This is a genomic window from Qipengyuania algicida (assembly GCF_009828025.1).
Taxonomy (GTDB): domain Bacteria; phylum Pseudomonadota; class Alphaproteobacteria; order Sphingomonadales; family Sphingomonadaceae; genus Qipengyuania; species Qipengyuania algicida.
Genome location: NZ_WTYA01000003.1, coordinates 230,687 through 287,316, shown reverse-complemented (window position 1 = coordinate 287,316; position 56,630 = coordinate 230,687). Strand labels below are relative to the sequence as shown.

Sequence of the window (56,630 nt, the reverse complement as noted above, 5' to 3'; positions counted from 1 at the left end):
CTGACGCGGTCGGACCTCTCGATTGCCAGCCAGATCGAGGCGGGCGGCGCGACATGGCTCGACCGCCAGCTCGTGTCGCCAGAGCCGCATCCGCTGGCAGGCGGATTCGGCTCGGAGGTTCGCGATGCCATGGCCCGGCGAGCGGCGGTTCTGATCGATGGGGGCCTTGCCAGGCGACAGGGGCAGCGCATCGTCTTTGCGCGAGGGTTGCTCGATACACTGCGTGATCGCGAACTGGCAGAGGCAGGGAACGCTTTGGCCGCTCGCCATGGCGGTATCGTGCAACCGGTCGGTGCCGGCGATCATGTCGCTGGCATTTATCGCAAACGCGTGACGCTCGCGTCGGGCCGTTTCGCCATGATCGACAACGGCGTGGGATTCCAGCTCGTGCCCTGGCGGCAGGACCTCGAGCACCGTCTGGGGCAGGACGTGACAGGCAGGATCAACCAGCGAGGCGGTGTCGACTGGAGTTTTGCCCGCTCGCGCGGCCCGGCCCTTTGACGATACGTCCAATGACCCAGATCTTGACAATCGCGTCACATGATGCATATAGACGCATCAGGAGATGCGGTATGGCCAGTGCAGCATTCGAGCACATCGAAGCCCGGCGTGGACTTCAGACCTTTGCAGGCGATGATGATCGCCGCCGCCTGACGGGCGCAGCGGTCAAGGCTGTGCTTCGACTCGTCGATGCCTGGGACGGCAGCAATGCCGAAGGCGCCGCACTGCTCGGTGTCTCCGAAAGCACCTGGGACCGGATGAAGGCCGGGACATGGGACGGCACGCTCAGCCAGGATCAGTTGACCCGCGCTTCGGCGCTGATCGGCCTGTTCAAGGGGCTGCACCTGCTGTTCGCCGACGATATGGCCGACCGCTGGCCGAAGCTGGCGAACAGGGCGCCGGTGTTCGACCGGCTCTCGCCGGTGCAGGCGATGATCGCCGGCGGCATCCCGCGCATGCTTGAAACCCGGCAATATATCGACGCGCTTCGTGGCGGGCTCTGAGGGGCCGGCCGACCTGCCGTTGACCGACCTTCCGACGATCCGCGAGGCCTTCGAGCGGACCATCAGGCTCGTGCCGAGCGCGCGGCTGCGCGGAGCGGTCATGGAGCCGCTGGCCGACGATGACGCCGACCTTGCCCTCCTGGCCGAGATCGAGGGCGCGACCAGCGGGCGGTTGATCGCCGAGGAACGCGGGCTCGGCGCGTTGACCGCCGATGAGCTCGTTCACGGCGTGCCCCATGCCCGGTTCATCAATGCGAGCTTCGCCTATGCCAAGCCGCGCGAGCCGGGCCGTTTCAATCCCGCCGATCGCGGCGCGTGGTACGCAGCGCTGGCGGCGGAGACCTGCATTGCCGAAGTCGGCCATCACCTGACGAGAGCCCTGGCCGATGCGGGCGATTTCAATGCCGTCGTCGAATATGGCGAGATGATCGCCAGCATGTCGGGAGTGTTCGTCGATCTTCGCGGCCTGCCCGATCATCCCGGCCTCGATCCCGATAGGGTGAAGGGCTATCCGGCGGGCAATGCTCTTGCGGCCCGGGCGCGCGGCGAGGGGCACAACGGGATCATCTATCCCTCGGTCCGCCACGCGGGCGGAACCTGCATTGCCGCCTTGTGGCCCAATGTCGTGCAGTCGGTCGCGCAGGGGGCCATGTACCGCCTGACATGGTCCGGTGAACCGGCGTTCGCTTGCGAAGCGCTCTAGCCGACCGTTTCTTTGCCTGCGCCAGACTGCGATTGGCCCGGCACCGCGCTTGAAATGGCGTTCCCGTTCGGCCTGCTGCCTCCCCGAAAAGGAGACAGCATGTCGGCAACCAGAATATTGTGGGGCCAGATCCTCGCCGTTTTCATCCTGACGCTGGCCGGCATCTGGGCCGCTACGCAATGGACCGCGGCAGCCCTGGGTTTTCAGCCGCAGCTGGGATCCGCCTGGTTTTCGGCGTTCGGGACGCCGGTTTACCCGCCCTATGCGATCTTCTGGTGGTGGTTCAGCTACGAGGCCTATGCTCCGCGCATATTCGAAACCGGCGGCATGATCGCAGCCTCTGGCGGGCTGGCTTCGGTGGTGGTCGCCATCGCCATGTCGGTGTGGCGCGCCCGCGAACTGCGCCACAGCGCGACCTATGGCTCGGCGCGCTGGGCGACGCGCTCCGAGATCGCCGATGCCGGTCTCCTCGATGGCAAGGGCGTGGTGATCGGCCAGTGCGCCAATCTCTACCTGCGTCACGATGGACCCGAACATGTACTGTGCTTCGCGCCGACCCGCAGCGGCAAGGGCGTCGGCCTCGTCGTGCCGACGCTGCTGACCTGGCCGCACTCGGCCGTCGTGCACGACATCAAGGGTGAGAACTGGGATCTGACCGCTGGTTTTCGCGCCAGGTTCAGCCGCGTCCTCCTGTTCGACCCGACCAACGCGGCTTCGGCCGCCTTCAACCCGTTGATGGAAGTGCGGCGCGGCGTCGGCGAAGTGCGCGACGTGCAGAACATCGCCGACGTATTGGTCGATCCGGAAGGCTCGCTCGAGCGGCGCAACCACTGGGAAAAGACCAGTCATGCGCTGCTGGTCGGCGCGATCCTCCATGTCCTCTATGCCGAAGAGGACAAGACGCTGGCGGGTGTCGCGTCCTTCTTGTCCGACCCCAAGAGGTCGATCGAGGCGACCCTGGCCGCGATGATGCAAACGCCGCATCTGGGCGATGAGGGCGTGCATCCGGTCGTGGCGAGCGCCGCGCGCGAACTGCTCAACAAATCGGAGAACGAGCGCTCGGGCGTGCTCTCGACCGCCATGTCGTTCCTGGGCCTCTATCGCGACCCCGTGATCGCCAAAGTCACACGGCAATGCGACTGGCGGATTGCCGATCTTGTGGACCCTGAGCGCCCGGCGACGCTCTACCTCGTCGTTCCGCCCTCCGACATCAGCCGGACCAAGCCGCTCGTTCGCCTGATCCTCAACCAGCTGGGGCGCCGCCTCACAGAAGACCTCGACGAAGGATCGGACCGTCGGCGCCTGCTGCTGATGCTCGACGAATTTCCGGCGCTGGGCCGGCTCGACTTCTTCGAAAGCGCGCTCGCCTTCATGGCGGGCTACGGCATCAAGGCGTTCCTGATCGCGCAGTCGCTCAACCAGATCGAGAAGGCCTATGGCCAGAACAACGCAATCCTCGACAATTGCCATGTCCGGGTCTGCTTCGCGACCAACGACGAGCGCACCGCCAAGCGCATCTCCGAATCCCTCGGCACGGCGACCGAGCTGCGCGCAATGAAGAACTATGCCGGACACCGCCTGTCGCCCTGGCTCGGACACCTGATGGTCTCGCGGACCGAAACCGCCCGGGCGCTGCTCACCCAGGGCGAGATCATGCAGCTGCCCGATACCGACGAGATCGTCATGCTCGCCGGTGCCCATCCGATCCGCGCGAAGAAGGCGCGCTATTATGCCGACCCGCGACTGAAGAAGCGGGTCGAGCGGCCGCCAGTCCCCGAGCTATCGGCCTACAGCACTCGAAGCGAAGACTGGGATGAGGTCATCGCCCGGCCGAACGCGCCGCCGGATCCGGTAGCGGCGCAGGACGAAGAAGAAATGAACGAGGCCGCGGGCGAGGGCGGCATTCGCCGTGAGCCCGATTTGCCGGAACACGAGGATGTGTTGCCGTCCCAGTCGCCGCCACCGAACGAGTTCGATTTTACCGAGCGACGGGATGACGACGCCGCTGTCAGAAACAGGCAGACTGCGGACCGGATGCGCGCCAATGCGCGGCGGGCCGCGCTCGATCCCGGCGATGGGATCGACCTGTGAGCAAGGGTAACCGGATCAAGCACACATTCCGGCTCCCGCCCGATCTGTCTCGGCAGCTGGCCGACTATGCCGGCCGCAAGCGGGTATCGCAGGCATCGGTGGTCGAGGCGGCGATCGCCTCGTTTCTCTCGCCCGACGGGTCCGAGCGGATGGAGGCCGCCTTCAGCCGGCGCCTCGACCGGATCACGCGGCAGTTGCAGAAGCTCGATTATCACGTCGAGGTCGGCAATGAAGCCTTTGCGCTTTATCTTCGGTCATGGCTCGCCGCGACGCCGCCGCCTGCAAGCGAGCCTTCGGCGGCGGCCCGCGCCGCCCTCGAGCAACGGTTCGAGAACTTCGTCGAAGCGCTGGCCCGGCGCATGGAGCGCGAGACGCATCTGGCGGACGATCTGGTGCGGGCGAGTGAGCCTCGTGAGGAACCTAGCTGAAGGCGATCTCCCGCACGGGAAACTGAAAGCGACATCGGCAAATTGCTTTGGGTCTTCAATCCGAAGTTCCCGCTCGTCGGGTTTCGAAGAGCAGAGGGCGCTTGGGTGAAGTCGGTGATTGCACCGTGCGGCAATGTAAGGGTGCAACCATTCCAGCTGCTTGCTAGGGGTAAATCAATGCGCACCGATCTCGATCATCTTCCTCCGAACAAACAGCGCGAGCTGGAACGCGTCGTCGAGATCGTGTTCGACGAGTTCGGCGATGCGCTTGCGCTGGCGAACCATGACTGGAAGAAAAAGGCCCGGATCCTCAAGATCATCCTCTACGGCAGCTATGCGCGGGGAGGATGGGTCGACGAACCCCATACCGCCAAGGGCTACCGGTCGGACTACGACCTCCTCATCATCGTCAACGACAAGCGGATCTCCGATCGCGTCAAGTACTGGCTCAAGCTGGAAGAGCGGCTCGATCGCGAGCTGGCGATCACCGGCGCATTGCGCACGCCGGTCAATTTCATCGTCCACACGTTGCAGGAGGTGAACGACGGACTGGCGCACGGGCGCTATTTCTTCATAGATATCGCGAAGGACGGGATCGCGCTGTACCAGAGCGACGACACCGAGCTGCACCAGCCCAAGCCCAAGACGCCCAAACAGGCGCTGGCGATGGCGCAGGAGTATTTCGATGAGTGGATGCCCGCTGCGTCAGGGATATTAGAAACGGCCCGCTTCAGTATCGAGCAAGGCCGATTGAAGGACGCAGCTTTCTTGATGCATCAAGCGACGGAACGCCTCTATCACTGCGTACTGCTGGTCTGCACCTTCTACACGCCCCACGTGCACAACCTCGGCTTCCTACGGACTCAGGCCGAACGCATTGATCCACGTCTAACCTATATCTGGCCGCGCGACACGCGCCGCGATCGTACGCGCTTCGAGAAGCTCAAGGAAGCCTACGTCAAATCGCGCTATTCAAAGCATTATCGGATCACGACGGAAGAACTCGAATGGCTCGGAGCGCAGGTCGAGGAGCTCGGCCGGGCCGTACACGAAGTGTGCTCCGAGCGGATCGAGGAGCTTCGCTGCGAGGCGCTTTAATCATTGGTTCCCAGAGAGCGCATTTCGCTTTGTGCCCTCACGTTGGTCATTCTGAGGCAACCGTGACCGATCCCGTAAGCTGCCGTTCGTTCGGAGGCACTCAGGTGGCTGGGTTGTTGGACAGTCCGGAACGGCTCCTTTCAGGAGCGCCGATCGGGATAGCGGACACCACGCACCGCGAACCGGCTGGTCGGCCTTCCGTCCTAATGTCGTCCGGCCTGATAACTCTAAGCTGAGCCCGAAAGCCACCGCCTGTTCGCCAATTTTCAAACAACACGTTTAATGGACTTTAGAGTGAGCATTCGAAGCGAGTCGTTTCGTCGGCTCCCCTCGATCCGGCTCGTTCGCTCGCCGCCTGAACTGAGCGAGGCCTAGTAGCCCTTGAGCCATTTGCTAAGTTCGATGGCAGTATTCTTCTTTTCGTCGATCACCATCCAGACTTCTTTCTGATAGTTTTGGAGCTTTCCCCAGACGATACGGTCGTAGAGACCGAGATACTCCCATGATGCCCATGCTTGGTCGTAGCTGGAATCGGATGCTGGAAAGAGTGCAATCTTCGAAGTGCCTTTCACGCCATCCGCGATACCTAGCTCCCACGGAACCCACTTGCTTTCCTTGCTGTTCTTGCTGGCTAGGAGGACGAACCGGCTCGTGTCGCGGATTCTGGTCTTCAAAAGCCCCGCCGTCTTCTCGCTCGTATAGGGAGGCATCTCCGGATCGATCTCGTCGATATAGACCTTCGCACCGTGATTTTCGAGAACGCGGATTGCACCCGCGACCAAATCATCGTCCTTGCTCGAATGGGAGAGGAAGGTGGAACCTTCGAGCGATCTTGAAGTGGCTGCCTTCCTGACCCTCGCCGTTTCGACAGCACCCAATTCGGCTGCGAATCTGCGAAGCTCTTCGCGCGTAATGTATTGCGCCATCTGAGTTCAGGCTCGCTTGTCGATGCGCGTGAGAACCTCGGTGATCAGTTTTACGATCTCCTCGACCGAGATATCAGCTCGTGCGAGCTCCCTCAGTTCATCGTCCGTGGGCCGCATGGCGCTATGCCCCGAGGCATCTACGTCGGAACCGATCAGGCTGTCAGAGATCTGAGCCGCGGCACCGCCGGTTGAACCGATCGGAATGACAAAGCACTCAGCCGCCTTGGCGACTTCGAACTCGTCTAGGACGCCGCCTGCGATCACCGGCGAGCCGGTGGCCGGATCGATCTTAATACCACCTACAAAGATCACCACTCCTGCGACCCTGGCCAGCTCGGCACGCAGGGCCGCCCACTGCGCCCTATCAGGCGCTTCTCCGGGTCTCGGCTGGGGAAAGGGACGGGCGATGAGGCGTCGCTCCAGATCCCAGCCGCCACACGATCGCAGCGCATCGAGGAAGCCAGCGATGGAGGCCGATCCGACGACGAGTCCAGCTCCACTAACGAGGTCGCGACCGCTGTCTCCCACAAGCTGGCCGATGGCCTGCGCGACGTTGTAGACCCTCGCGATCTCGCCACCAGCCTCGGGCGGCCAGCTGCCGCTTACCCACACCCGCCGCGCCGCCACACGCCGTTCGACCTGCCGCAGAAGTTCGGGCACTTCGGCATAGTCGCCGATCTCGACCACGACGAGGCCGTAGCGCTTCAGATCTCGGCTCCAGAGCTTGTGCTGGGTGGTGCGCGCCTCGAACTCGGTGTCCGTCTTGAAGTCCTCCCGCTGCGGTGGACGGACGATGGCGAAGTGTTCCGGCGGTGCCGACGTGAAGCTCTCTCGAATCAGTGAGAGCACGTGCCTGATGTTTGGATCCGTAAAGCTGATGCCGAGGAACAGCATCGACATACTGGAGAGGTGCGCCTGCAGCAGGGGCAGGAAGGCGCCGCGCTTCGATCGGTAAAGCTCATAGTCGTCGGTGGAGATGACAACATCGTCCAGCCGCTCGACCGACCCATGCATCTTGAACAGGCGGGTCGCACCCGGCGTCGCGCGAAGGGCGAGGTCGGCGGTACCGGAGACCGTATCAATCGGCCGATTGATGCCGCCAAACGCGCGCTCGACCAGCTTGTCATAGTTGGTGGTCCAGATGAACTTGACCGGCAGGCGGGCGATGATCTCGAGCGTCGCGGGAACAGGGTGCTCCACCCCGATTTGCTCCTTGATGACGTTCCGGACCTGCGTCGAGGATCCGTTCTCCTGGATACTCCACTGGGCGAGTGCAGCCAGGTCGTGGAGTTCGCCGGGCTTCACCCCGAGTTCCTCGCCAACCTCAGTGAGAAGAGACGCCCATGATGGATAGCCGGCACCCATGGAGACGCCGGCACCGACAAACACGGCGCCGCCTCCGCCGATGAGGGCTTCGGGATAGTCCTTCAGGAACCGCCTCGTCGTCGCCGCCACCACCATGTCACACCTCTCTGACGGTCAGTTGCGGCCGCGGATGGCAATCGCGTCCTCGATCCACTTCTCGATGCCGTTCGAGATCGAGGCGTAGATGTCCTTGCTGTCGCTTCCGGTCGGAGTGATCAACTGGACGACTTCAGACAGCTTTTTGCCAGAGTTGAAGGTGATCGCTTCGAAGGGATTAGCGCCCGCGAGGGACGTCTGACCATTCCGGTCGAGCAGCTTGTTTACCCGGATACCTAGAACGCCCTTCTTATCGTTCCATGCCTTGATGATCTCATGCTGGACCCAAGGGCGGTTTGCGGTTTGGGAGCCGACGAGCACGACGACACAGCTCTTTCCAGACATATTGTCGGCGATCCATTTCTCGATGGAGGCCTTTCCCTTGCGCTTCACTTCCTCCCAGGCGTTGGGAGTGCACAGCGGCTGCCCCTCGAGCGCCCCCATGTTCCTGACCTGCTGCGTCCGCCAGTAATCATTGTTGAAGTGGAAGCTGAAGAAGACACGACGTGCCACACTGTTCTCCGTAATATTGATCGACGATCATTTCTCGTTCTGAAAACCTAGACTGCAAGCGTCAGGGCGCTAAGGCGGCGATTGTGTAGAGACTGAGGTAGCCACCCCGGACAGGTAAAGTATCTGAAATGGCAGGGTTCCCCCGTCGCTCACTTGTTGTTCTCAACGAAAAAGACGCCGGCCTTTTGGTGATCGACAAGACCATCGGGGCGGTACAGACCGCGATGATCGTATTGAGGCACCATGGGGGCGGAAAGCCGATCGAAGACGCTTTCGTGCAGAACCGCCTCGGGATGCACGGAGCGATGTGATCTCGCCCATCCGAACCTTAGCCAACGAAGCCACCACCTGGGCCATAGTTCTAGGCTTGCCTTCACTTCGTCGTGCTGAAGCCCCAGTGGGTCCGGGAAGGTTCGCACGAACCTTTGATCGATTTTCGGGGGATCGGGTATCGCCATCAGTTCGTTGACCATCCAACGCAAGGCGATGTCCGACAGGCGGGACTCGCTCTCAGGATAACTTCCGCCGATGTCCGAGTGGTTGCCTGCGAACCATTCCTGCTTTAGCCACGCGAGATCGCCGCGGTTCTGTTCGCCGGTGTCATTGCTTTGACCCCAGCCCACGCGCGGAAACCGCTTGCGGTTCTCATCGATCGAGAGGGCGTGCCGCGCATAGCCTACGCTGCTGTCGAGGAAGCGGTCGTAGTTCTTCAGGTTCCAGGCCGCAAAGTGCCAGTTGAACCGGCCTCCCTGCGGCGGGTCGGTGATGCACTTGAACTGCTTCTTGATCGCCCACAGGAAGCTGGCGACGAGAAGTCCGGCCGGCACCCATGCAAGGAAAGACCAGGGCGTTTCCCAACCAGCCCAGATCGATGCCATGCCAAGAATGATGCTCATTAAGGAGAGAGCAGCAAGGATGCGTCGAACGATCACGGTGCCGAGCGCAGCCACAGTGTCGAAGACGCCGATGAATGTCGGGGCTACATTCCCCTGCGGCTCTCCCCGCTTCCCAGTGCCCTCACTGTCATGCTTGGCTCGAAACCGCTTTGCCTTCTCCTCGCGCTCGAGTTCGTATTCGGCGCGGTCATGACCAGACCCGTGTTCGTAAACGCTATAAACCGCTTCCTCGGCGATCTTGCGCAGTGCGACCCCGCCAGCAGGGAGGGGACCGCCTCCAACATCCTGACGCGGGATGCCGCAAAGATTCATGACGTTGGCGACGCAGCGCGCGGTGTATGCTCCGCGACTGAAGCCGAAGATAAAGACGCGATCGCCGTCTCGGTAATGCTGCAGGATGGCTTCGTAGCAGTCGACGATGTTTTCGCTAATGCCGGTTCCGAACGCGGAGGCGAGGATGTTGCGAACCCGTCCACCTAGTTCTCCCGACCCCAGGCCGGGGTCGTAATATGCGATCTGCTCCGAGGGGTCGATGCCGGTCTGGGTGCCTGGCCGCATCGCCCGATACATCTTGTAAATGTTGGATAGTCGCTGGTCTGGCATGACGCCACCGTATTGGCCGGTACCGTCCGAGAATATGATGATATTCTTGCCTAGCGGGCGAGCATAATCATCTACAAACTTGTTATCATCTTCACGCTGCACGCATCCCCCCACCTAGATTGCCCGACACAGAACGGAAACACCGGTTCCGTACGGGGAAGCACGCTGCCACAAAACGACGATCTACCCTGAATGAACATAGCAAGAACGAACATTCATTCAAGCGTGCGAGAACGATTTAGACAGTTTTGAACAATCTCGGCGATCTCGAAAGCAGCCGTTCGTTCATGCCGCATCTTGGCCGTTATCCGGCATCGGAGATGTAATCTCCATCTGGGCTACATCGGCTGTCGGCACAGCCTCTGTGCCCATCATCATGTGATAGTGCTGGGTATGGCCGGTCTCCTCGAAAATGCGTCTGAATACCCCAAGATACGCTCCCACTGTAGTGGCATCACTGGAGACATAGAGATCGTCATGGGTGCTGTGCGAGCCGTCGTTCACCCATGAAAAGAGCGAGGCGCAGATCACCTTCTCGCGGCCCTCAAATCTCTCGATGATCTTGTCCTTGTCCATGTTACCAAGGATTTTGAAATAGTTCTCCAAGATGCGGCGCAGCGTGTTCTGGATGGTAAGGTTGGATCGGTTCTCGTTACGCACCTCGGACCAGAGCAGTTCGTAGGATGTCCTGATCGGGTTGTGATCGAAGGATTCCAGTGTCGAGACATCGTCGATCTTCTTCACGATCCAGAACGTCTCGTGCGCGCGAAGTCCCCTTTTCCGGTCGGGGTCGAATGACACCTCCTTGTGGAAATAGATGTTGTGGGTGAACACGAACACCTGCCGGATCAGGCTGTTCTGCGCGTGGCTCAGCTCGAACACACGTTTGATCAGGCTGGAAACGATGAACAGGATATCGCTGTCGAGGCTCGAAACCGGATCGTCGAACACGATGACCCGGTTGCTCGTTATGCCAGACTCAGAAACGCTGCCACGGATGAGGTGGTAGAAATACAGGAAGGTGACGAACGTCCTCTCGCCCTCGCTCAAGCTCCTGACAGCATTGCTCCCATCGAGGCGGACGATCTCATATAGATTGCCCTGATCGCCCGCCGTTGCGAGCTTAAAGCCGCGAAAACCGAATGAGGCGAGCAGCGCATTGATCTCGTTCACGGTCGGCTGAACGCTCGTGATTCCCTTCTCGAGATCGCTTAGCGTCTGCTGCGCCGTGGTGAGGTCGCCCCGCTTTGTCGTCAGGTCTGACTCAATGCCGCTGATCGCGGCATCCACCGCCGTCTTGCTGGTATGGTAGGCATCGAGGACGCCTTTGGCCTCTTCCAGCAGGTACTTCCAGATTTCGGCCGTAAGGTTCGCCCGCTGATTGCCGATATCGTCAACGGCCCCGTTGTGTTCGGCCACGGCCGCGTTCGCCGCCGTGAGGAAATCCCGCACCTCCGCGAACAACTCGGTGTTGTCCTCGAGCGTAACGACGGCGCTCGGCTCCTTCTGCTTCCGCGCAATGTGCTGTCCGTTGAGCGCCAGCCGCGCGGTCACGCGCTCGATCAGTCGGGTCAACTCGTCCGCGTCGATATAGCGAGAACCGGCCTGCGAGATGTCGGCGAGGGACTGAAGATAAGCTGCGCCCGCCGCCTCGTATCCGGCAACGAGACGCCCGATATCCGCGATGTCGCGATCATAGGCTTCATCGAAATAATCGCCGATGCGCTTGGCAAGATCGGCTTCGACATCCTGCTGACAGAACGGGCATTGCGGCGTGCTCTGCGCGAAGTAGCCGATACCCTGCTTCACCCAGTCACTGTTGCCGAGCCGATCGATTAGACCGGCAATATTGACATCGCCTTGACCGACGACCCTTTTTGCGAGGATCGGCAACGCTTCCAGCCGCGTCAGCTCGGCGCTGTCGGGCACCCGGACCGCGCTTTCTCGCGTGAGGCCCTTTTCGAAGATGACAGCCGCACGCTTTTTTAGATCTTCGAGCGGATGAATCGCGGCTTGGTTGGAAGCCCACTCACTGAGGATTTTATCGCAGAAGCTCGCCTTGGAGCCGCGCACGCCTGCGAAGGCGGACTGGAAATCAGCGTCGTGGCGGTTCTTGAGTTTCCAGCATTCGTTCTCGATATTCTCGCGCAGGGCAGCACGCTCACCCAGCTTGCCGGGAGCGTCATCCTTCCCGTTCAACACGATATCGCGTGCGCTGATATCACGCTCGATGTCCGCAACGTCCTTCCGTGCCTGCTCGATCTGGTTCAGTACCGCAGCATCGTGCTCGCCCAGAGTGAAGATGCCTGGGAGGCTGGATCGGAAATTCCGCTCCACGAAATCGGCGTTGTAAACGAGGCACTCAAGAGGCCGTTGGTTGGCCCAGCGGATCGCGCAGGCGGGGTGATCGGCCGGAGCGGCGATCACTCGCGAGATGCTGGTCTTACCCGAACCGTTCGCGCCGTAGATGAAGTTGATCTTTCGGAGTTCGGTAAGATTCTGGCCTTCCGCGCTGTAGCTAGCGCATCCCGCGATTTTTAGTCCTTCAATCAACGCTGCCCCCCTTTGCCGCGTCAATGATTTCGTTTGGTGGCAATAATGGGAATACCTTTAGTATGTATTGATCGGCAAGACTAACTAAGATCGCACTGCCGGTCTCGGTTCGGATATCGGCCAGTCCGCTAACGGCAACCAAACCTGACTTTTACGGCCGTGCCCGGAACGGCGGAAAAGTCCCATATCCTGGATGAATGGACGACGGCTATCAGGTGCTTGCAAATGCGCCTCGAACGTCCGAGCTTCAGGCGGCTGCTGACCCCGGCATAGGGGCGCCCGAATGTCAGCTTCCCGAATTTCTGTGCCTAGAACCGGACAGACAGAAGACGGCCCGTTTCGGCCGCGAATATTTTGCAGTATGCTCGCAGCGTGGCTGATACCCTGAATCCGGCTTCGCGCTCTATCCGAATGAGCAAGATCAAGTCGAAGGATACGAAACCCGAGCTTCGGGTCCGCCTGTTGGCCCATCGCCTGGGCTATCGTTATCGTTTGCATCGGAAGTCACTTCCGGGCAGCCCTGACCTTGTCTTCGGCCCCCGTAGGAAGGTCATTTTCGTTCATGGATGTTTTTGGCATCGACACTACGATCCGGATTGCAAGCTAGCGCGTCTCCCAAAGTCACGCCTGGATTTTTGGGTTCCCAAGCTGGAGGCGAACAAGGCGCGAGATCAACGAAATGCGCTTGAACTCCGGAAATTAGGCTGGGATGTCTTGGTAATCTGGGAGTGCCAAACTAGGAACGATGACACGATGGAGCGACAAATCACTCAGTTTCTGGATAACGTATCATGAGGGCAATCGAGCTTTTCGCGGGAGCTGGTGGCCTTGGCATTGGTATCGGCCGGGCTGGGTTCAGGCCCGAACGGATTGTCGAGTGGGAGCCGAATTGTCAGCGGACCCTACTGGCCAATCGTCGCGCACGCCAGTGCGACACCAAGGGATGGCCATTGGATATCGAGAGCGATGTCCGTGACGCGGACTTCAGGGCGCATGAGGGGAAAGTCGAGCTGATTTCGGGAGGTCCGCCCTGCCAACCCTTCTCCGTCGGAGGTCGTCACCGGGCGCATGCTGACAGGCGCGACATGTTCCCGGAAGCGGTGAGGGCCGTACGCGAGGCGAAACCACGAGCCTTCATTTTCGAGAATGTGCGAGGCCTCACACGGGAGCGGTTCAGCTCCTACTACGAGTATATCAAGCTGCAGATGCAGTATCCCGAGCTCGTGGCGAAAGGTGATGAGGACTGGTCCGCCCATCTACGCAGGTTGGAACGGCACCATACCGGCTCTCGCGCGGACCCCGGCCTTGAGTACAGCCTTGTCGCCGAGGTCCTGAACGCGGCCGATTACGGGGTGCCCCAAAAGAGGCATCGAGTCTTCTTCGTCGGCTTCCGCAAGGACAAGGCGATCGAATGGTCCTTCCCGGAGGCGACGCATTCGCAAGATGCCTTGCTCTGGGACCAGGCGCATGGTCAATATTTCGAGCGCCATGCGGTTTCGAAGCGGGAACGGTGGTGCAATGCCGAGCGCATGAAGGTGCGAGCGGAGAGAATGACCGAGCGACCAAGTGCGTTGCCTTGGCTGACCGTGCGGGACGCGCTCGCGACCCTGCCGGATCCAGAACGTGAAACCGCAGAGGGCTCGAAGTTGTCGGGGCATCGGTTCCAGCCGGGGGCCAAAAGCTATCCGGGACACACCGGCAGTCCTCTCGACGACGCCGCGAAGGCCTTGAAGGCGGGCGTCCATGGTGTTCCGGGCGGTGAGAACATGCTGGCGCGCGCGGATGGCTCGGTACGATATTTCACGGTGCGGGAAAGTGCTCGCCTCCAGACCTTCCCTGACAGCTATCGGATCGAGGGCGTTTGGTCAGAGGCGATGCGGCAGCTTGGCAACGCGGTCCCGGTCACCTTGGCCGAGCGGGTAGCTCGTAGCGTGGCCGTCGCGCTCGAGACCTCCGCTAGCACCAAGCGATAAGCATGGCTCGCAATCCGTCCGTTGCAAAGGCGAGCACCATACTCGCGGAGATTGAGGAACTGCTCGCCGGGACTGAGGCTCAGGGCCTTACCGATCCGGCGCGCAGGCAATTGGTGAGCCGCGTTGATGACATGCGCGACCGGCTGGAGCGGTTGACGCGTAAGATCGATCCTAATGAGTTGCCCGACGCATTTTTCGATCCAGCGGAGCCTAGCCTTATCGGCAACTTCGTGGCTCTTGCTCTTGTCGCCCAGGATAGGAAGACTCTGGCTGAACTGGGGCGCTTTTATGGCTCGGGTGTCTACGCGATTTACTACAGGGGCGATAATCCTCTCTACGCACCCATCAGCGGCAGCGAGACGCCGATCTATGTTGGCAAGGCGGACCCAAAGGGAAATCCGAAGACCGCCATCGATCAGGGCACGAAACTCGCCGATCGGCTTAATGAGCATCGTCGCAACATCGAGAAGGTCGAGGGTATAGCGATCAAGGACTTCGATTGCCGGGCGCTGGCGGTCCAGACAGGATATCAGGCAGCCGCCGAGAGCCATCTCATCCGAATGTTTCGTCCCGTCTGGAACAATGAGACTGGTATTCTATACGGGCTCGGCAAGCACGGCGATGCGGCTACAACCCGGGCGAACAACAAATCGCCGTTCGATACCGTCCATCCTGGTCGCAAATGGGCTGAAGGCAATCCTGAAAATCAAACCGTCGCGGAAATAGAGGAAAAGGTGCGCCAGCACTTCGCGGACGCAACGATTTTCTGCGATAGGAACGCCGTGCTGCAGGCATTCGTGGACAATATCCGGCGACAGGATCGGCTCGACAGCGACGATGAGGCGGCGCGTCCGGATCCGTCCGACTGATGGTGGCGAAGATTCGCACTAGCGCGCAATCTGCCATTCCGTTCTCCGGGCCGGCCCTTTAGTCCCGACCCAAAGTCGAGACATAGTGCGCCTCCCTTCTTGCGCAGAAGCGAAGTGGCGATTCCTGGCCCATTTCAGCCCAAACCGCAGAATCTGACTAATCCTGGGTTTGGCAGGCGTCGGGAACGAATAAACATGCGCCGCATCCCGATGCGAAGTGAAGAAGACAGATGAGCTGCGCACGTCCTTGCATAGGTTGCTTGGGAGCCTCCCATCATCCGCGGATCGGTCGCATCGCCATCAGATTATCGGGCTCGGACGCGAACCAAGCGTAACTGCCCCCAGCAAGCCTGCCCGCAGCCTCCCCAGAGTTTTCCGCTTCGCGATCGAGAACGGCCGCTACCAGCGCGACGTTCTGCGAAGCGAAACCTGCCTGGTGGGCGATCTGCAGCAACGCCGTCGTGCGGGTTTCGTCGATGACACCATCGGAACGAGCGACTTCCACGAACACGAGCAGTGGATCGGCAGGGGCCACATCGAACAGCACAATCTCGGGCAGAAGCTCTTCGGCCGCTGGCGTCAGCCCCATTGCCCTGATGAGTTCTGTTTCCTTGGCGACTGCCTCGTTGCGAGATTGCCTACAGAACATGACGCTTGGTTTGCCGAGAAACGTGGGGGCAAAGACTTCGATCACCGCCTTTGAGATATCTGCAGCCGGCCCAGCATTCATCCTGCGTGTCTCGCCATTCGGAAATCTCACCAGCGCGTATTTCTGCGACAGTGTGCTGCGGGAAGTGTGCTCTGATTTTCGCGGTGTTGATCGCATTGGTCCCTCCGTGTCTTTCACTCTAGCGGGATTGGCGCAGCTACCCCTTTGAGAGCATGTTGCCATTCTGTTCTCAATGCAATGTAGCTCCGATCACGGACACTCGATGGCGTATCGCGATGAGTCCGCACCTGGCGGCCTGGACCACCAGCCTTCTTGTGGTGGGACCACCGAACGCGGCTCGTTACGCCCGACGTTCCATTTGTACGCTGGCGTTCGATGCCAGCGGGTTCCTGTTGCCGTGCCCTGAAATCCTGTCTTCTTGATGCGCCTCAGAACGCGACCGGCCGTCGGTCGCGGTATTCCGAGGCAGGGCATGAGCGTCGTTCCGATCCGATCCCAAGCATCCTCGCGCGGCGCGCGCATGCTGCGCACCGCCCTGGGCGGGGAGATCGCGGCATGGCTTGAAGACCCGTCGGTGATCGAGGTCATGCTCAACCCGGACGGGCGTCTCTGGGTTGATAGGCTGGGCGAAGGACTTGGCGCTTCCGAACGGACGATGAGCGCTGCCGACGGCGAGCGGATCGTGCGGCTGGTGGCGCATCACGTCGGGACTGAAGTGCATGGCGGAGCGCCACGTGTTTCCGCCGAGTTGCCCGAAGGCGGCGAACGCTTCGAAGGATTGCTGCCGCCGGTGGTCGCTGCGCCGAGCTTTGCCATTCGCAAGCCTGCCGTCGCCGTGTTCACGCTCGACGATTATGTCGCGGCGGGCATCATGGCTTCGCGGCAAGCCGAGGCGCTTGCTGCCGCGGTTGCCGCGCGCAGGAATATCCTCGTCGCCGGCGGCACATCGACCGGCAAGACCACGCTTACCAATGCCCTGCTTGCAGAGGTCGCGTCGTCGACCGATCGCGTGGTCCTCATCGAGGATACGCGCGAGCTCCAGTGCGCTGCCCCAAATCTCGTGTCGCTGCGGACAAAGGACGGTGTGGCTTCGCTGTCCGATCTCGTTCGCTCGGCGTTGCGACTGCGGCCCGATCGCATTCCGATCGGCGAGGTCCGCGGCGCCGAAGCCCTCGATCTGCTGAAAGCCTGGGGCACCGGTCATCCCGGCGGGATCGGCACGATCCACGCCGGCACCGCGCTCGGCACGCTGCGGCGGCTCGAGCAGCTGATCCAGGAGAGCGTGGTCACCGTCCCGCGCGCGCTCATCGCCGAGACCATCGACGTGATCGCCGTGCTTGTGCGCGACGGTACGGGACGGCGGCTTGCCGAACTGGCCGAGGTCCGGCCGCTCAATGCGCGGGGCGACTACGTGCTCGCGCCCCTTTGCCCAACCCAAGGAGACTCCCTGTGATCCATGCTCTGTTCCGCGCGCGCCCGCGCCTGCCTGTCTTCGTTGTCTGGGGCGTTACCGCACTGGCAGTCGCTGCCCCCGCGCATGCCGCCGGCTCGTCGATGCCGTGGGAGGCGCCGCTCCAGGCGATCCTGGAATCGATCCAGGGACCGGTGGCCAAGATCGTGGCGGTGATTATCATCATCGCGACCGGGCTCGCGCTCGCCTTTGGCGATACCTCGGGCGGCTTCCGGCGGCTGATCCAGATCGTCTTCGGCCTGTCGATCGCTTTTGCCGCCTCGTCCTTCTTCCTCTCGTTCTTTTCGTTCGGCGGCGGAGCGCTGGTCTGATGGAAAGCTTGCCGCCCGGCTTTGCTGTCCCGGTCCACCGGGCCCTGACCGAGCATATCCTGCTTGGCGGGGCGCCGCGCGGGCTCGCCATCGCCAATGCCACCCTGGCCGGTGCGATCGGGCTCGGCTTGCAGCTGTGGGTTGCCGGCGTTGCCGTCTTCGCTGCCGGGCACGTGATCGCGGTCTGGGCCGCGCGGCGCGATCCGCAGTTCGTCGATGTCGCGCGGCGGCATCTGCGCTTTCCCGCATATTTCGAGGTCTGACGGATGTTCTCGCTTCGCGAATATCGGAACAAGGCCGACCGGCTCAGCGACTTCCTGCCCTGGGCCGCGCTGGTGGCGCCGGGTATCGTCCTCAACAAGGACGGCAGTTTCCAGCGTACCGCACGCTTCCGCGGCCCGGACCTCGACAGTGCAACCCCTGCCGAACTCGTCTCCACGACCGCGCGGCTCAACAGTGCGCTGCGCCGGCTGGGATCGGGCTGGGCCATCTTCGTCGAGGCCGTGCGTCGTCCCGCGCTGGGCTATCCGGAATGCGACTTTCCCGATCCGGCTTCGGCTTTGGTCGAGCGCGAGCGCGCCGCGCAGTTCGCCGAGGAAGGCGCGCATTTCGAGAGCCGCTATTTCCTCACATTCGTGTGGCTTCCGCCCGCCGAAGACGGCGCGCGCGCCGAAAGCTGGCTCTACGAAGGGAAGGCGGAGAAAGGCATCGACCCGCGCGAGCTGCGCGATGGGTTTGCCGATCGCTCCGACCGCCTGCTCCGGCTGTTCGAGGGGTTCTTCCCCGAAATCGCGTGGCTCGATGACGGCGAGACGCTGACCTATCTGCACGGCTGCGTCTCGACGCGGACACAGGGTGTCCGCGTTCCCGAAACGCCGATGCATCTCGATGCGTTGCTCGCCGACGAGCCGCTTGCCGGCGGTCTCGAGCCGCGTCTTGGCACGGCGCACCTGCGTACCCTGACCGTGGTCGGCTTTCCGAACACCACCTTTCCCGGCCTGCTCGACGAGTTGAACGCGCAGGGCTTTGCCTATCGCTGGTCGACCCGCGCGATCATGCTCGACAAGGCCGATGCGACACGCTTGCTCGGCAAGATCCGCCGCCAGTGGTTCGCCAAGCGCAAGTCGGTCGCCGCCATCCTCAAGGAAGTGATGACCAACGAGGCCTCGGTGCTGGTCGACAGCGATGCGGCCAACAAGGCCGAGGATGCCGATACGGCCTTGCAGGAACTGGGTGCCGATCATGTCGGCATGGCGCTCGTCACCGCGACGATCACGGTGTGGGACGAGGACGCGGCACTCGCCGCCGAAAAGCTGCGCCTGGTCGAAAAGGTCGTCCAGGGCCGGGACTTCACCTGCGTTACCGAAGGCATGAACGCGATCGAGGCATGGCTCGGCTCGCTTCCCGGACACCTATACGCAAACGTCCGGCAGCCGCCCCTCTCGACGCTCAATCTGGCGCACATGATCCCGCTGTCCGCCATCTGGGCAGGCCCGGAGCGCGACGACCACTTCGACGCGCCGCCGCTCTTCTACGCCAGAACCGAGGGCACGACCCCGTTCCGTCTGGCGCTCCATGTCGGCGATGTCGGCCACAGCCTCGTCGTCGGCCCCACGGGCGCAGGCAAATCGGTGCTGCTCGCCTTCATGGCGATGCAGTTCCGCCGCTATGCCGACGCGCAGATATTCGCGTTCGACTTCGGCGGTTCGATCCGCGCCGCCGCGCTCGCCTGCGGCGGCGACTGGCAGGATCTGGGCTCGAGCCTTTCCGAAGACAGCGACGAAGGCGTGTCCTTGCAGCCGCTGGCGCGCATCGACGAGCCCGCGGAGCTGGCCTGGGCAGCAGGATGGCTCCAGGCGATCCTCGCCTCCGAAGGGGTGTCGGTCGATCCCGCCACCAAGGAGCATCTCTGGTCGGCGCTGACATCGCTGGGCACGGCGCCCATTGCCGAACGTACGCTGACCGGCCTGGCTGTCCTGCTGCAATCGCAGGCGCTCAAGCAGGCGCTTGCGCCCTACTGCATCGGCGGGCCGTTCGGGCGGCTGCTCGATGCCGAATGCGAGCGGCTCGGCGAAGCGCGCTTCCAGGCCTTCGAGACCGAAGGACTGACCGGCGCGGCCGCCGCGCCCGCGGTGCTCTCCTATCTTTTCCACCGCATCGAGGGTCGGCTCGACGGCTCGCCGACACTGATCATCATCGACGAGGGCTGGCTGGTGCTCGACAGCCCCGGCTTCGCCGGCCAGCTGCGCGAGTGGCTCAAGACCCTGCGCAAGAAGAACGCGAGCGTCGTCTTCGCGACCCAGAGCCTCGCCGATATCGAGAGCTCGGCGATCGCGCCGGCGATCATCGAGAGCTGTCCGACCCGCATCTTCCTGCCCAACGAGCGCGCGATCGAGCCGCAGATCCTGAGCATCTACCGGCGGTTCGGATTGAACGACCGCCAGATCGAAATCCTCAGCCGGGCCACGCCCAAGCGCGACTATTACTGCCAGTCCGCGCGCGGCAACCGCCTGTTCGAACTGGGGCTGGGCGAGGTCGCGCTCGCGTTCGTCGGAGCGTCCTCGAAGAGCGACCAGCTCGCCATCGCGCGCATCGCCCAAAGCGCGGGCCGCTCCGGCTTCGCCGCCGCCTGGCTGCGGCATCGCGGTCTCGACTGGGCGGCCGAACTGCTCGGAGGCGGCCACAATCCAAACTTTCAACCCGATGACCCGAAGGAGCCTTCCCATGATGCTGTCGAGATGCCTTAGAACCCTTGCCGCAAGCGCTGCGCTCGTCGCCGGCGGTGCGGCGACGGTCATATCGACTCCGGCCCAGGCGCAGTTCGGCGGGATCGTCTACGATCCGTCCAACTACGCCCAGAACGTGCTGACCGCGGCACGGACGCTGGAGCAGATCAACAACCAGATCCGCATGCTGCAGAACCAGGCGACGTCGCTGATCAATCAGGCGAAGAACCTCGAGCGACTGCCGACGAGCATCCTCCAGCCCTTGCAGGACCAGATCCGCCAGACCCAGCAATTGCTGAGCCAGGCCCAGCGCATCGCCTACGATGTGCGCGAGATCGAGACGGCGTTTGCGAGCGGATACAGGAATGTCCCGCTCGGCGCGTCGCAGCAGGCCATGGTCGAAGGCGCCGAGGCGCGCTGGCAGAACAGCATCGCCGGCTTCGAGGACGCGCTGAAGGTCCAGGCGGGCGCGGTCGCAAACATCGAAGGCTCGCGCGAGGCGATCGGCAGCCTGGTCGGCGCCAGCCAGTCCGCCACCGGCGCGATGCAGGCGGCCCAGGCCGGCAACCAGCTGCTCGCGCTGCAAGCGCGCCAGCTCACCGATCTGACGGCAACGCTGGCGGCCTCGAGCCGCGCGCAGGCGCTCGACGCGGCCGACCGCGCGGCGGCCAGGCGCCAGGCGCGCGAACAGCTCCGGCGCTTTCTCGCCGATCGGCCCCGTTACGTGCCCGGCGGATCGGACTGATCCGTCATGGACGGCAAGCTCATCGCGCGGATCGGTGCGGCCGCTTTCGTCGGTCTCGCGGTCGCCATGACGCTCTTGCAGCTGCGCGAGGAGCCCGAACCGCGCGTCGAGACGGCTGTTGGTGTCTGGGTGCCCGATGGCGACCCGCTGCCCGCCCGTCTCAGAGCGTGTTCCAATATGGGCGAGCTGGCGCTGTCCTCGCCCGATTGCCGGGCGGCCTGGATCGAGAAGCGGCGACGCTTCTTCGGTGCCAGGCGTCCCGATGCCTATTCCGCGCTGGATGAGGAATCGGTTCGGCCCGATCCGGCCGTTGGTTCTCCCCCGATGCGCGGGGAGCGTTGAGATGGGCGGGACCGGCGTCGTCGATCGCTTCCTCGCGATGTTTTCGCGCTACATCGACAGCGGCTTCGGCCTGCTCTCGGGCGAGGTCGCGTTCATCGCGACCACGCTGATCGTGATCGACGTGACGCTGGCCGCCCTGTTCTGGAGCTGGGGCGAGCAGGACGACATCATCGCCCGGCTGGTGAAGAAGACGCTCTTCGTCGGGATATTCGCCTATCTCATCGGCAACTGGAGCGCGCTCGCCAATATCGTGTTCAACAGCTTTGCCGGGCTCGGCCTCAAGGCTAGCGGCTCGGGGCTTGGCGCTGCCGACCTTTTGCAGCCCGGGCGCGTCGCGCAGGTCGGCATCGATGCCGCCTGGCCGCTGCTCGAATCGATGCAAGACCTGCTCGGCTATGTGAGCTTCTTCGAGAACTTCCTGCAGATTATCATCCTGCTCGTCGCCTGGGCGGTGGTCATCATCGCCTTCTTCATCCTCGCGATCCAGCTGTTCGTCACCCTGATCGAGTTCAAGCTGACGACGCTCGCGGGCTTCGTGCTCATTCCCTTCGGCCTGTTCGGCAAGACCGCCTTCATGGCCGAGCGGGTGCTCGGCAACGTGGTCTCCTCGGGCATCAAGGTGCTCGTCCTGGCCGTCATCATCGGGATCGGCTCGACCCTCTTCGCCGAGTTCACCAGCGCTATCCCGGGCGATCCGACGATCGAGGATGCCCTGGCCATCGTGCTTGCCAGCCTGACGCTGCTCGGTCTCGGCATCTTCGGCCCCGGCATCGCCAACGGAATCGTCGCAGGCGGGCCGCAGCTTGGTGCCGGCGCGGCGGCCGGGACTGCCCTTCTCGCAGGTGGTGCAGCGGTTGGCGGCGTCGCCGGAGCCAAACTGGCCAGCGGCGCCGTCGCCAGCGCGGCGTCTTCGGTCGCGCGCGGAACCTCGCGCGCGGCCGGCGGTGCGACAATGGCCTATGCCACGGGCTCGGCGGGCAGGAGCGGTGGAGCCGCTGTCGCGGGCGGCATGGCCGGTGTCGGCCGCGCCGCGGGCGGCGCGGCGATGTCACCGCTGCGCGCCGCGACCGACAGCGCCCGAGGCAATTTCCGGGAGGGTGCGCGCTCGGCGGTCGGTCACATGGGCGGGCGTATCGTGCCGGCCCCCGGTTCCTCGTCCTCCGACAGCCGACAGGCAGCCGCCAGCGACGGCCCGCCATCCTGGGCCAGATCCATGAAGCAGCGCCAGAGCCTCGGCCACTCTGCCTCGCTCGCCGCGCACACCGTGCGCGCCGGCGACGGACACGGCGCAGGCGCCTCGATCGACACACGAGAAAAGGACTGACGGCAAATGTTCAAACGCCCTTCGATCCGGTACGGCAAGACGCCGCAGCCCGTGACCCCTTACCAGCGCGCGGCGCAGGTCTGGGACGACCGCATCGGCTCGGCGCGCGTCCAGGCGAAAAGCTGGCGCTACGCGTTCTTCGGGGCGCTCGGTCTCTCTGCCATCCTGACTGGCGGTCTACTGTGGCAGAACGCGCGCGGGACGATCGTGCCCTGGGTCGTCGAGGTCGACAAGCTGGGCGAAGCGCGCAGCGTTGCTCCCGCTGATGCCGGTTTTACGCCCAGCGATACCCAGATCGCTTTCCATCTCGCGCGCTTCATCGAGAACGTCCGGTCGATACCCGACGACCCGATCGTCGTGCGCGAGAACTGGTTGCGCGCCTACGACTTTGCGAGCGATCGCGGCGCGCTCGCGCTCAACGAGTACGCCCGCGCCAACGATCCCTTCGCCATGGTCGGCCGCGAACAGGTGGCGGTCGAGGTCACCAGCGTGATCCGCGCTTCGCCGAAGAGCTTCCGCGTCGCCTGGGTCGAGCGGCGTTACCGCGACGGCGCGCTCGCCGAGACCAGCCGCTGGACCGCGATCCTCGGCATCGCGGTGCAGCCACCGCGCGATCCCGATGCGCTGACCCGCAATCCGCTCGGCATCTTCGTCACTTCCATCAACTGGTCAAAGGAGCTCGGCTGATGTCGTTCTCGAAAATCCCGCTTCGTTCGTGTCTCGCCGCTGCATCCGTCCTTGGATTCGCCTCGCCGGTGGTCGCCACGCCCGCTCCCCAGGCGCGGGCTTCCTTGGCGGCGCTGAGCGGGGGCCACCATGGCGCCGGCACACGCCTCCTTCTTTCGCGGCAGTCTTCCTCCGCTGCCGCGCGCCGCTCCCCCGCCCCTGACCCCGAGGGGCAGGTGGGAGCGGCGAACGCTGCCGCCCGCGTCCAGCCCGACAATGCCGGATTTCAGAATGCCATCCAGCGCTATGCCTATAACGAAGGCGCGCTGTTCCAGGTCTACACCAGGCCGGGGCAGGTGACCGATATCGCCTTGCAGGAGGGCGAGACTCTGGTCGGGCCCGGGCCGGTTGCCGCGGGCGATACCGTGCGCTGGATGATCGGCGACACGATCAGCGGCAGCGGCGCAAGCGCGCGCGTGCATATCCTGGTCAAGCCGACCCGGCCCGATATCGCCACCAATCTCGTGATCAACACCGACCGGCGCACCTATCATGTCGAGTTGCGCGCCAATCCGCGCATCTACATGGCCTCGGTCAGCTGGATCTATCCGCAAGACGAGCTGATCGCGCTGCGCAAGGCGCAAACCGAGACCGCACGGGCCGCGCCGGTCGCCGATGGATTTGCGCTCGAAGACCTGAGCTTCGCCTATCGCTTGTCCGGCGATCACCCGGACTGGCGGCCGGTTCGCGTCTTCGACGACGGACGGCGGACGCTGATCGAGTTTCCCCCCGAAGTAGCGCAGGGCGAGATGCCGCCCTTCTTCATCGTCGGCGAGGACGGCGAGGCCGAGCTCGCCAACTACCGGGTGTCGGGCCGCTACATCATCGTCGATCGCCTGTTCGACAGAGCCGAATTGCGTCTGGGCGCCGGCCGCAAGCAGGTGCGGGTGAAGATCGCCAACCGTGCGCGGAAGCCGTCATGAGCGAGGACCCTCCCGACCGGCAACCCGACGATGCGGAAGCGATCGTGAAACTTCGCGGGGAAGGACCGCGCGTGGTGCGGCTGTCACGCAAGGCCATCGGCATCGCCAGCGCCGCCGGACTGGCCCTCGTGGGCGGAGCCTTGCTGTTCGCGCTCCGGCCGGCGTCGCACGAACAGGACGAGGAACTGGTCAACACCGAAGGCACAGCTGTCGCGGACGGCCTCGCGTCGGCGCCCCAGGACTATTCGCAGGTGCCCAGGCTCGGGCCGCGGTTGCCCGGTGATCTCGGCAAGCCGATCCTCGAGGCGCAGGATCGCGGCGCCATCGCCGCGCTTCCGCCCGTAGGCCCTGGGTCCGCCCCGCAATCGCGAGCGATCAGCGCGCGGGAGGCCGCGCGTCAGCGCATCGCGCAGGAGCGCGAAGCGGCACGGGGCAGCCGCCTGTTCTTCGGCGGCGGGGCGCAGCCCGCCAGCCTGGTGAAAGCAGGGGCCGACGTCGGACGGGAGGCTGACCCGGGAGCAAGAACAATCGCCCCATCGGCACCCACTACGTTTCTCGACCGGTCCGCCGAACGCAGGACGACTTCGATGCAGCGGCTCGCGGCGGCGCCAACGGCAGCTGTCCTGCAAGCGGGTTCGATCATTCCCGCAGCGCTCATAACCGGGATCCGGTCCGACCAGCCCGGTCTCGTGACCGCGCAGGTGACGCAAAACGTCTATGACAGTGTGACGGGGCGGCGCTTGCTGATCGCGCAGGGCGCGCGGCTGATCGGCGACTACCAATCCGATGTCGGCTTTGGCCAGCGCCGCGTGCTGCTGGCATGGAACCGCTTGATCCTCCCCGATGGGCGTTCGATCGTGCTCGAACGCCAGCCGGCCGCCGATCCCGCGGGGTACGCCGGGCTCGAGGACGGCGTCGATTATCACTGGGGCGGCGTGGTGAAGGCGGCGCTGGTCTCGACCCTGCTCGGCATCGGTGGCGAACTCGGGGCAGGGGGGGACAGCGATCTTGTCCGCGCGCTGCGCCGCGGCAGCGAGGACAGCGTAAGCCGGGCGGGCGAACAGGTCGTATCCCGCGAACTCAATGTTCGCCCCACGCTCACCATCCGTCCCGGCTACCCTGTGAGGGTGCTGGTGACGCACGACATCGTGCTGGAGAGCGGATCGTGACCCGTTTGAAGCTGTCCGATGTCACCGACGAAAAGCCTGTCCGGTTGTCGATCGAGATCCCCGCGCGCCTTCATCGCCAACTCATCGAATACGCCATCGTGCTCAACGGCGGAGTGGCCAAGGACGCGCCCAAGCCGGGCGACCTCGTGGCGCCCATGCTCGAGCGCTTCATCGCCGGCGACCGAGAATTCGCCCGAGCCCGATCGCTGTCGCGGAAGGAAGAATAGAGCGCGCGCACGATCACGATACGGGTCGCGTGACCTCGATGTGTAAGTCCTGTTATACAAAGCCACTTGCATTCCCGGCTTTTTCAATCGTAGATCGCGACCCGGGAATGAAATTCCCTGCGACCGGGCGTCGATGCGCATGTCCAGGCATCAAGCTAAAGGTATCGCGGCACTCGCCAACGGGTGTTTCCATCGCCCGGTCGCGCTTCGCGGCCGTGCGACGATTATAATTACATTATAAATTGGCATGATCATTTTCGCCATTCCAGTCTTGGTCTGCGGCAAGTGGAGTCGCGGACCAACGACAGGAGAGTGAGATGAAGGATTTCGAATTCGTCGAAGGCGAGGTTATCGACCTCGGACAGGCATCCGTCGAGACGAAGGGTGACGCGGTGTTCGAGATCGACGCCGATGCCGGCCAGCTCCGGTACATTCCCGGTCTCATCGAAGAGTGAGATCATCGGGACGCGGAGCCTGCTTGGCTCCGCGTCCTCGTGTTCGTTGAAGTTCGAATCGAATGAAAGACAGCCTCGCCTGGTGCGAATGCGATGGTCGCTTGGTATTTCTTGACGTGAGAGCTGATCGGTATTTCCAGCTTTCGTCCGACAGAGAAATCGCATTTCGCCAAGCTCTCGATAACCCAGAAGAAGAGTCGCGCCACCAGCCGTCGATATTTCCTGTCAGGGACGGCTGGCGGCCTCCAGCGCACACGTCCCAGTCCATCGCACGCGGCCCTTTCAATCTGGCGGACATTGCGGCGGCGATCTGGTGGCAAACGAGGGTCGAGCGCCGCCTGGTCACCGGATCCCTTTATCACCTGCTGCTGACGTTGCGAGATGCGCAGGGCAGCGTCGTCACCGGGGTGCAAAGATCTGAAAAGCTCGACCGCACCCTTCGCGCATTCCAGCACGCCCGCGTGCTACGCAGCGCCGCCGACCGCTGCCTGCCCCGATCGATGGCCCTGGCGCTGCGACTGGCCCGAGACGGCCTGGCCGCGCAACTCGTCATAGGAGTGAGAACCAGCCCGTTCGGCGCACACAGCTGGGCCCAGCACGAGGACCAAGTCCTCAACGACAGCGTGGAGGAAGTTCTGCGCTTCACGCCGATCCTGATCGTATGACCACGGCTCCGTTCATTCTGGCGCTGCCGTGCCGAAGCGTGACGATGCCTGGCGACTCGCTAAGAATTGAACCCGACCCCCGCCGGCTGCTGGCGGGCGGTCCGCGACTCTGGATCGGTGAGGACACGCCCGCTGTAGACCTGGGACAAGCCGGACACGCTATCGGTATCCTCTTTCGGCGGGATGGCGCGAAACGGGTCAAGGATGGGCTGGAAGCCGTTGCCTCCTCGGCGCTCGAGGCCGCCTATCGGCTCGTTGGCGAGTTCTGGGGAGCCTATCTCGTCATCCTGCGACTGCCCGGCGACGAACTCGCTCTCATGAGCGATCCGAGCGGGCTATTCCCCGTCTATTACAGCAAGACGCCTACCCACTTTGTCGCGACCTCCGATCCGCGCCTGTTCGCTCGTGTAACGGGCGAATCGAGTGGCGTTGCGTGGAATGCGCTGCGGCGCTTCCTGGCCCATCCCGAGCTACGAACACAGGAAACCTGCCTCTCCGGGATCGAGGAACTCGTTCCCGGAGCATTGCACTTCCCGGAGGAAAATCGAACACAGCCGATCTGGACTCCCTCCGCCTTCTTTCCGCGCGCACCATACCCTCACCTTGATGCTGCCGCTCGTAACCTGCGCGAAACCGCGATCGAAGTGACAAGCGCATGGACGGATGCGCTTGGATCGGTCGCTGTTGCTGCATCCGGCGGCGTCGATTCCTCTCTCATCTGCGCAGCGCTGTCCGAGGGTGCGAAAGACTTCAGCTGCGCAACGCTCTCGACCGCCGACCGCAGCGGGGACGAGCGCGCCTATGTCGCGCTGCTGGCAAACAGCCTGGGTGCGAAGTGGACCGGACGAATTTACGATCCGGCCGGTTTCGATCCGATATCGCCTGCGTCGCAAGGCATGCCACGCCCCAGCCGCAGATCATTCGTCGCCAGCATCGATGCCATGCTCGCCGATTGCGCGCATGAACTGGGAGCCGATGTCGTCTTCGATGGGAACGGCGGCGACAACATGTTCTGTTTCCTGCACTCGGCCGCCCCGGTTGTCGATCGGCTGTACGCCGAGGGTCCTGGGCGCGGCGTCTTCGAGACGCTCGTTGCCATGTGCCGGGCTACCGAAGCCGATATCTCGACTATGGCGCGAGCAAGTCTACGGCGCCTGCGCCGCGGCGCAGCGGGAGACCGTCCCGCTGACACCCGCCTTTTGGCCGCAGACGGATCCGCGCAAGCCGGATCAGACCTCATACCTTCGTGGCGTGGGCTCGATTTCGGCAGGCAGTCCGGCAAGCGTGATCACCTCGACTTGATCATGCGCACCCGCAATCGCATCCATGGTCTGGGCGTGGGACCGCGTCGCTTCTCGCCGCTCATGAGCCAGCCGATCCTCGAATTCTGTCTTGGGATGCCGACCTGGCTTTGGTTCGAAGGCGGCATCAATCGCGCCATCGTCCGGACCGCACTCTCCGGCTTGCTCCCCCAGGAACTGTTGGCCCGCACCTCCAAAGCTGGACCGGACAGCTTCATACGGCGCGCGTTCGATCACCATCGAATCGTCCTGCGTGAACGCCTCTTGGGCGGTCTTCTCGAGCGCAACGGTATCATCGACAGGGAGGAGGTCGAGCAGGCGCTCGCAACCGATATCACCACAAGAGATTCGATCATCTACCGCCTGCTCGATCTTGCCGAAGCTGAGAACTGGGCGCGATCGTGGACCTGAGCGGGCGTGGAACATGCAAGGGCTTCGGACGGCGGTGCGCCGGCCATGGTTTTCCAGCGCCGGTACTGCTCTTCCTTCCCGGGATCGCAGTCCATTGTGTGCATCAGCCAGAATTCGAACCAGTCCACCGAGCGCCGGTAGATGGCCTGTCTGTGGGCGGGCTGCCATTTGACGTGGGTTTCGCCGTTAAGCACGAACAGCTCCATCGGGCGCCCCCGCAGCGCATATGTCGTCACGACGTCGAGACCGCTCTGGTATTCGCTGTCGGCAGCCTGGATCAGGATCGGTGTACGGATCCTGTCGACATTGAGGATCAGCGACATGGGCTTCCAATCCTCCTCCGAGCCGGTCTCGAAGAACCGGTAACCGGGCGTTCGGATTAGCTGTCCGAAGCGCGGTCCGGCGGCATAGGCGAACGAGAACAGATCTTCGCAGCACGACCCCATCGTGGCGACCTTGAACAGCGATGAGTTTATCAGGGCCCACTGGACCGTCGAGGAGCCATCGCTGAAGCCGCTGATGCCCATCCTGTCGGGATCGACCGCACCGGACTCGATCGCCAAGTCGATCGCTGTCTCGAGCGATGCCTGCACGACGCGGCGGGATAACCAGTCGACACGACTGCTTCTGACGAGTTCATCATCGCTCTTCGCCGCAGCCGCCGGCTGCTTGGGATAGGGCCTGGCAAAGCTCAGCACCGCGAACCCGCGGTTCGCCAGGACGTGGATCGGGACTTCATCTCCGGTGCCACCCCGCAGGAAGCCGTCTGAGCGGTACTGGACCACGATCAGCGGGTGCTTCTCGCCGGGGCGGTGATCGGGCGGTAGCACGAGGTCGGCGAACCCTTCGATACCGTTGGGATCGGTGAAGTGCAGCCGCCGCACGCGCCCGAAGGTTTTTCCGAGCAACTGCGGGTTGGGATCGAAAATCACACGCTCGCTGCCAGAGCGGGCATCGATCGCGACCAGCCGCCTCGGGCGGTCGGCGCCTTCACGTGCGCAGAGGACTTCGTTGCCGGCCGGCATGCACCCGATCAGCATGTCGTCCGTCACGAGAATGCGACGAGGACGGTCCTTGGCGAGGTCCCACCGCCAGATCGCGGTCTGGCTCGTCGCCCAACCTGTCCACTGCAACCCGAGCACGGACTTGCCGTCCGCCGACCACCACAGGCTGTGCAATCCTTCGCAGTCCTTCGCATCGCACGCGATGCGGCTGCCGTCCGGCCTCGCAATTATCGGGCGCGTGGCGCTCAGGAGCTGATCGGAGACCTTTGGCTCGATCCACGCCGCGTACCCATCCGGTCCTTTGACGAATGCCCGCGCTCGCGCGGGAACGCCGACCGGCGGTTCGGGAACGAGCCGGGCGAGTTCCTCGCTGGTGGCGGGACGAGCATGCCCGTTAGCGAGGGAGACCAGTTGGTAGCGGGTGGCCACATCGCCGGTCGGAATAGGGCGTCGGGCGAGATTCGGGGAGAAGCGCTCGTCGAACAGGAAGCCTTGCGGCGCCTCCTTCGCGATCGCCTCCGCTTTGCGACGGATGCCAGGGCGCGTCCCGACCACCAGCCCGTTTCCGCCAGGGGCCCAGGCGACGCTGTCCACGTCATCCGGCAGGAAGGAGACCTGGCGCGCGGCCGTCTTCCCGTCTGCCGCCACGATCCACGCCTGTGTCGAGCCGCCAAGCCGCTTGAGAAAGGCGATTCGCGATCCGTCCGGTGACCAGCGCGGAGGATTGAGCCGGCCGTAACCGGCCTTGACGAAGGAGAAATCCCGCAGCCCGAAATCGTCGCGGATGAATTCTCCGCCCTGATCGATCTGGATCTGAAGCCCGCTTCCATCCATCGCCACAACGACCAGCCTGAGGCAATAGCGGTTGGTGTCCGGGTCCGCACTCCTGAGGCTCACCGCCACGCGCGAGCCGTCGGGCGACACGGCGAATTCGGCACTCGCTCCGCGCGGATCGCGGCGACCAATGTCGACCAGACGGACCTGATCGTCGAGAGTGAAACGAGCACTCTTGGCATTTTCAGTGCCGTGCGACCGGTCCGAGGCGGCGGCGCACGGATCGCCTTCCGGCGGCAGGTCGACCACCGGGACGATGCTGCTGGCGAGCGCGGCCGCCGCGAGCAACCCGCTCACCATTGCCTCCGGATGCCGAAGGACACGAACCGCCCGATCGGCGAATAATTGGTGGAGTCGTAGGGTGTATCTGTAGGGCCGGTTTGCCCGATGAGCGGCGGTTCGTGGTCGAACAGGTTCTGAATGTTGATCGCAATGCTCAGGCCCGGGTCCCTGCCATCGCCTCTGATGATATCGTAGCTGAGGCCCAAATCGAATGTGACGCCTGGTTCGAGCCGTTGCTCGACAGCAAACCGGCGATCGACTAGCGGGCCGATGTAGTTCGCGCCCGCGCTGGCCGTGAAGCCGCCTGCTGCGAAGCGCGCCGAGGCCCGGGCACGGTATTGCGGCGGATTGAAAACTACTCCGGCGAGCTGGACCTCGGGCAGGTCCGCGGTCAGCTGCTGCTTGCTGTCGAGCCAGCTACCCGAAATCTCGACCCCCCATGAACGATCTTTGCCCAGCGGCTGATTCCATGCGAGGCGCGCGTCGAGCCCTTCGATTGCCCACACGGCCACGTTGATGTTCCGGTTGTCGACGAACGCAACCACGCTCGCAGGATCGTATGGGCCGCCCGAGAAGTTCTCGAGCCCATTCAACGATCCCGCGATCAACCCGTCGAGCCGTCCCGGATCGGGCGAGAAGTCGATGAGATCCGCAAACCCAGGGTCATGGAAGGCGGCGGCAATCGATCCCGCGATCGGGGATACCACGCGATCCTTGTAGCGGATGTCGTACCATGTAGCGGACATAGTCAGCTCGGGAAGCGCGGGTGGGCTGACGTCGAATCCTGCCGTCCAGCTGCGCGCGCGTTCGGACGTCACGTCAGGATTGCCGCCGCTCGTGTACAGAACGGTTCCGGGGCCAGCGCCGAAGGCGGCCGCCGGAAGCAGGATCGTCTGGTAGGGAATGAACCGCTGGTAGAGCGTCGGTGCCTTGAAGGAGCGCGCCCAGGTGGCACGCAAACGGAGGCCGGCGACCGGAGCATAAACCAACCCCAGTCGCGGAGTGGTGAGCCGGTCGAGGCCGGGGTAGTCCTCGTAGCGCGCGGCCGCGGACAGGCTCAGCTCTTCGATCCCGGCCATGGCGTTGGCTGACGAGACGATGGGCACGAACAACTCGCCGTAGGCGAATCTGGCGCGCTGCACTTCGTTGAAAGCCTGGACCACATTGCTGCCGGAGACGCGGGTGAAATCGAGCCTGTTGCTTCGAAGTCCAGCGCCTACCGCAAGCCGGACATCGCCGCCGGGCAACGCGAGGAGCGGGCCTTCGGCGCCGGCCTCGAGCGAATACATTTCGTTGCAGAAACAGCCTTCGGTGACGCTGACCGGCATGCCCGGTCGAGTAAAAACAGTGCGGTAATTCGTGCGATCACGCCCGAACACGCCGACCACCGAAGCACGCCAGCCCGACCACAGGTCGAACTTGACCGAGGGTGCGAAGGTGTAAGATTCGACCGTCGGCTCGCCTACCGACCGGAGAGTGGGGCTCGCGGCAACCTGGGTCGAGCGCCGGTTGGAATAAAGCGCGTCGAGCGCGATCTCGACCCCGCTGGCGAATACGTGATGGCCCGAGACCGTGATCGCGTGCCGGCGCTGAGCCGGATAGAGCGTGGTATCGGGATCGAGCGAAGCGGCATACGACCGGTCGGCGGCATTGATCGCGGAGTTGTTGGCAAAATCGTAGGCGATAAAAACGCCGCCCCCGGACCACCGTGTGCCCCCGATGATGTCGGCCTGCTGGCGGAAATTTCCGTCCGAGGTGCTAGCGCCGATTTGTCCCGACGTCGCGACACCTTCGAAGTCACGGCGCAGAACAACGTTGATCACGCCCCCGACGGCGTCCGAACCGTAAAGCGCCGAGGCGCCGTCGGGGACGACCTCGATCCGGTCGACTGCGGCAAGTGGAATGGCCGAGATATCGACCCCCGCGAAAGCGGAATCGTAGGGCAGGCGGTGACCGTTGAGCAGGGTCAGGGTCGCATCCGGTCCCAGGCCACGCAGATTCGCGCTCGATGCGGAATTGACGTTGCTGTTGACGAGGCCGGCGCCCGAGCCGACTCCGGGATTCTGGCCGCCCGAGAAATTCTGCGGCAGCGAGCGGATAGCTTCGCCGAGATCTATCTGGCCAGCTTCCACTATGGCCTCTCGATCGACGGAAACGGTCTCGCCGACCACCCGTGCGCCGCGAATCCGCGTACCTGTGACAACAATGGTGTCGCTCTGAGAGGCTTCCGCGTCGTCGGGCTTCGCGTCGGGCTGCTCGTCCGTCTGGGCACGAAGCGGCGTGGCAAATACGGCGAGCGCCGTGCCCGCGAGGAGAGCGGGCAGCCCCCTTGCTTTCAGCATCATCCTGATCTCCCTGTTCGATCCCGGCGTGCCGTTCTGGCTTCGCCGTTGCAGGGGTTGACGCACGGATGGGCTGGCACCCTAGTTTCACACGAAATTAATTCGGGTCGGGCCTCAGAAGCTCTCGTCGGCGAGCTCACGGCGCAGGTGGGCGAGAGCTTTCGTCATGTGGTATTCGACCGTCGATTTCCCGACACCGAGCTCGAGATGGATCTCCCGGTAGGTCTTCTCCTCGAAGCGGCTCATCACGAACACCCGCGCTGTCCTCGCCGGCAGTTCCGCCAGCGCTGCCTCGACCAGCTGTTTGGTCTCCACCGCGTGCAAGCCCTCATCCTGGCACGCGAGACTGGCGCCATCGACATTGTCGGTGAACGGCAGGGTCACGATCCGGCGGCGGCGCCTCCGATCGAAATCGATTACCAGGTTCTTCGCGATACATCGCAGAAAGCCACCCGGGTTGCGCAGGTCCTGCAGTTGCGCGCTGCCTGCCGCGCGCACGAAGACTTCCTGCGCAAGATCGCTGGCGTGTTCGGGACCGACCTTGCGTTTCAGGTAGGCAAGCACCCCGGCCCGTTCGTTCCGGAACAGCGCCTCGAGCACGTGGTCGCGCGGAAGCGACGACCGGGTGCCTGGCGATGACGACGAGGAACGGGATTGAGAAGCGTGGTGCCGGGTTCCGGCAGCAAGATCGGTCATGCTCAGCGGGAGCAGGCGACCGCATCTGCGGGCTCGTCAGCGTGAGCCGGATGCGGAGTCCAGGGCTGTGCCGCCGTTCGGGACGTAGCAACGTCCCTTGACCGGATCGGCCGCCGGGCCGCGACCGGACCGGCGTGCATGATGTCTGGCGGAACTATCCACGCGTCCGTTGCCAGCAATTCGGGGCGCGCCAGCCAATCGTGCCCAATCGCAATGGGTCATGCAAGTCGCCTCTCCTCCATACCCGATGTTTTCCTCTTGCGGGCCTATGGTCCGGAGTGATCCGAGCTCTCGCGCCGGCATTACAAGTTCTGGGGAGGCTCCTGCCCGCAGATGAGAATGCTGCGGGTCGAACCGTTGCGGTAGCCAGACCCTTGAAAGGAGGGGCTCCATGGTCCGCACATCTCAGTGGCAATGCCGCTATGAGGGTTTCGATTATTCGGATTTCGCGCAGGAATTCCTGCGGCGCAATCCGGAGTATCGCGCCCAGTTCGTCCGCTTCCACAGCGGGAATAACGGCGCGACGCAATCCCTCGCCGCAAGGCGATGTGCGCGTTCGTGGGGCCTCGAATTTTCTCGTCGATCCCGGCCGGGAAGCCGATGTCTGCCCGGCGTTTTGGCGCGCCGACCACAATCCCAGTGTCATCCTGGTCGAACACTCAGGGACGCGTGAAATGGGCTTCGAGACCGCGCTTACTGCGCGAACGATAATGGTCGAAGCCGAGACCGAAGCGGGGCGCCACATGGTGCTGGCGGGCACGCGAGCGCGGCACCGTCTCCTGATTTTGCATACGCCCAAACGTGACGGCTATTTCGTCCCGGGAGATGGCTCGCTCCCCGTCCGTCTTGCCGCGCTCGGCGCGTTTCACGATCCCGGAAGTCGGCAGGCTGTCGGTTCGCGCACGGCGCTGAGGCCCACCGCGTACCAGAGACACCGCCTGTCTCTCCTGCTCGCGATCCTCGACCGGATGCAGCAGCCTTCCAGCGAACCACCAACGGTTCGGCACATCGTGCGCGATCTGATGTGTTCCGGCCTCGAGCACGAGCGCGCGATCGAATGGAAGACATCCTCGCATCGGCGCCAGGCCCAGCGCCTGATTGCCGAGGCGCGGCGCATGATGGCGACCGGCTATCGCGATCTCCTGAGGGGTTCCATGCGCCCCGTTTTGGGCGATCGACACAGCGGTGGCCGCGATACCGGCGACAAGCTGCGCTGACGGTTCTCGTGGCTGGACGAGGTACACTTCCCGTGGCTTTTCAAATGCAAGCAACACGTTATGATCTTCTCGCCGGGCCTATCGTTCGGCGTCGCCAAAAGCGGAACCTTCAGGGGGGGGCGCGACAGCAGCAGCCGTTGCCGGGGGCATGGAACCTTCGGCGCGGCATCCAGCAGGCGATCGGGCGGCGGCGCGTTGGATTGCGCCCCCGCGGGTCGGACGGGACTATGTATGCTCATTTCGCGGAGGAATTCGCTTCCGAACTAATCAATGTGCGCACGGACACCGATTTAGACCGGTCGCTCGCGCTGGTCTCCCGCCGTCTGGGGTTCGATCATTTCGCGCTTTCGCTCGAGCTGCGCTCCGGGTCGTGCGAGGCGCCCGGCCTCCTGCTTCACGACTATCCGGATGAATGGGCCAAGGTCTACCTCGGCTTCGATCTGGCCGGCCAGGACCCGGTGCGCCGAGCCTGCGACAAGAGTTTCATCGGTTTTGCCTGGGGCACCATGGAGGAGTTGATCCCGCTGACACGGGGTGATCGCCAGATGCTGGCGGTTGGCCGGGAGTGCGGAATCGGTGATGGATACACCGTGCCGCGCCATTTGCCGGGCCTCGCGCGTGGCACCTGCACTTTTGCGGTCTGCCCCGATCGCAAGTTGCCGCAATGCCGGCTCGCGGTCGCCGAGATCGTGGGGACGCTGGCCCTGACCTGCGCGCTCGGGCTGGATGCGTCGCGCCGCGAGGACACCGTGCCGATACTCAGCGACCGGCAACGCGAATGCGTCCTGTGGGTGGCGCGAGGAAAGACGGCTTCCGAAACCGCGACGATCCTGGGAATCGGGACCGAAACCGTCATCCAGCATCTCAAGGCGGCGCGGGAACGCTACCAGGTGCACTGCAAGCAATCGTTGATCGTCGCTGCGCTGTTCGATGGCCTGATCGGCTTTTCCGACATCATTCGATGGCGTGATAGGCGCGGGGGCCCGCCAGCGGTGACAAGAGGCGAAAGGGCCTAGAAGGCCCGAATGGCCCATCCCCAGTTCTTGGGATTTTGGCGTCCGCGCGCGTCTGCTCAGTTGCCACCACTTGTTCAGCTGTCAGGTGGCTATCATGCAGACGTTCCCGGAAACCAGTGGATCGTGTCCTCCCGATGCCGTGTTTCGCGCCATGTTCGAAGCCCGCAAGCGCGTGTTCGTGGATATTCTCAAATGGGATGTTCCGGTCCTGGCGGACACCTACGAGCTCGATCAGTTCGACACGCCCGATGCTGACTATCTGATCCTCACCGACGACGAGAACGGCCACCGGGCGTCGGCGCGTCTGCTGCGAACCGATCGCCCGCATATTCTCGGGGATTTATTCTCCTGTCTTTGCGATGGTCCGGTTCCCGCGCGGTCGGACCTGAAGGAGATCACCCGGTTCTGCATCGAACCGACGCTTTCGCGTTCCGAGCGAAGGGAAGTGCGCAACCAGTTGGTCACCGCGCTGGTCGATCATGCGCTCGCGACGGGACTTTCGGGCTACACGGCTGTCGCCCCGCCGGGCTGGCATCGCCAGATCGCCGAATTCGGCTGGCAATGCCGCTCGCTGGGACCCGAGTTGAATGTGGCCGGTGAGTGCCTGGTCGCATTCGAGATCGCCATCGATCGCACGACACCCTCCGATCTCGCGCGCAACGGGATTTATCGCGCCGGTTCTCATCACTGTGGCGGCGCATCGCTGGAGGTGGCGTCGTGAGCGGCGCGGCGGCCTCGCGCTGGCTCGACCAGCTGGAGACGGACGGCTATTGCATCATTCGTGATCTCTTGCCCCGCGAAAGCGTCGCGGCACTCGATACGGACCTTGCCCCAGCTTTCGATGCAGCGCCGTTGGGCAATGGCGATTTCTACGGTTACCGCACCAAGCGCTTCGGGAGCCTGCTGCGCAGGTCGCGCCGTGCCGCGGACCTCGCGCTGCAACCCCTCGTCCTCGAACTGGCCCGGGCGATTCTCGGCAGCGCATGCGAGCGCATACAGCTCAATGTCGCACAGGCGATCGCAATCCATCCTGGCGAGATCGAGCAATTCCCGCATCGTGACGATGACATGTGGCCTGCGCACAAAGGTGAGCACGAGTATCTCCTCAACGTCATCTGGCCGCTGACGGACTTCACGGCGATGAACGGCGCGACGCGCATCTATCCAGGCAGTCACAAGGCCGTCGTCGAGGACCTCGGGCAGCTCGGTGCACCGGTCGTCGCCGAGGCCCGACCTGGCGATGCCATCTGCTTTCTCGGTTCGACCGTGCACGGCGCCGGTCCCAACCGCACCGATGCGGCCCGGCGCGGCGTCGTCATCGGGTACAGCCTGGGCTGGCTGAAGCCGTACGAGAACAACTGGCTCGCCTATCCTCCGGAGGTAGCACGCCGGTTTTCGCCCGAACTGGCCGAGCTTGCCGGATATACCCAGCACCGCCCCAATCTCGGCAACTACGAGGGACAGTGCCCTTCGATACTTCTCCGCGGCGATACGCCTGAATACCCGCAAGCGACCGATGCGCTTCGGCCCGACCAGCAAGCCGCCGTACGCGACTTTGCCGAGGCGCAACGCAGCCAACCATGAGCCCGGCCCATGTTCTCGAACCGACCTACCGCCGTCTCAAGCGTGCGCTGATGGAAGGTTTGTGGCCAGGCGGTGCGAAACTCGAGGCCATGCGCCTCGCCGAAGACTTCGGGGTCAGCATGACGCCGGTACGCGACAGTCTCAATCAGCTCGTCGGGGAGGGCCTGGTCGATCTGACGCCCGGTGAAGGTTTTCGGGTGCCGCCTCTAACCGAACAACGATTGCGTGATCTTCTGGACGTCAATTCAGCCTTGCTGAAAACGGCCAACACCGCAAACTGGCGCTTGCCGACGGAGGACGGGCCCGTGTTCATAGGCAACGAATATGCCGATCGTCTTGCGGCGGCGTTCTCACTACTGGCGAACGGTTCGGGCAATCGCGTCCTCGCGGACATTGTCGATCGGATCAGCGAGCGGCTTCATTTCCTGCGAAGCTGCGAACCAGAAGTGCTTCCCGAAGCAAATGGAATCCAGAAGCAAATTGAGGCCGGCCTTCACGGTTCGCGAACGGACCGCCACCTGGCGGTGGTGCGCTATCACCGGCAGTGCCAGGGATGCGTCCCTCAATTGATAAATTGCCTGGCCAGGTTGCGCGGCGGAGGAGCCACCTGATATGCGCCGGATCCCGAAGCCTGGATCCATTGCAGGATGACTCGAATGGCGAGGCGCCTTCGGCCGATTGCATTTTTCACCGGTCTCTCATGAGGCTGCAAAAGGTGTCGAACGACGGTTCACAAATGGATCTGCCGCGGCCGTCCTGTCGCTATCAATCCACCGCGAGGCCGGCCTTGTCAGCGTGGGTTTCTACCGGCAGATCCTTGTCCTTGCGCTCCGAATAGCGGTCCACCAGTTGCGCGGCGTGGGGGCGTAGCAGCACGGTGAAGCGGACCAGTTCTTCCATCACGTCGACGATGCGGTCGTAATAGCTCGAGGGCTTCATCCGTCCCGCTTCGTCGAACTCTTCGTAGGCTTTGGCGATCGACGACTGGTTCGGGATGGTGAACATGCGCATCCACCGGCCGAGCACGCGCAGCGTGTTGATCGTGTTGAAGCTCTGCGAGCCGGCGCAGACCTGCATGACGGCTAGCGCGCGCCCTTGGGTCGGGCGCAGCCCCTTGTAGGCCAGCGGCAGGTGATCGATCTGCGATTTCATGATGCCGGTGATCTGGCCATGACGTTCGGGACTGCACCAGACTTGCGCCTCGGACCACAGCGAATGCTCGCGCAACTCGTGAACCGCGGGATGATCGTCGCTCTCAATCTGGTCGGGCATTGGTAGATCGGACGGGTCGAAGATTCGCGTTTCGCAGCCGAACAATTGCAACAGGCGCGCCGCTTCCTCGGTCGCCAGTCGCGAATAGGATCGTTCGCGCAGGGAGCCGTAAAGCAGCAGGATCCGCGGCGGCGGATCGAGGTCGCCAAGACCCGATGCCGGGCGCGCGTGAATGTATTCCCGGCGCAGGGCCGGAATGTGGCCGGGATCGGAGAGGGTTCGAAGACGGTTCATGGGCTCGCTTGATTTTCAGAAAACAGGGAAGCGGTCGCGCGTGCGGTTGGCGAAAGCCACCAGCGACAGCATCACCGGCACCTCCACCAGAACGCCCACCACGGTTGCCAGGGCGGCTCCGCTGGTGAGACCGAACAGGCCGATCGCGACCGCGACCGCGAGCTCGAAGAAGTTGGAAGTTCCGATCAGTGCGCAGGGCGCGGCGATATCATGCGGGACCTTCCATGCCTTGGCCGCGGCGTAGGCGATGGCGAAGATCCCGTACGATTGGATGATGATCGGGATTGCTATCATGGCAATCAGCAGCGGGTTCGAAACGATCGTCTCCGCCTGGAAGGCGAACAGTAGCACCACCGTCGCCAGCAGGCCGACGATCGACCACGGCTTGAGCCGCGCGGTGAAGGCATCGACCGAGGCTTCGTCGCCCTTGTGCGAAGCGATCACCTGCCGTCTGGTCAACGCACCGGCCGCTAGAGGGATTACGACGTACAGGACGACCGAGAGCAGCAGTGTCTCCCAGGGGACGACTATATCGGTAACGCCAAGCAACAGCGCGACGATGGGCGCGAAGGCGACGATCATGACCAGGTCGTTCACCGACACCTGCACCAGAGTGTAAGACGGATCGCCCCTGGTCAGCTGCGACCACACGAACACCATGGCGGTGCAGGGTGCAGCCCCGAGGATGATGAGCCCGGCGATATACTGGTCGGCATCACCTTGCGACATCAGCCCGCCATAGAGGGAGTCAAAGAACAACACCGCCAGTGCTGCCATCGTGAACGGCTTGATCAGCCAGTTTACGACGAGGGTAATGACGAGCCCCTTGGGTTTGCGGCCGATATCCCTGATGCTCGAGAAGTCGACACCGACCATCATGGGAAAGATCATCGCCCAGATCAGCACCGCGACCACGAGGTTCACCGAGGCGTATTCGAACCCGGCCATCACGCCGACAGCGCCAGGTGCCGCCAGCCCGAGCGCCAGGCCGGCCAGAATGGCACCCAGCACCCATAGCGACAGGAAGCGCTCGAAGGTGCCAAGCGGCGAGGCCGCCGGAGCGGGATCTGCAATTGTCTGGGTCATTCGGTGTGTTCCTGAAACTGCGTCAGCGCAGGCGCCTGCCATCGGTATCCACGACCGCTTCGCCATCTTCCTTGGCAAAGGCGCCTTGCTGCTCGGCGGGGGTGAGATCGAGCACTGCTTCTGACGGGCGGCACAGTTTCACGCCGAGCGGCGAGACCACAAGCGGCCGATTGATGAGGATCGGGTATTCCATCATCGCATCGACAAGCTGTTCGTCGGACAGATCAGGATCGCCTAGGCCGAGTTCGGCGAACGGCGTACCCTTCTCCCGCAACAGGTCGCGCGGTGAAAGGCCAGCCCGGGCGATCAGACTTTCGAGCATGGCGCGCGAGGGCGGCGTCTTGAGATATTCCACCACATGTGGCTCGATCCCCGCATTGCGGATCATGGCGAGCGCATTGCGCGAGGTCCCGCACTCGGGATTGTGGTAGATGACGATGTCGGTACTCATTCGGCCTCCCTCGCTTTGGCGCTTGCGCCTTCCTCGCGGCCGATGGCGGCCAACTGGCCGCGCATCGCCATCTCCTCAACGCTGTCATGCGGTAGCATCAGGAAGAGTTCGATCCGCCGTTTGAGGTAGCTCAGCGCATCGACGAAGGCCCGTCGCTGCCCGTCGCCTTCGACCGCTGCGGGGTCCTCGACACCCCAGTGGGCCGTGATCGGCTTGCCGGGCCAGACCGGACAGCTCTCGCCAGCGGCATTGTCGCAGACGGTGAAGATGAAATCGAACTTCGGCGCGCCCGGCTCGGTGAATTCGCTCCAACTCTTCGAACGCAGGGCTGCGGTACGGTAACCGAAGCTCGCGAGCACTTCGAGCGTCATCGGATGCACTTGGTCCCTGGGCTTGCTGCCTGCGCTAAAGGCGCGAAAGCGCCCTTCGCCCATCTTGTTGAGGAGAGCTTCGCCGAGGATGGAGCGTGCCGAGTTGCCCGTGCACAGGAACAGGACATTGTAGACCGCGGTCACGCAGCGACCTTTCCGCAGCATGCGTCGGTTTCGGCACCGGCGACCAGGTCGATGCTCCTTCCATAGACCGTCGAGCTGCCGGTCGTGTGGAAGGTTTCCCACAAGACACCATCAGGATCGGCTACCCAGCTTTTCTCAGACTTGGCGTAGCAGCAGGTCGTGCAACCTTCCTCCACTCTGGGTCGACCGGCAGCCTCTAGCCTGCTGTAGACTTCGGCCAGCTCGACCTGGTCGTCCACCTGAATGCCAAGATGCTCGATGCCCTTGTGCGCGTTATTCGCCGAGATCGCGAAATTCACGCTCGGATCCTCGAGCATCCACTTGGCATAATCCGGCTTGGCCATCGTGGGACCGGCGCCGAACAGAGCCGAGTAAAAGCGGATGGACTGGTCGAGGTCGGCCACGCCGACATGCACATGCAAGCGCTTCATGCGGTTTTCCTTTCCGATTGGTCCGTTGAGATTCCGCCGGCGGCGGACGAAGCGCAGTCCTGGCCGCCGCAACAATTCTCCATCAGGAAGGCGACCAAGGCGTTCATCGCTTCGTAGTCGGCGTTGTAGATGAGAGAACGGCCCTCACGCCGCTGCTGAATCAGTCCCGCACGCGTGAGGTGCGCCAGGTGAAACGACAAGGACGAGTTGGGAATTTCGAGCGCCTCGGCGATCGCGCCGGCTGGCAAACCGTCTTGGCCCGTTTGAACGAGCAGCCGAAACAGCGCCAGTCGGTGCTCTTGCGCAAGAGCGCCAAGCGCTTCGATCGCTGCCGGTGAATTCATTTCCATGAAGATGGAAATATGAGCGACGTCAGCCGACGTCAAGAACTATTTCGACAGTTATCGAAACGTCCGTACCCCGAGAGCCTAACCTTCGGAAGGGGGCGTCAAGTTCGAGCTGTGAGAATCCGGGTCAGATGATCGTTCCAGTCGCCGAGTGCCTGGACCTTCTCCTCTTTCCAGTCGTGGCGCTGATAGACGCCTGCCACCCCGGCGCGCGAGCCGCTGACGTGGTTGAGCACCGCTTCGGTCACCTCGAATCGTACGCCGAGCCGCTGGAAATTCGTCGCAAGGGTTCTTCGCAGATCGTGCAGGCGCCACGGCGGCAGTGGTTCGCCTTCACGCTCCTCGATGACGCTGTCCAGCTTCGCCTTGCCCTTGTGATAGCCGGTAAAGCGCGCGCCGCTCGCCGTCGCAAACACACGGCCCTTGCGGGGCCATTTCTCGCCGCCCGCCAAGGCATCCAGCTCGGCAACCGCAAGCTGGTTCAGCGGAATCGTGTTGGGCTCGTTGTTTTTCGTTCGCTGACTGGGCAGCGCCCAAAGCCGCTGTCTGCGGTCTAGTTCTTGCCACTGCATTCCGCTCACTTCTTCGCGCCTTTGCCCGGTAGTTATCAGCAAGCGGACGATCGGACCGAAGCAATGATGGCACTCGGGAGTGGCACTCCAGATCAAGCGCAATTCATCGTCCGCAAGCCAGCGATCCCTTGGCCTCACCGGAGGCGGCGTTTCCATTCCTTCCATCGGGCTGCGATCGAGATCGCCACGACTGACGGCCCAGCGGAACAGGCGGCGCATGACAGCGAAGACATTGCGCCTGTTTGCGATCTGGTCGTCAGGCATCTGGTCGAGAACGGATACGATGTCGGCCCTGGTGATCGAAGGCAGCGGCTTTTTGTGCAGAACTGGCTCAAGATGAAGCCTGACCACGCGCTCGACCAAGCGCCGCCATCCCTCGCCTTTGCAGGAACGGGTGAAAAGCTGCGCATAATTGTCGAACGCCAGATCAACGGCCTCGCGACGCCTCTGTTTGTCAGCCTCCACAGGATCGATGCCCTGGCCGACGAGCAGGAGAAGGCGTTCGGCTTCCGAGCGGGCGGTCGTAGGTGTCCATGGAGACCCATGTGCGCCGATCGTATAGCGCCGAGCGATTGTCTCGCGTCCTCCCATCCTGAATTGAAGGACGTAAGAGATATTTCCAGAAGGAGTGATCTTGGCGCCAAAACCCTTGAGATCAGTGTCCCATAGAAATTGGCTCGAGCTGCCAGCCTCGAGCGCATCTATCGTTTTTTTGGTGATTTTTCCTGTTGCCATCCGGAACCTCGTGTCCCTTTTCTGGCAATCACCGGGTAATCACGCAAGCGGAAAAAGGAGCGAAATGGAGGCTATTCTGGCGTAAGTCGATTCATCTAAGTACTTGTGATTACAAGAATATCGCACTCTAGCGTCGTCTAAATCTAAAGTACCAGACTTCGTGGCCCTGCCTGCGAGCCTTTGCTTCGTAGCGTGTCTCGGGCCAGCCGGAAGGGCGGTTTTGCCAGTCCTGCGGACCGTCAACCAACCACTCGAAGCTATCGGTAAAGCGGCGCATCACCATCAGCGCATGACGCAGGTAAACGGGATGGTCGGTCCCGAAGCGAAACTCCCCGCCAGTTTTGAGCTTGTTGGCAATCATCTGCAAAGGGCCGTCGTTCATCATCCGGCGCTTGGCATGGCGGGCCTTGGGCCAGGGATCCGGATGGAGGAGGTAAAGCATCGACAGCGATCCGTCCGGCACCCGTTCGAGCATTTCCAGCGCATCTCCATGATGGATTCGCACATTGGCAAGGCGCTGGTCACGCACATGAGTCAGCGCCTGCGCCACGCCATTGACGAAAGGCTCCGCACCGATGAAGCCATGGTCGGGCAGCAGGTCTGCGCGATAGGCAAGGTGTTCGCCGCCTCCGAAACCGATTTCGAAATGGAGTGGACGATCGTCACCGAACAGCGCGCGGGAATCGAGCGGTCCTTCGTGAGGCGGCGCGATCTGGGGTAGCAGCGTATCGACCAGTTCCTGCTGCGCCGCACGCAAGGGTTTGCCCTGGCTGCGGCCATACAGCCGTTTGAGAGTCGTCGGATCGCCTTCCTTATGTGCACTCATGCCGTGCCGCTTGGCAATCCGGTCGGCACTTGTCGAGAGGGCAGGCGCATAATGCCCGACATCATTATCCGAAGTGCTTGGTCGTCGGCCACAGCTGTTGCAGCGAAGGCTTGACCCCGATGCACAGCGCGATGACCTTGTCGTTCTCATAGGCCATTGCGAAGCGCGAATAGGTCTTGCCGAGCAATTTCGTGCTGCGGCAATGCGGGCGCAGCGAAGGCAAATCGAACTGCACCACCATCACATTGACCGGGTCCTGCCCGCGCAGGCCCCAGAGATAATATTGGTTATGGCCGCTGAGCACAGGGGGCAGCCCCTTGCCATAGATATCGAGTGCAGCGGCCTCGCCGTAATTGTCGACCTTGATTGCGGTGCGCGCTCGTTCATCGGTGGGAATTTTCGCCCATGCCGCTTCGACCTGCCGGGTGAAATCATGCCAGCCGAGCTGGTCGGCAAAGGTTTGCGGGAGCACGGTGCCCTTGAAGCTGCGCTCCTGCTTTTGCGGCGAGATACCGGTGCGCTCGATATAGTGGACGAGTTGCGACGGTGAGAGGATTGGCAGTGCAATGGGTGCCGCGGCGGCAGAAACTGCCACACCGCCAGCAACGGCAATTCCTGCGACAATTCTGGCAAGCCTGGCTCGTACCAACCCTGCCAGCGCGACCGTGCCGATTGCGAACAGGCTGGGATAGAGCGGCGAGAGGTAGTAATCCTTGCCATGGCCGATCCTGACGATTGCGAACACTATCAGGCAGGCAATCGGAATGAAGCGCAGGTCTTTCAGCGGTTTCACAATGAAGGGTGCCACCAGCCCGGCAATCCAAAGTGGAGCGAAGGCCGGGTTCATCACCATCACCTGATTCGTGAGGAACGATCCGAGCGGGATGGCGGCATTCTTGCCGCCCGCGGCTTCTCCGAGTTCGAGGAAAGGAAAGCCGTGTAGCATTTGCCAGACGAAGGATGGAGCGGCGATCGCTGCGGCCAGTGCTGCGCCAATCCACAGCGCAGGGCGCAACAGAATACGACGTTGCGGGGTCAACAGCAGACCCAGGACCAACCCCACGATCCAGAAGAGAATCGCATATTTGATTTCAAGCGTGATGCCGGTGATCGCCCCGGCCCAGATCAGCGCACGGTCATTATCTTTTCGCAGGGCATAAACTACCAGCAGAGCAACTGCCGTCCAGCACAGCGGATCGAATGCGGAGGTGTTGAGGGTGGCAGTCAATCCCATCAACATCGGGGCGATGGCGGTGGCCAATGTTGCCACTGCAACTGCGATTGTTCCACCGCCAAGTTTTCGGGCGAAGGTGCCAGTCAGCCATGCGAGCGCTCCGGCGGCGGCTGCTACCGGCAGGCGCAGCCCCCAAGCACCAAGCCCTAGCTTGTACAGTGCGGCAGCAGCCAGAGGTACCAGCGGTGGCTGGTCGACATAGCCGAAAGAGGGATGCTGGCCGCAGACGATGAAATAGAGCTCGTCACGGAAAAGGTCATAGCGACCGGCGAGCAATGCATGAAAAGCGAAAGTGACGATTCCCCCGATCAGGGCGACACGGGCGGGCGTTGCTTCATTGGCGGAGCGCTGCATGGAAATCTGTCTAGGCCCGAGGGCGTGCAGATCCAGAGAAAATGCGAATTTTGCCCGTGCCGCGCTCGCTAACGGTTTCTACGGAGAGATCGGATCGACGACCATCACCGATGGAATCCTGATCGTCCATTCCGGGGTAATCGCACAATGCTGCTCAATTTGACGCGCTGCGCAGGCTTACCACATTGCTATGTCCAACCAGGCCGTCGAGCATGTCCATCAATATATTGGCCGGGATCGGTTTTCGCAGGATGCGATCGGGTTGCGGGCCATCGATATGCGCGGCGATATCGTTGATGTCCCAGCCGGTGACCATGATCGTGAACAGTTCGGGGCGGGCCCGCTTGATCTCGTAGTTCAAATCGAGCCCGGTCTTCTCCCCATCGAGCTTGTAATCGATAATCATACAGCTGGGGGCCGACTGATCCAGCATCTCCAGCGCTTCATGGCTGGAGGTAGCGCAACCGGTGACCTCCCAATCCGCCGCATTGCAGATTTCGGTCAACAGCATGGCGTTGATCGGGTCGTCGTCGACAACGATGACACTGCGTGTGGCTGCACCCGGATTGCACCGCATATCGTCTCCCTTGTCCGGTATATCGTTCACAGGGCCGTTTCCCCAAGGCGTAAGCAACACCATTACTCTGAACGCCTGCCTGACGATTGATGGAACAAACGCACTTCTGAAGCGACTAGAAGGGCAATCGGCTCAGGCAAGAGCGCATTGTCTGTGTCGATCAAATTCAAAGCAGAAACACCCTTTAACTCAAAACGTTCCGGACAAAATGGCCTCGTTCGGTCCAGGTGAAGTGTAGGACGGAAACCTATGCTGGCACGCTCTAAAGCCTCCATTCCGGATTCGGATTGCCATGCAAAAAGGCCGGTTCCCTCGCGAGAACCGGCCCAATCGCCCTCCATATCGGAGCAATCCGTTACGCGGCTTCGGCCTCGTCCATCCCATCGCGCAGCACATAGCCGCGGCCCCAGACGGTTTCGATGTAGTTTTCGCCGCCGCAGGCATGGGCCAGTTTCTTGCGCAGCTTGCAGATGAAAACGTCGATGATCTTGAGTTCGGGTTCGTCCATCCCGCCATAGAGATGGTTGAGGAACATTTCCTTGGTGAGCGTGGTGCCCTTGCGCAGCGAGAGCAGCTCGAGCATCGCATATTCCTTGCCGGTCAGGTGGACGCGCGCGCCATCGACTTCCACGGTCTTGGTGTCGAGGTTGACCGCCAGCTTGCCGGTACGGATGATCGACTGGCTGTGCCCCTTCGAGCGGCGCACTACAGCGTGGATGCGGGCAATCAATTCGTCGCGATGGAACGGCTTGGTGACATAGTCGTCAGCGCCGAAGCCGAAGCTGCGAATCTTGGAGTCCATCTCGGCAATGCCGGACAGGATCAGAACCGGTGTCTGGACCTTGGCGACGCGCAGTTTCTTGAGCACGTCGTAGCCATGCATGTCAGGCAGGTTCAGATCGAGCAGGATGATGTCGTAATCATACAGCTTGCCCAGATCGAGGCCTTCTTCGCCGAGATCGGTCGAATAGACGTTGAAGCCTTCGGTGGTGAGCATCAGCTCGATCGCCTTGGCGGTGGTCGGTTCGTCTTCAATCAGCAATACACGCATGGGTCGGTCCCCCTTGGCCCCTGAGTAAGTCTGACAGTGTTCCGATCCACCGGAACCCCGTGTTAATCTAACCAGCCAACCTCTGAACGGAAAAGGTTAACGTCGCGTAAATTCCTCGACGTGTTTTCCTGCTATAGACTGGTGTGTCATTGATATTATGCGCTGTTTTCCCCCTCTCTGTCGAGTGCGCAATTGCACGGGGCATAATCGGCGGTCGTTCAGCCGAGACCTGCAAGCTTGTTTTGCCGCCTGCGCTGGGCACTCGAACCGATACCAGCCGCCTCGCGATATTTGGCGACGGTGCGTCGGGCGAGGTCGTAACCTTCGCTGTTGAGCTGATCCACCAGCGCCTGATCGGATAAAGGTTTGCGTGGATCCTCGGCGCCGACCAGGGTGCGGATACGCAGCTTGACCGCTTCCGCGCTGGCGCCGTCGCCATCGCCTGACGCGACCCCGCTGGTGAAGAAATACTTGAGTTCGAACGTACCGCGCGGGCAGGCGAGATATTTGTTGCTGGTCACACGGCTGACGGTGCTTTCGTGCATGTCGATCGCCTCGGCCACCTCGCGCAGGATCATCGGCTTCATGGCGATCACGCCCTCGGTGAAGAAGCCTGACTGCCGCTTGACGATTTCGGCGGCCACTTTGAGGATCGTGCGCGCCCGCTGGTCGAGTGCGCGGATCAGCCAGCTCGCCTCGGTCAGCTGTTCGCCGAGCCACGCCTTGCTGCGTTTGTCGATGCAGCCTTCGCGCAGTTCGAGATAATAATCGCGATTGACCACCAGCCGCGGCAGGCTGTCTTCATTGAGTGCGATGTCCCAGCCACCCTTGCGCCCGGGTGCCACGATCACGTCCGGCACGACCGCCGTATCGCTGCCGCCGCCATAGCGTAGGCCGGGCTTGGGATCGTAGCTCCGCAATTCGGCGAGCATGTCGGCGAAATCCTCGTCGTCGACCTCGCACATCCGCTTCAACCGCGCGAAATCCCCGGCTGCCAGCAGGTCGAGATTGTCGATCAGCCGCGCCATGCACGGATCGTAACGATCCGCCTCGCGCGCCTGCAGAGCGAGGCACTCGGAAAGAGTGCGAGCGCCGACGCCAGTGGGATCGAGGGTCTGGACCAATTCCAGCGCGCGTTCGGCTTCGCTGCGGGCGATCCCCATCTCCTCGGCCAGAAGCGCAAGGTCGCCAATGAAATAGCCTGCCTCGTCGATCTCGCCGATCAGGCGTCTGGCAACCAATGCCTCGCGGCTGTCATGGGTAGCGGTGCCGATTTGCTCGGTCAGATGCTGCGCGAGTGTCGGTCCAGCTCCTGCACGGTTCTCGAGATCGGGCAATTCCTCCCCGCTCCCGCCCGTGCTGGCCGCGCGACCCCAGTCGCCGCCGTCGCCCGGCGCACGTTCGGGGTCGAGAGCAGTTGTATCGATGTCGAGCGCCGAGTCCCCGGATTCGAGCGCGCCATCCATCAGCGCATCGGCTTCGCGCTCCTGCGGCGCCTCGGTCGTCTCGCTGTCGCCGGCATCGCGCGAGACCTCGCCAATTTCCAGCAGCGGATTGGCTTCCAGCGCCTCGGCGACATGGGTTTCGAGTTCGAGATTGGACAGCGCCAGCAGCTTGATCGCCTGCTGCAATTGCGGTGTCATCACCAGCGATTGCGATTGCCGGATCTCGAGACGCGGCCCCAGCGCCATTGTTCAGCTCTTCAAGCGGGGACTGATCACAGGGTAAAGCCCTCGCCGAGATAGAGCCGGCGCACGTTCTCGTCCTCGACCAGCGCCTGCGGTGTTCCTGCGAACAGCACTTGCCCGCCGTAGATGATGCAAGCGCGATCGACGATTTCGAGCGTCTCGCGGACATTGTGATCGGTTATCAGGACCCCGATCCCGCGGGTCTTGAGGTCGCGCACCAGATCGCGAATGTCGCTGATCGAGAGCGGATCGATCCCCGCGAACGGTTCATCGAGCAGCATGATCGAGGGCTTGGCAGCCAGAGCGCGGGCGATTTCGCAACGCCGCCGCTCGCCGCCCGACAGGGCCATGGCAGGGCTTTCGCGCAGGCGGGTCAGGCCGAATTCGTCGAGCAGCCGCTCGAGCTCCTGTGCGCGCACGTTCTTGTCGGGCTCGGCCATTTCGAGCACGCAATTGATGTTCTGCTCGACCGTCAGGCCGCGGAAAATGCTGGTTTCCTGCGGCAGATAACCCAGCCCCAGGATCGCGCGGCGATACATCGGCAGCTTGGTGACATCGAGCCCGTCCATCAGGATACGGCCCGAGTCTGGCTTCACCAGCCCCATGATCGAATAGAAGCACGTCGTCTTGCCCGCACCGTTGGGTCCAAGCAGGCCCAGCACCTCGCCCTTGGCGACCGACAGCGAAATATCGGTCAGGACCTGGCGCTTGTCGTAGCTCTTGGCGATCGACACGACTTCCAGTCCGCCTCCGGTCAGGGGCGGGGCGGCATTGGCTACCGCCTCTTCGGCGAGCTCGGTTTGGTCGACATCGGCCATGTAGCGTCATGTAGCATCCGAATTGGCGGTGAAAACCCCGGGGCAGCCGATATTCCGAGGTTCTGGCAGGAATCATGCATGGAATGGCTGGTTCGCGTCCATCGAACAGGATCGAACAGGGACACGATCTATCGTTTATGTTCGGGACAGGCCGCCAACCACTCTGTTGCGCTGACCCGTAAGTTGGGTTTATGATCCTTCCCGGAGAGGCAGTTTGGGGAAAATGCCATGGGCAAGGCGTTGAGCGATACCGCGCATACAAATGCGAAGGGGCGCCATGTAGACTGGCGCAAATCGATGAGCGACAACGTCGCGGTTGCGTTGATCGTTTACACCGGCCTCAATATCTTCCTCACGGTCGGCGCAATCCGCGAGACGGGCCTCAAGTCGCTGGCAATGGTGTGTCTCGTGCTCCTGGTTGCAGGCATTATCCCTGCGTGTCGCAAAATCGATCGGCGCTGGAGTGATCTGCCTGAGGATCAGGCGCATGATCCGGCGCTGTCGCCCGCCTTCCGGCGGGACCAGATTGTGCTGTGGCTGGCCGCGCTTGGCCTTCCATTCGCACTGACCCTGTTTTTCCGCAGCCTCGGCTGAAACCCGATCTGCGGTTTACGGCTGCGAGGCGCACGCCTAACCGGTCCCTCAACAGGTTTTCCGGAGTTTGCAGGGACATGATCGACAAGACCACGGCGCTGGAGCGATGCGACGATATCGTCGCGCTGGCGCGCCGTTTGGGGGCGGACGCGGCCGACGCGGTGATGCGCGCGGACAGTGCGGAAGGCGTGTCGATCCGCTTGGGCAAGCTGGAAGAGGTCTCACGCTCCGAAAGCGAGGCGATCGGTCTGCGCGTGTTCGTCGGCCAGCGGTCCGCATCGGTCAGCAGCAGCGACTTTTCAAACGCATCGCTGGAGGCATTGGCCGAGCAGGCGATCGCCATGGCTCGGCTCGCGCCGGAAGATCGCTATGCCGGACTGGCCCCGCGTGATCGGCTTGCCAAGGGCCCATTCCCCGGCCTCGAACTGATCGATCCGGTCGAGCCGTCTCCGGACGAACTGCGCGAAGCCGCTCTCGAAGTCGAGGAGGCTGCGCGCAGCGTTTCCGGCGTCACCAATTCCAACGGTGGGGAAGCGAGTTTTTCGCAGGCGGTGGTTGCGTTCGTCACGTCGGACGGGTTTGCGCGCAGCTATGGCGGGACGGGCCATTCGCTCGGCGCCAGCGTGATTTCGGGTGAAGGCCATGCGATGCAGACCGACCATTGCTATCGCTCTACCCGCCACCGAGCGGACCTGCCCTCGGCAGGCGAAATCGGCATAAAGGCGGGGGAGCGTGCCGTTGCGCGCGTCGGCCCGGTCTCCATGCCCAGCGGCCCGGTGCCGGTGGTGTTCGACCCGCGTGTCGGCAGCGGGCTCATCGGTCACTTGCTTGGCGGAATGAGCGGGGCTGCTGTAGCCCGCAAGGCCAGCTTCCTGCTCGGCCATGAGAACGAACGCCTGTTCGACCCGGCGATCCGCATTGTCGAAGAGCCTTTGCGTCCACGCGGCCATCGCTCGCGCCCTTTCGATGGCGAAGGGCTCGCTTGTGCGCCGCGCGCGCTGGTCGAGGACGGCCATATTTTCGGCTGGCTCACGAACAGCGCGGCAGCGCGGCAACTCGATGCGCCGCTGACCGGTCACGCAGGGCGCGGCATCGGCGGCGCACCCGGCGTCCAGGCGAGCAACGTCCATTGCGAAGCGGGCGAATGTTCTCCCGACGAACTGATGAGCGACATCATCGACGGGCTCTATGTCACGCAGCTGTTCGGGCAGGGCGTGAATTTGGTGACCGGCGATTACAGCCGCGGTGCATCGGGTTTTCGTATTCGCAATGGGGCGATCGCCGAGCCTGTTGCGGAGATCACCGTAGCAGGCAATCTCATCGCCATGTTCGGCGCGATGCGCGCGGCAGACGATCTGGAATTCCTTCAGTCGGTCAACGTCCCGACACTGCGAATCGACGGGATGACGGTGGCGGGGTCGTGAAACGCTTCTGGATCGTATTCGCGCTGGCGGCGGTATCCCTGCTCAATATGGGCCACCCCGCGTTCGCCCAGCTCGGCCAAATCCTCGGTTCGCCTGCCAGCAGTGCCACGGCATCGCCAAGTCCGGCCGCGCCCGAGCAGGCGATCTCCGAAGTTCAGGACAACAACTCGGACGCCAGAATCGCGGCACGCATTCGCGGAATCTTCGCCGAGCTCCCGGAGTTTTCAGGGGTCAAAGTCGAAGTAGGACAAGGGGTCGTCAGCCTGAGCGGCACCGTCCCGAACCAGCCCGATATCGCGCGCGCCGAAAACATCGCGGCGCGGGTGACGGGGGTAGTGACGGTCAACAATGACTTGGCTCGCGATATCAGCGTCAAGGTCGGCAGCAGCACCATCGATTCGCTCACGCAGAAATTGCAGGCGCTGCTCAAACTGCTGCCGCTCATCGGCGTTGCGATCCTGCTGGCCGCGATCATCATTGCAATCGGCTATGCTATCGCAGGCCTCACGGGACTATGGCGGCGGATCGCCCCAAACAGCTTCCTTGCCGAACTGATCGCCAGCGCGATCCGGTTCGTGTTCATCCTGTCGGGCCTCATCATCGCGCTCGATATGGTCGGTGCCGGCACGCTGATGGGCGCGGTGCTCGGCGGTGCGGGCGTTATCGGCATCGCCCTTGGCTTTGCCATGCGCGACACGATCGAGAATTACGTCGCCTCGCTGATGCTCAGCCTGCGCCAGCCTTTCCGTCCCAACGATTGGGTTGAGATTGATACCTATGAAGGCCGCGTGATCCGCCTTACCAGCCGGGCGACGATCCTGATGACGCTCGACGGTAACCATTTGCGCATTCCCAATGCGCAAGTGTTTAAGGCGGTGATCCTCAACTTCACCCGCAATCCCCAGCGCCGGTTCCAGTTCGACATGGGTGTGGATTCGGACGACGACGCGCTGGCCGCGCGCAACCTTGGAGTCGAAACTCTGGCGCAATTGCCCTTCGTTCTGGGCGATCCCAAGGCTGAAGGGCGGATCATCCAGGTCGGCGATTCGAATGTGCTGGTGCGCTTCCTCGCCTGGATCGACCAGCGAGATACCGACTTCAACAAGAGCCAGAGCCTCGCCATCGTGGCGGTCAAGGTCGCCCTCGAAAAAGCCGGTTTCGGTCTGCCCGAGCCGATCTACCGCCTGCGCTTCGATCCGCGCACGATGCCTCTGCCGTTCGAAAATATCGCGCAGGGCTCACGCACCGCGAATCCGTCACCGGACTCGCACAAGGTCTCAGCCTCGGCTGAAGTCGTGACAACCGAGGATGTCCGACCTGCCGATGAAGTCGCGGATATGGTCGAGGCGGAGCGCGCGAACGATCCGGGCGAAAGCAAGGATCTTCTCGATCACTCCCGCCCGGTCGAATAGCTTACTTTTTCGCGCGTTCGATTGCTTCCATCACGATCTGCCGAGCTTCGGCGGCATCGCCCCAGTTCCCGATCCGCACCCATTTCTCGGCCTCGAGATCCTTATAGTGGGTGAAGAAATGCTCGATCTGCTGGAAGATGATCGAAGGCAGGTCCTTGGTCTCGCCGACATCGGAATAATAGGGGAAGGTCGAATCGACCGGGACGCAGATCAGCTTCTCGTCGCCGCCATGTTCGTCTTCGAGGTTGAGCACGCCGATCGGGCGTGCGCGTACCACGCTGCCGGCGATAAACGGGCTGCGTGCAATCACCAGCGCGTCGAGCGGATCGCCATCGGGTGACAGCGTATGCGGGACGAAGCCGTAATTCGCCGGATAGCGCATCGGCGTGTGCAGGATGCGGTCGACGAACAGTGCGCCACTTTCCTTGTCGAACTCATACTTAACCGGTTCGCCGCCGGTCGGAACCTCGATGATGACGTTGAGGTTTTCGGGCGGATTGTCGCCCACGGGGATTTTGCTGATCTGCATGGCTGCTTTCTATCGGACTGCGGCAGGGGGTGCCGACTTTCCGCGGCCCACTAACCCCAGCGGTGTGTCAGGGCAAGCGCTTCAACCGCCGCCTCCGCTGGCGCGGCCGGTGGCAAGTCCGCCCAGCGCATTGATGACCAGCGCAATGATCCCGAGATTGAAAACGAAAGCGAGAAGACATTGACCTAGTACGATCTTGCGCATCCGGCGCGCAGTGATCGCGACGTCCGACGTCTGGAAGGTCATCGCCAGCGTCCCCGAGAAATAGAGGAAATCGGAAAACAGCGGATCGCCTTTGCCGGGAAAGTCCAACCCCCCGCGATCGGCGCCCTGCTGCCGGGGGTCTTCGCCGTAATAAAGATGGGTGTAGTGCAGCGCATAGAGCGCCATGATAAACAGCCAGGCAGCGACGATCGCCCCGAGCAGTCGCGCCAGTGCGCCCATATTGCCCTGCGTTGCCTCGGGCAATTCTCCCGCCAGCGCGGCGAGCACTGCCACCACGATTACCACCGCCATTACCAGCACCAGCACGCGGTTGGCATCGTTCTGGCGCGCATGGCGGCGCAGGATCGCGGCATCGCCGTCGCGCAACAGCGGAACCAGCGACAGGAGATAAAGCGTGGCGGCAAAATCGAATCCTGCCGCCAGCGCGTCTTCCCACTTGCCGCCCAGCCCCACGTGCCAGGCCAGCGTTCCGCCCACCAATACCGCCAGAAAGACCAGGAAGCGCGCCGACGCGATCCTGTTGCCGATCCCGCCGCGCACCTCGCTCATCGCTGGAGGTTACTTCGTTCTCGGTGCGAGCAGGCGGTCGAGCCCGGTTTCGCCCTTGCCGGTCGGTTCGATCCACGGATAGCGCAGGCCGCCGTGGTAATCGATCGCGATGGTGTCATAGGTATCGCCGCGCTTGACCAGCAGCTTGATCGGTTCCTTGCCGGTCTTAGCAGTGGTGATCGCATCGTCGATAGTCTCACCCGAATAGGCATTGCCATTCACAGCGACGATCTGCGCGCCATTGACGATCCCGGCCTTGAAGCTCGGCCCGTCCCACAGGGTCGAGGCGACCTTGCCGTTCTTGTCGATGCTCATGCCGAGCGAATAATAGAGGTCGTGGCTCTTGCCATAGTCGGACCGACCCTTGTCGTAGGGGTTCTGCGTGTCCTTCCACACCAGATGATAGCCGGCCATCTCCAGCCCCTTGAGCGGAGCGGGCTGTCCCGGATCGTAGAGCCTCGTCTTGAGGAAGCTGGCCCAGTCATACGGGTAAACCGAATTGAGCGCCTTCACGACATCGTCGAAATTGTAGGTGTTGATGCCCCAGTCGCCATCGCGGACACCGAAGAAAGCCTTGGCGAAATCGTCGAGGCCTTTCTTGCCATTTGTACCCTTGCGGATGATCTGGTCCGCTTCCAGCCAGATCAGCGCGCCTTCGACGTAATAGTCTTCGCTGCGGCTCAGTGAGGAATAGGGCAGCGGGCGGCGCGAATTGATGATCGGATCGTTGGTGGTGTCCTCTACCCCGCGCCAGCTGCGGCCCGGCTGGCCTTCGTCATAGAGCGCGGCGGCGCGTGCCCACATGCCGAGCACGGTATCCTTCTTCTGGATGCCCGACCTTGCGGCGAGGACATAGCCCCAGAACTGCGTCTGACCTTCATAGACCCACAGCAGCGAATCCTGCATCGGTGTGCGATAGTCGGGCGTCCACAATTCGGCCGGACGGCGATACTTGCCGTTCCAGCTGTGGACCAGCTCGTGCGCCACGACATTGTGGTCCCAGTCCATCTTGTCCCAGTCGATGAACGCCTTGGGTTCGAACTGGTTTTCGGACGAGCGGTGGTGTTCGAGGCCGATCCCGCCCATGCGGTCGGTCAGCGCGAGCAGCGTATCGTAATGATCGAAGTGACGCGAGCCAAACAACGCTTCGGCCTCGGCATACATCTTCTTGAACTTGGCGAGGTTTTCCGGTGCCAGCTTGAGCAGCTTGGGTGCATCGGCGACCACGTCGAGGTGAATGTTGTCGGGAAAGCTGAACTGTTCGGCATATTTGCCCGCGAAGATCGGCGAATCGACCAGCGTTTCGTAATTGGTCTGGTCCCAGGTCACCGTGTCACCGGTCTGCTTCTGCCCGTCGAGCGCGGTGAACACGCGCCACCCGTCCGGGAATTTGACCGTCGGGGTGATTTCGATCCGGCGGGTGTAATGGCCCGCGGGATAGAAGCTCATCTTCTCCCATTGCAGGTTGAGCATCTCCTGCGTCATCGTGATCCGGCCCTGGCTGGACTGGGTCGGCGAGGTATGGACGAAATTCGCCACCACCGCGCTCGCACCCTCGGGCACGGTCACGTCGATCTCATACACGTCGAGCGGGTTGCGGGTCCATTTCAGTTCCTTGCCGTCGGCGGTGAAATGGAAGTCGGCGATGAGGTTGATCGGCCCGCGCGCGGCGTGATTGCCGGGCAGCCATTCGGGATAGAGCAGCTTGAGCGTGGTCATGCCCTGCGGCACAGGGATCGTCTCGGCAACACGATAGACGCCGCGCTCGGTATCGGTCGCATCGATATGCAGCTGGATCGGTCCGCCGGGCCATGCGGTGTCGGACGGCAGCGGGGTCGCATCGTCGAGCTGCTGCTCAACGGGCATTGACTTGGCGGCTTGTGCGTGGAGCGGCTGGGTAGACATCATCAGGGCGGCGGAGAGCGCGATCGGCGCGGTGCGACTTTTCATGGCCGCAGGTCATGCCGTCCCTTCCGCCGCTTGGCAAGGGCGCTTTATCGGCGGCGCTTATGTCGCTAGAGGGCGCTCACCATGAGCAGCAAGACCCCACAAGCGATCCGCGGAACGCAGGATATTTTCGGCGCCGAAGCGGAAAGCTTCGCCTTCGTCGTCGAGACCTTCGAACGCGTGCGCAAGCTCTATCGCTT

Annotated in this window: 58 protein-coding genes (2 of these 58 running past the window's edge); 33 read left to right on the top strand and 25 right to left on the bottom strand. The window is 62.9% G+C overall.

Annotation, left to right across the window (positions count from 1 at the left end):
- The 6 genes from GRI58_RS05935 to GRI58_RS05910 all read left to right on the top strand — a co-directional run.
- Positions 1–501, top strand: partial view of a relaxase/mobilization nuclease domain-containing protein gene (locus GRI58_RS05935; protein ID WP_160752644.1) — the end only. Its footprint begins 1,269 nt before the window's first position; the window shows 501 of its 1,770 coding nt (coding positions 1,270–1,770); its start codon lies off the left edge, out of view; the stop codon is at positions 499–501.
- 71 nt (positions 502–572) lie between these two features.
- Entirely contained in the window at positions 573–1,004 is a 432-nt protein-coding gene (locus GRI58_RS05930) for an antitoxin Xre-like helix-turn-helix domain-containing protein (protein ID WP_160752643.1), read from the top strand.
- On the top strand, positions 991–1,707 hold the full coding sequence (locus GRI58_RS05925; protein WP_202386823.1) for an RES domain-containing protein: 717 nt from the start codon (positions 991–993) through the stop codon (positions 1,705–1,707). The genes GRI58_RS05930 and GRI58_RS05925 overlap by 14 nt, the downstream gene beginning before the upstream one ends.
- Positions 1,708–1,806: 99 nt before the next feature.
- Positions 1,807–3,798 (top strand): conjugal transfer protein TraG, encoded by a 1,992-nt coding sequence (locus GRI58_RS05920; RefSeq protein ID WP_160752679.1) that lies wholly within the window; start codon positions 1,807–1,809, stop codon positions 3,796–3,798.
- Positions 3,795–4,226: a CopG family transcriptional regulator gene (locus tag GRI58_RS05915; protein ID WP_160752642.1), complete on the top strand. Its 432-nt coding sequence runs from the start codon at positions 3,795–3,797 to the stop codon at positions 4,224–4,226. Before GRI58_RS05920 ends, GRI58_RS05915 begins: the two co-directional genes overlap by 4 nt.
- 177 nt (positions 4,227–4,403) lie before the next feature.
- The gene (locus tag GRI58_RS05910; protein ID WP_160752641.1) at positions 4,404–5,324 is read left to right on the top strand and encodes a HEPN domain-containing protein; all 921 of its coding nucleotides are present in this window, start codon (positions 4,404–4,406) and stop codon (positions 5,322–5,324) included.
- A 371-nt stretch (positions 5,325–5,695) separates the two neighbouring features.
- Here GRI58_RS05910 and GRI58_RS05905 read toward each other — a convergent pair whose 3' ends face one another.
- The 5 genes from GRI58_RS05905 to GRI58_RS05885 all read right to left on the bottom strand — a co-directional run bounded on the left by GRI58_RS05905 (position 5,696) and on the right by GRI58_RS05885 (position 12,276).
- Positions 5,696–6,202, bottom strand: coding sequence for a toll/interleukin-1 receptor domain-containing protein (locus tag GRI58_RS05905; protein WP_237452121.1), 507 nt, complete (start codon positions 6,200–6,202; stop codon positions 5,696–5,698).
- Between the two features lie 54 nt (positions 6,203–6,256).
- Positions 6,257–7,711 (bottom strand): SIR2 family protein, encoded by a 1,455-nt coding sequence (locus GRI58_RS05900; RefSeq protein ID WP_160752639.1) that lies wholly within the window; start codon positions 7,709–7,711, stop codon positions 6,257–6,259.
- 18 nt (positions 7,712–7,729) lie between these two features.
- Positions 7,730–8,224: a TIR domain-containing protein gene (locus GRI58_RS05895; RefSeq protein WP_160752638.1), complete on the bottom strand. Its 495-nt coding sequence runs from the start codon at positions 8,222–8,224 to the stop codon at positions 7,730–7,732.
- Between the two features lie 149 nt (positions 8,225–8,373).
- Entirely contained in the window at positions 8,374–9,825 is a 1,452-nt protein-coding gene (locus GRI58_RS05890; RefSeq protein ID WP_160752637.1) for a phospholipase effector Tle1 domain-containing protein, read from the bottom strand.
- 183 nt (positions 9,826–10,008) lie between these two features.
- Positions 10,009–12,276: an AAA family ATPase gene (locus GRI58_RS05885; protein ID WP_160752636.1), complete on the bottom strand. Its 2,268-nt coding sequence runs from the start codon at positions 12,274–12,276 to the stop codon at positions 10,009–10,011.
- A 372-nt stretch (positions 12,277–12,648) separates the two neighbouring features.
- Here GRI58_RS05885 and GRI58_RS05880 point away from each other — a divergent pair, with 372 nt between their 5' ends.
- Genes GRI58_RS05880 through GRI58_RS05870 form a run of 3 tightly spaced genes read left to right on the top strand, consistent with a single transcriptional unit; the run spans position 12,649 to position 15,118 of the window.
- The gene (locus tag GRI58_RS05880; RefSeq protein WP_160752635.1) at positions 12,649–13,071 is read left to right on the top strand and encodes a DNA mismatch endonuclease Vsr; all 423 of its coding nucleotides are present in this window, start codon (positions 12,649–12,651) and stop codon (positions 13,069–13,071) included.
- Entirely contained in the window at positions 13,068–14,249 is a 1,182-nt protein-coding gene (locus tag GRI58_RS05875) for a DNA cytosine methyltransferase (protein WP_160752634.1), read from the top strand. The genes GRI58_RS05880 and GRI58_RS05875 overlap by 4 nt, the downstream gene beginning before the upstream one ends.
- A 2-nt stretch (positions 14,250–14,251) precedes the next feature.
- Positions 14,252–15,118, top strand: a complete 867-nt coding sequence (locus GRI58_RS05870; RefSeq protein ID WP_160752633.1) for an Eco29kI family restriction endonuclease — start codon at positions 14,252–14,254, stop codon at positions 15,116–15,118.
- A gap of 274 nt (positions 15,119–15,392) precedes the next feature.
- Here GRI58_RS05870 and GRI58_RS05865 read toward each other — a convergent pair whose 3' ends face one another.
- Positions 15,393–15,944: a BsuBI/PstI family type II restriction endonuclease gene (locus GRI58_RS05865; RefSeq protein WP_272916325.1), complete on the bottom strand. Its 552-nt coding sequence runs from the start codon at positions 15,942–15,944 to the stop codon at positions 15,393–15,395.
- A gap of 316 nt (positions 15,945–16,260) precedes the next feature.
- Here GRI58_RS05865 and trbB point away from each other — a divergent pair, with 316 nt between their 5' ends.
- From trbB to GRI58_RS05795, 14 genes are all read left to right on the top strand, one after another.
- Positions 16,261–17,241 (top strand): P-type conjugative transfer ATPase TrbB, encoded by a 981-nt coding sequence (gene trbB, locus GRI58_RS05860; RefSeq protein WP_160752631.1) that lies wholly within the window; start codon positions 16,261–16,263, stop codon positions 17,239–17,241.
- On the top strand, positions 17,238–17,570 hold the full coding sequence (locus GRI58_RS05855; protein WP_419957028.1) for a TrbC/VirB2 family type IV secretion system protein: 333 nt from the start codon (positions 17,238–17,240) through the stop codon (positions 17,568–17,570). The genes trbB and GRI58_RS05855 overlap by 4 nt, the downstream gene beginning before the upstream one ends.
- Positions 17,570–17,833 (top strand): VirB3 family type IV secretion system protein, encoded by a 264-nt coding sequence (locus GRI58_RS05850; RefSeq protein WP_160752630.1) that lies wholly within the window; start codon positions 17,570–17,572, stop codon positions 17,831–17,833. Before GRI58_RS05855 ends, GRI58_RS05850 begins: the two co-directional genes overlap by 1 nt.
- A gap of 3 nt (positions 17,834–17,836) precedes the next feature.
- Positions 17,837–20,317 carry a conjugal transfer protein TrbE gene (trbE, locus tag GRI58_RS05845; protein WP_160752629.1) on the top strand — a complete coding sequence of 827 codons (2,481 nt, stop codon included), beginning with the start codon at positions 17,837–17,839 and terminating at the stop codon, positions 20,315–20,317.
- Positions 20,295–21,041 carry a P-type conjugative transfer protein TrbJ gene (trbJ, locus tag GRI58_RS05840; protein ID WP_160752628.1) on the top strand — a complete coding sequence of 249 codons (747 nt, stop codon included), beginning with the start codon at positions 20,295–20,297 and terminating at the stop codon, positions 21,039–21,041. The genes trbE and trbJ overlap by 23 nt, the downstream gene beginning before the upstream one ends.
- Before the next feature lie 6 nt (positions 21,042–21,047).
- Positions 21,048–21,383: a putative entry exclusion protein TrbK-alt gene (gene trbK-alt / locus GRI58_RS05835; RefSeq protein WP_160752627.1), complete on the top strand. Its 336-nt coding sequence runs from the start codon at positions 21,048–21,050 to the stop codon at positions 21,381–21,383.
- Between the two features lies 1 nt (position 21,384).
- Positions 21,385–22,707, top strand: a complete 1,323-nt coding sequence (gene trbL, locus GRI58_RS05830) for a P-type conjugative transfer protein TrbL (protein ID WP_160752626.1) — start codon at positions 21,385–21,387, stop codon at positions 22,705–22,707.
- Positions 22,708–22,713: 6 nt separating this feature from the next.
- Positions 22,714–23,394 carry a conjugal transfer protein TrbF gene (gene trbF / locus GRI58_RS05825; RefSeq protein ID WP_160752625.1) on the top strand — a complete coding sequence of 227 codons (681 nt, stop codon included), beginning with the start codon at positions 22,714–22,716 and terminating at the stop codon, positions 23,392–23,394.
- Positions 23,394–24,356, top strand: coding sequence for a P-type conjugative transfer protein TrbG (trbG, locus tag GRI58_RS05820; RefSeq protein WP_237452120.1), 963 nt, complete (start codon positions 23,394–23,396; stop codon positions 24,354–24,356). The genes trbF and trbG overlap by 1 nt, the downstream gene beginning before the upstream one ends.
- Complete coding sequence (locus GRI58_RS05815) at positions 24,353–25,525, top strand: TraB/TrbI/VirB10 family type IV secretion system protein (RefSeq protein ID WP_160752624.1); 1,173 nt, start codon at positions 24,353–24,355, stop codon at positions 25,523–25,525. Before trbG ends, GRI58_RS05815 begins: the two co-directional genes overlap by 4 nt.
- Positions 25,522–25,752: a DUF2274 domain-containing protein gene (locus GRI58_RS05810; RefSeq protein WP_160752623.1), complete on the top strand. Its 231-nt coding sequence runs from the start codon at positions 25,522–25,524 to the stop codon at positions 25,750–25,752. Before GRI58_RS05815 ends, GRI58_RS05810 begins: the two co-directional genes overlap by 4 nt.
- A gap of 317 nt (positions 25,753–26,069) precedes the next feature.
- Positions 26,070–26,207 carry a benenodin family lasso peptide gene (locus tag GRI58_RS05805; protein ID WP_160752622.1) on the top strand — a complete coding sequence of 46 codons (138 nt, stop codon included), beginning with the start codon at positions 26,070–26,072 and terminating at the stop codon, positions 26,205–26,207.
- A 62-nt stretch (positions 26,208–26,269) separates the two neighbouring features.
- Positions 26,270–26,872, top strand: a complete 603-nt coding sequence (locus GRI58_RS05800) for a lasso peptide biosynthesis B2 protein (RefSeq protein WP_160752621.1) — start codon at positions 26,270–26,272, stop codon at positions 26,870–26,872.
- Between the two features lie 44 nt (positions 26,873–26,916).
- The gene (locus GRI58_RS05795) at positions 26,917–28,584 is read left to right on the top strand and encodes an asparagine synthase-related protein (protein ID WP_237452138.1); all 1,668 of its coding nucleotides are present in this window, start codon (positions 26,917–26,919) and stop codon (positions 28,582–28,584) included.
- Here the strand turns inward: GRI58_RS05795 and GRI58_RS05790 are convergent.
- The 3 genes from GRI58_RS05790 to GRI58_RS05780 form a co-directional block, all read right to left on the bottom strand.
- Complete coding sequence (locus GRI58_RS05790) at positions 28,530–30,719, bottom strand: Atxe2 family lasso peptide isopeptidase (RefSeq protein ID WP_160752619.1); 2,190 nt, start codon at positions 30,717–30,719, stop codon at positions 28,530–28,532. The two genes, GRI58_RS05795 and GRI58_RS05790, sit on opposite strands and share 55 nt — an antisense overlap.
- Positions 30,716–33,049 carry a TonB-dependent receptor domain-containing protein gene (locus GRI58_RS05785; protein WP_160752618.1) on the bottom strand — a complete coding sequence of 778 codons (2,334 nt, stop codon included), beginning with the start codon at positions 33,047–33,049 and terminating at the stop codon, positions 30,716–30,718. Before GRI58_RS05785 ends, GRI58_RS05790 begins: the two co-directional genes overlap by 4 nt.
- A gap of 111 nt (positions 33,050–33,160) precedes the next feature.
- Positions 33,161–33,646: a sigma-70 family RNA polymerase sigma factor gene (locus tag GRI58_RS05780; protein WP_160752617.1), complete on the bottom strand. Its 486-nt coding sequence runs from the start codon at positions 33,644–33,646 to the stop codon at positions 33,161–33,163.
- 487 nt (positions 33,647–34,133) lie between these two features.
- Between GRI58_RS05780 and GRI58_RS15625 the strand changes: the two genes are divergently transcribed.
- The 6 genes from GRI58_RS15625 to GRI58_RS05755 all read left to right on the top strand — a co-directional run bounded on the left by GRI58_RS15625 (position 34,134) and on the right by GRI58_RS05755 (position 38,170).
- On the top strand, positions 34,134–34,415 hold the full coding sequence (locus GRI58_RS15625; RefSeq protein WP_237452118.1) for a transcriptional regulator domain-containing protein: 282 nt from the start codon (positions 34,134–34,136) through the stop codon (positions 34,413–34,415).
- Between the two features lies 1 nt (position 34,416).
- Positions 34,417–34,959, top strand: a complete 543-nt coding sequence (locus GRI58_RS05775) for a DUF2285 domain-containing protein (RefSeq protein WP_160752616.1) — start codon at positions 34,417–34,419, stop codon at positions 34,957–34,959.
- A gap of 227 nt (positions 34,960–35,186) precedes the next feature.
- On the top strand, positions 35,187–35,975 hold the full coding sequence (locus tag GRI58_RS05770; protein WP_160752615.1) for a helix-turn-helix transcriptional regulator: 789 nt from the start codon (positions 35,187–35,189) through the stop codon (positions 35,973–35,975).
- Between the two features lie 94 nt (positions 35,976–36,069).
- Positions 36,070–36,696: an acyl-homoserine-lactone synthase gene (locus GRI58_RS05765; protein WP_160752614.1), complete on the top strand. Its 627-nt coding sequence runs from the start codon at positions 36,070–36,072 to the stop codon at positions 36,694–36,696.
- Entirely contained in the window at positions 36,693–37,559 is an 867-nt protein-coding gene (locus tag GRI58_RS05760; protein WP_160752613.1) for a phytanoyl-CoA dioxygenase family protein, read from the top strand. Before GRI58_RS05765 ends, GRI58_RS05760 begins: the two co-directional genes overlap by 4 nt.
- Positions 37,556–38,170, top strand: a complete 615-nt coding sequence (locus tag GRI58_RS05755) for a GntR family transcriptional regulator (RefSeq protein WP_160752612.1) — start codon at positions 37,556–37,558, stop codon at positions 38,168–38,170. Before GRI58_RS05760 ends, GRI58_RS05755 begins: the two co-directional genes overlap by 4 nt.
- Before the next feature lie 154 nt (positions 38,171–38,324).
- Here the strand turns inward: GRI58_RS05755 and arsH are convergent, their stop codons facing one another.
- From arsH to lptB, 13 genes are all read right to left on the bottom strand, one after another.
- The gene (gene arsH, locus GRI58_RS05750) at positions 38,325–39,065 is read right to left on the bottom strand and encodes an arsenical resistance protein ArsH (protein WP_160752611.1); all 741 of its coding nucleotides are present in this window, start codon (positions 39,063–39,065) and stop codon (positions 38,325–38,327) included.
- A 15-nt stretch (positions 39,066–39,080) separates the two neighbouring features.
- Positions 39,081–40,151 carry an ACR3 family arsenite efflux transporter gene (gene arsB / locus GRI58_RS05745; RefSeq protein ID WP_160752610.1) on the bottom strand — a complete coding sequence of 357 codons (1,071 nt, stop codon included), beginning with the start codon at positions 40,149–40,151 and terminating at the stop codon, positions 39,081–39,083.
- A 22-nt stretch (positions 40,152–40,173) separates the two neighbouring features.
- On the bottom strand, positions 40,174–40,602 hold the full coding sequence (gene arsC, locus GRI58_RS05740) for an arsenate reductase (glutaredoxin) (protein ID WP_160752609.1): 429 nt from the start codon (positions 40,600–40,602) through the stop codon (positions 40,174–40,176).
- Positions 40,599–41,117, bottom strand: a complete 519-nt coding sequence (locus tag GRI58_RS05735) for an arsenate reductase ArsC (RefSeq protein WP_337190895.1) — start codon at positions 41,115–41,117, stop codon at positions 40,599–40,601. The genes arsC and GRI58_RS05735 overlap by 4 nt, the downstream gene beginning before the upstream one ends.
- Positions 41,114–41,548 carry an ArsI/CadI family heavy metal resistance metalloenzyme gene (locus GRI58_RS05730; protein ID WP_160752607.1) on the bottom strand — a complete coding sequence of 145 codons (435 nt, stop codon included), beginning with the start codon at positions 41,546–41,548 and terminating at the stop codon, positions 41,114–41,116. Before GRI58_RS05730 ends, GRI58_RS05735 begins: the two co-directional genes overlap by 4 nt.
- Positions 41,545–41,892, bottom strand: coding sequence for an ArsR/SmtB family transcription factor (locus GRI58_RS05725; RefSeq protein WP_160752676.1), 348 nt, complete (start codon positions 41,890–41,892; stop codon positions 41,545–41,547). The genes GRI58_RS05730 and GRI58_RS05725 overlap by 4 nt, the downstream gene beginning before the upstream one ends.
- Before the next feature lie 104 nt (positions 41,893–41,996).
- Positions 41,997–43,202 carry a tyrosine-type recombinase/integrase gene (locus tag GRI58_RS05720; RefSeq protein ID WP_160752606.1) on the bottom strand — a complete coding sequence of 402 codons (1,206 nt, stop codon included), beginning with the start codon at positions 43,200–43,202 and terminating at the stop codon, positions 41,997–41,999.
- Between the two features lie 127 nt (positions 43,203–43,329).
- Positions 43,330–44,028 (bottom strand): tRNA (guanosine(46)-N7)-methyltransferase TrmB, encoded by a 699-nt coding sequence (trmB, locus tag GRI58_RS05715; protein ID WP_160752605.1) that lies wholly within the window; start codon positions 44,026–44,028, stop codon positions 43,330–43,332.
- 64 nt (positions 44,029–44,092) lie between these two features.
- Entirely contained in the window at positions 44,093–45,616 is a 1,524-nt protein-coding gene (locus GRI58_RS05710) for an ArnT family glycosyltransferase (protein ID WP_160752604.1), read from the bottom strand.
- Positions 45,617–45,770: 154 nt separating this feature from the next.
- On the bottom strand, positions 45,771–46,223 hold the full coding sequence (locus GRI58_RS05705) for a response regulator (protein WP_160752603.1): 453 nt from the start codon (positions 46,221–46,223) through the stop codon (positions 45,771–45,773).
- Positions 46,224–46,548: 325 nt separating this feature from the next.
- Positions 46,549–47,244, bottom strand: a complete 696-nt coding sequence (gene ctrA, locus GRI58_RS05700; RefSeq protein WP_160752602.1) for a response regulator transcription factor CtrA — start codon at positions 47,242–47,244, stop codon at positions 46,549–46,551.
- Between the two features lie 218 nt (positions 47,245–47,462).
- Positions 47,463–48,935, bottom strand: a complete 1,473-nt coding sequence (gene rpoN / locus GRI58_RS05695; RefSeq protein ID WP_160752601.1) for an RNA polymerase factor sigma-54 — start codon at positions 48,933–48,935, stop codon at positions 47,463–47,465.
- Positions 48,936–48,961: 26 nt separating this feature from the next.
- Entirely contained in the window at positions 48,962–49,750 is a 789-nt protein-coding gene (gene lptB, locus GRI58_RS05690) for an LPS export ABC transporter ATP-binding protein (protein ID WP_160752600.1), read from the bottom strand.
- Between the two features lie 228 nt (positions 49,751–49,978).
- Here lptB and GRI58_RS05685 point away from each other — a divergent pair, with 228 nt between their 5' ends.
- From GRI58_RS05685 to GRI58_RS05675, 3 genes are all read left to right on the top strand, one after another.
- Entirely contained in the window at positions 49,979–50,344 is a 366-nt protein-coding gene (locus tag GRI58_RS05685) for a hypothetical protein (protein WP_160752599.1), read from the top strand.
- Positions 50,345–50,421: 77 nt separating this feature from the next.
- Positions 50,422–51,768: a TldD/PmbA family protein gene (locus GRI58_RS05680; RefSeq protein WP_160752598.1), complete on the top strand. Its 1,347-nt coding sequence runs from the start codon at positions 50,422–50,424 to the stop codon at positions 51,766–51,768.
- Complete coding sequence (locus GRI58_RS05675) at positions 51,765–53,180, top strand: mechanosensitive ion channel domain-containing protein (protein WP_337190894.1); 1,416 nt, start codon at positions 51,765–51,767, stop codon at positions 53,178–53,180. Before GRI58_RS05680 ends, GRI58_RS05675 begins: the two co-directional genes overlap by 4 nt.
- A gap of 1 nt (position 53,181) precedes the next feature.
- Here the strand turns inward: GRI58_RS05675 and ppa are convergent, their stop codons facing one another.
- The 3 genes from ppa to GRI58_RS05660 form a co-directional block, all read right to left on the bottom strand.
- A complete protein-coding gene (gene ppa, locus GRI58_RS05670; RefSeq protein WP_160752597.1) occupies positions 53,182–53,709 on the bottom strand; it encodes an inorganic diphosphatase in 528 nt (175 codons plus the stop codon).
- Positions 53,710–53,790: 81 nt separating this feature from the next.
- Positions 53,791–54,483, bottom strand: a complete 693-nt coding sequence (locus GRI58_RS05665) for a DUF1345 domain-containing protein (RefSeq protein WP_160752596.1) — start codon at positions 54,481–54,483, stop codon at positions 53,791–53,793.
- Positions 54,484–54,492: 9 nt separating this feature from the next.
- Positions 54,493–56,433 (bottom strand): M61 family metallopeptidase, encoded by a 1,941-nt coding sequence (locus tag GRI58_RS05660; protein WP_160752595.1) that lies wholly within the window; start codon positions 56,431–56,433, stop codon positions 54,493–54,495.
- An 81-nt stretch (positions 56,434–56,514) separates the two neighbouring features.
- Here GRI58_RS05660 and hisS point away from each other — a divergent pair, with 81 nt between their 5' ends.
- Positions 56,515–56,630: the 5' end (the start) of a histidine--tRNA ligase gene (hisS, locus tag GRI58_RS05655; protein WP_160752594.1), read on the top strand. It continues 1,108 nt past the right edge of the window; the window shows 116 of its 1,224 coding nt (coding positions 1–116); its start codon is at positions 56,515–56,517; its stop codon lies beyond the right edge, outside the window.

Coding starts and splice junctions, on each gene's coding strand:
- GRI58_RS05805 (WP_160752622.1), top strand. CDS start 26,070: ATGAAGGATTTCGAATTCGTCGAAGGCGAGGTTATCGACCTCGGACAG.
- arsC (WP_160752609.1), bottom strand. CDS start 40,602: ATGAGTACCGACATCGTCATCTACCACAATCCCGAGTGCGGGACCTCG.
- trbF (WP_160752625.1), top strand. CDS start 22,714: ATGTTCAAACGCCCTTCGATCCGGTACGGCAAGACGCCGCAGCCCGTG.
- GRI58_RS15625 (WP_237452118.1), top strand. CDS start 34,134: ATGGTCCGCACATCTCAGTGGCAATGCCGCTATGAGGGTTTCGATTAT.
- GRI58_RS05850 (WP_160752630.1), top strand. CDS start 17,570: ATGGAAAGCTTGCCGCCCGGCTTTGCTGTCCCGGTCCACCGGGCCCTG.
- GRI58_RS05815 (WP_160752624.1), top strand. CDS start 24,353: ATGAGCGAGGACCCTCCCGACCGGCAACCCGACGATGCGGAAGCGATC.
- GRI58_RS05730 (WP_160752607.1), bottom strand. CDS start 41,548: ATGAAGCGCTTGCATGTGCATGTCGGCGTGGCCGACCTCGACCAGTCC.
- trmB (WP_160752605.1), bottom strand. CDS start 44,028: ATGAGTGCACATAAGGAAGGCGATCCGACGACTCTCAAACGGCTGTAT.
- GRI58_RS05875 (WP_160752634.1), top strand. CDS start 13,068: ATGAGGGCAATCGAGCTTTTCGCGGGAGCTGGTGGCCTTGGCATTGGT.
- lptB (WP_160752600.1), bottom strand. CDS start 49,750: ATGGCCGATGTCGACCAAACCGAGCTCGCCGAAGAGGCGGTAGCCAAT.
- GRI58_RS05725 (WP_160752676.1), bottom strand. CDS start 41,892: ATGAATTCACCGGCAGCGATCGAAGCGCTTGGCGCTCTTGCGCAAGAG.
- GRI58_RS05865 (WP_272916325.1), bottom strand. CDS start 15,944: ATGCGATCAACACCGCGAAAATCAGAGCACACTTCCCGCAGCACACTG.
- GRI58_RS05710 (WP_160752604.1), bottom strand. CDS start 45,616: ATGCAGCGCTCCGCCAATGAAGCAACGCCCGCCCGTGTCGCCCTGATC.
- GRI58_RS05870 (WP_160752633.1), top strand. CDS start 14,252: ATGGCTCGCAATCCGTCCGTTGCAAAGGCGAGCACCATACTCGCGGAG.
- GRI58_RS05795 (WP_237452138.1), top strand. CDS start 26,917: ATGCCTGGCGACTCGCTAAGAATTGAACCCGACCCCCGCCGGCTGCTG.
- GRI58_RS05720 (WP_160752606.1), bottom strand. CDS start 43,202: ATGGCAACAGGAAAAATCACCAAAAAAACGATAGATGCGCTCGAGGCT.
- trbE (WP_160752629.1), top strand. CDS start 17,837: ATGTTCTCGCTTCGCGAATATCGGAACAAGGCCGACCGGCTCAGCGAC.
- trbG (WP_237452120.1), top strand. CDS start 23,394: ATGTCGTTCTCGAAAATCCCGCTTCGTTCGTGTCTCGCCGCTGCATCC.
- trbJ (WP_160752628.1), top strand. CDS start 20,295: ATGATGCTGTCGAGATGCCTTAGAACCCTTGCCGCAAGCGCTGCGCTC.
- GRI58_RS05685 (WP_160752599.1), top strand. CDS start 49,979: ATGGGCAAGGCGTTGAGCGATACCGCGCATACAAATGCGAAGGGGCGC.
- ctrA (WP_160752602.1), bottom strand. CDS start 47,244: ATGCGTGTATTGCTGATTGAAGACGAACCGACCACCGCCAAGGCGATC.
- rpoN (WP_160752601.1), bottom strand. CDS start 48,935: ATGGCGCTGGGGCCGCGTCTCGAGATCCGGCAATCGCAATCGCTGGTG.
- GRI58_RS05765 (WP_160752614.1), top strand. CDS start 36,070: ATGCAGACGTTCCCGGAAACCAGTGGATCGTGTCCTCCCGATGCCGTG.
- GRI58_RS05775 (WP_160752616.1), top strand. CDS start 34,417: ATGGGCTTCGAGACCGCGCTTACTGCGCGAACGATAATGGTCGAAGCC.
- GRI58_RS05755 (WP_160752612.1), top strand. CDS start 37,556: ATGAGCCCGGCCCATGTTCTCGAACCGACCTACCGCCGTCTCAAGCGT.
- GRI58_RS05680 (WP_160752598.1), top strand. CDS start 50,422: ATGATCGACAAGACCACGGCGCTGGAGCGATGCGACGATATCGTCGCG.
- arsH (WP_160752611.1), bottom strand. CDS start 39,065: ATGAACCGTCTTCGAACCCTCTCCGATCCCGGCCACATTCCGGCCCTG.
- GRI58_RS05900 (WP_160752639.1), bottom strand. CDS start 7,711: ATGGTGGTGGCGGCGACGACGAGGCGGTTCCTGAAGGACTATCCCGAA.
- trbL (WP_160752626.1), top strand. CDS start 21,385: ATGGGCGGGACCGGCGTCGTCGATCGCTTCCTCGCGATGTTTTCGCGC.
- GRI58_RS05800 (WP_160752621.1), top strand. CDS start 26,270: ATGAAAGACAGCCTCGCCTGGTGCGAATGCGATGGTCGCTTGGTATTT.
- GRI58_RS05910 (WP_160752641.1), top strand. CDS start 4,404: ATGCGCACCGATCTCGATCATCTTCCTCCGAACAAACAGCGCGAGCTG.
- ppa (WP_160752597.1), bottom strand. CDS start 53,709: ATGCAGATCAGCAAAATCCCCGTGGGCGACAATCCGCCCGAAAACCTC.
- GRI58_RS05930 (WP_160752643.1), top strand. CDS start 573: ATGGCCAGTGCAGCATTCGAGCACATCGAAGCCCGGCGTGGACTTCAG.
- GRI58_RS05770 (WP_160752615.1), top strand. CDS start 35,187: ATGTATGCTCATTTCGCGGAGGAATTCGCTTCCGAACTAATCAATGTG.
- trbK-alt (WP_160752627.1), top strand. CDS start 21,048: ATGGACGGCAAGCTCATCGCGCGGATCGGTGCGGCCGCTTTCGTCGGT.
- trbB (WP_160752631.1), top strand. CDS start 16,261: ATGAGCGTCGTTCCGATCCGATCCCAAGCATCCTCGCGCGGCGCGCGC.
- GRI58_RS05785 (WP_160752618.1), bottom strand. CDS start 33,049: ATGATGCTGAAAGCAAGGGGGCTGCCCGCTCTCCTCGCGGGCACGGCG.
- GRI58_RS05660 (WP_160752595.1), bottom strand. CDS start 56,433: ATGAAAAGTCGCACCGCGCCGATCGCGCTCTCCGCCGCCCTGATGATG.
- GRI58_RS05665 (WP_160752596.1), bottom strand. CDS start 54,483: ATGAGCGAGGTGCGCGGCGGGATCGGCAACAGGATCGCGTCGGCGCGC.
- GRI58_RS05920 (WP_160752679.1), top strand. CDS start 1,807: ATGTCGGCAACCAGAATATTGTGGGGCCAGATCCTCGCCGTTTTCATC.
- arsB (WP_160752610.1), bottom strand. CDS start 40,151: ATGACCCAGACAATTGCAGATCCCGCTCCGGCGGCCTCGCCGCTTGGC.